The sequence below is a fragment of the Nocardia sp. CNS-044 genome (assembly GCF_059570515.1).
Map to the genome: position 1 here is coordinate 225,558 of NZ_JCANSX010000012.1, position 57,671 is coordinate 283,228.

Below are 57,671 nucleotides of genomic sequence, written 5' to 3' on the forward strand. Positions count from 1 at the left end.
CGTAGCTCAGCCACTCCGCGACGGCGCGGTCGGCCGGTGCGCCGAACGGCACGGAACGCTCCCGGTTCCCTTTGCCGAGCACGCGGACCAGGTGCCGCTCCCGGTCCACGTCGTCGACGTCCAGGCCGCAGAGTTCGCTCACCCGGATCCCGGTCGAGTACAGCAGCTCGACGATCAGCCGGTCCCGCAACGCCATCGGATCGTGCTGCGCCGCACCGGATTCCGCCGCGTCCATGGCCTCGACCGCCTGTTGCCTGCCGAGTACCGCGGGCAGCGTCCGGTGCGCCTTGGGCGAGCCGAGCCGCAAGCCGGGATCCACTTCCAGCCTGCCGGTCTTGGTGAGCCAGCCGGTGAACGTCCGCGCCGAGGACGCGCGACGCGCCATCGTCGTGCGGGCCGCGCCGTTCGCCGACTGCGCCGCGAGCCAGGACCGCAGCAGCGTCAGGTCCAGCTCTCGGACCGCCGAATCCGGGGAGCGGGCGTACAGGTGGGCCAGTAGCGACCGCGCATCGCCGAGGTAGGCGCGCACGGTGTGGGCCGAGCGGTTGCGGCCGAGCCGCAGGTGTCGCCCGTACTCCGTCAACAGCGCGTCCAGGTCCTCCGGCAACTCTTCCACCCCACCACCGTCGCCCCCAGCACAGCCGTTGGCAAGAAACCGCGCCGGGCCGCGAAGCTCGGCGTGATCGCGACCATCGCCATAGGCGCACCTCGGTCACGCGGCGTGCAGGGACGGACGGGCAGATCGTCATGAGCGTCCTCCCGACTTCCTGGGCGCCTTGCGGTGCCAACCGGTTTCGTCGAGGCCGACCAATCCCGCGATCTCGAGTGCGACCAAGGCGGCGCGGATCGCGGGTAGGGAGAGTGGGCAGTGGCCGGTCAGTTCGTGGGGTAGACGGGAGCCGATGGCGGGGAGGGCGGCGAAGACCGTGGCTTCGTCGCCGGTGAGGTGATCGAGGGTTTCCGGAACAGCGCCCGCGCTGCCGGGCAGCGACAGGCGCAGCGGTCCGGCCTCGTCGATCACTTCCTCGGTGCGGGTGACGAGCAGGGCCTCACCGTCGCGGATCATCCGATGACAGCCCGTCGAGGCCGCCGAGGTGACCGGTCCGGGAATCGCCAGGGCCGGGCGGCCGAGTCGCCGCGCCCACTTCACGGTGTTACGCGCGCCGCTGCGCAGGCCCGCCTCGGTTACCAGCACACCGTCGGCAAACGCCGCGATCAAGCGGTTGCGGGCCAGAAAGTGGTGCTTCCTGGCGAGCGTGCCGGGCGGGTACTCGCTGACCACCAGTCCGACGTCCGCGATCTCGGCGATCAGCCGCTCGTGCTGGGCCGGATACGGACGGTCCACACCGCACGCGAGCACCGCGAGGGTCGGCCCGTCGACAGCCAGCGCCGCGCGGTGCGCCATCGCGTCGACGCCGAAAGCCGCGCCGGACACGATGGTCCAGCCCTGGGCGGCCAGATCCCCCGCGATCTCGGCGGTGACCCGATTGCCGTATCCCGTGCTGCACCGCGATCCAACCACCGCCAAAGCCCGTTCGCTCGACTCCAGTAGCGAGCGGGGGCCGCGCACCCAAAGGACCAGCGGCACCGCGCCGTCCGGATCACGGCCCACTTCGAGTTGGCTCAGTCCGAGAAGCCGCCACGCGGGCCACTCCGGATCGTCCGGCGTCACCACCCGGCCACCGATCCGCTCGATGAGCTCCAGATCGGCTGCCGCCGTGTCGACCTCGCGCCGCCGCCTGGTCGGTCCGCGCAGCGACTCCGGCAACTCGCACTCGCGCACCGCCCGTGCGGCCTCCACGACCCCCACCGATTCGATCAACGCGGACAACGCCGCACAAGGCCCTTCGACGACCCGCGAAAGGTACACCCAAGCCAACCTCCGCTCGTCCGTCTCCCCCGCACCGCTCGCCATCGCGACAAGCGCTTGCCGACTACTTCCTCTTTCGCTCCTACCCGCAACCCCGAACTCGGCAGCACACTCGTCCAGCTCGTCGATCCACACTGCTCGGCGCGAACCAGAATCATCCGCGCCTGAACCACCGTGCTCCGCGGCGGCTTCGTCCAGCTGGCCGACCCGACTTCCTCGACCCGCAACAGCCCCGTCCCGATCGTGGCCACCCCGATCGAATTCAGCAGCGCAGCCCCGCCGACCGCCATCCTGTGCCGACGACTGTGAAAGGCCCGACTCTCCAACGAAACCGTGGTGCTCTTCGAAGTCAGGAGCGACCTCATGCCCTTCGTCTTTCCACACCGCTCGGCGCGCGCCGGTCATCGTGCACCCCCGCTCCGGCCGCGGTCCCACGACGTCGCCGCCGCTCTGCCGCAGCCTGACGCCCGCCATCGAGCCGCCGCAGCGCTCATCACTTCGCCACCGCGCAACACCGTCAGCCGCCACGACACCTCTGCACCGAAACCCTTGCCCCACCGCGCGTTCACTGCGCACCCCGCTGGCGGAAGTTCAGCGCCAGCATGACGTCCTGCGCGCTGGGCACATCGGCCCCGCGCAGATCGCAGACCGTCCAGGCGACACGGATGGCGCGGTCGGCGCCCCTGGCCGACATGCGACCCATGCGCAGGGCCGCCTCGACCGGGGCGACGGACTCGCGGGGCAGTCGAAAGCGTTGGCGCAGTGCGTGTCCCGGGACCTCGGCGTTGGTGAGCCAGCCGTGCTCGCGCCAGCGGTGCAGCGCGGCCTTCCTGGCCGCCGCGACGCGCTCGCGCACCACCGCACTGCTTTCGGCGGCGTCCGAGCTGAACGTCGCGCCCGATTGGCCGTGCATCTGCACCCAGATATCGATGCGGTCCATCAGCGGTCCGGACAGTTTGCCGAGATAGCGGCGGCGCGCGAGGGGCGCGCAGATGCAGTCGACGTCGCGAGCGGGCGCGCAGGGGCAGGGGTTCGCGGCCAGCACCAGTTGGAAGCGGGCCGGGTAGCGCGCCACCCCGTCGCGGCGAGCGATGCGAACCTCGCCCTCCTCCAACGGAGTTCGCATCGCTTCGAGGACCTTGACACCGATCTCGGCGCATTCGTCGAGGAAGAGCACGCCGCGGTGGGCCCGACTCACCGCACCGGGACGGGCCGAGCCCGAGCCGCCGCCGATCATCGCCGTGACCGAGGTGGAGTGGTGTGGTGCGACGAACGGCGGCACGGTGATGAGCGGATGATCGCCGGACAGCGCGCCCGCCACCGAGTGGATCGCCGTCACCTCCAGCGCCTCAGCTTCCGACAGCGGCGGCAGCAGACCGGGAAGACGTTGCGCCAGCATGGTTTTGCCTATGCCGGGTGGCCCGGTCAGCAACAGGTGGTGGCCGCCCGCCGCGGCCACCTCGAGCGCCCAGCGGGCCTCGTCCTGACCGACCACCTCGCTGAGGTCGCCGTAGGAGCGCGCCGTATCGGGCAGTTCGCCGCTCGGCTCCGGCAGCGCCGCCTCACCGCGCAACCAGGCGACCACGGCACGCAGACTCACCGCGCCGAACACCTCGACGCCCTCGACCAGACCCGCTTCCGCCATGGCGCATTCGGGCACCACCACCGTCGACCAGCCCGCGTTGCGCGCGGTGATCACCGCGGGCAGGATGCCGCGCACCCGGCGCACCCGCCCGTCCAATGCGAGCTCGCCCAACAGCACCGTCTTCACCAGCCGTTCCGAGGGCACCGCGCCCGCCGCGTCCAGTACCGATACCGCCAGTGCGAGGTCGTAGACGCTGCCGATCTTGGGCAGAGTCGCGGGCGACAGGGCGAGGATCACGCGGCCGTCCGGCCACTTCTCCCCCGAATTGGCCACGGCCGAGCGGACCCGGTCGCGCGATTCGGAGAGCGCGGTGTCGGGCAGGCCGACCAGGTGCACCGACGGCAGCCCCTGACCGATGTCGGCCTCGATCTCGACCAACTGCCCGTCCACGCCGGCCACCGCGACGGAATGGGCGCGCCCCAGCGCCATCAGAAGACCGCCTCGAGGTGGTCGATCACCGGGTTGTGGCCGGGCTGGATCAGCACCGAGATCACGTCGAAGCGTATTCGCCGCCAGGGGCCGTCCTGTTCGGCCAGCCAGAGCAGCGCGAGCCGCCGGATGCGCTGCTGCTTGGCGAAGGTGACGGCCTCGGCGGGCGTGCCGAAGCCGAGGCCGCTGCGGGTTTTCACCTCGACGAACGCGGTGGTCTGGGAGTCACGCGCGATCAGATCGAGTTCGCCGTACCGGCAACGCCAGTTGCGCACGACGATCTCCATGCCCGCGTCCCGCAGGAACCGTGCCGCCAGCTCTTCCCCGTATGCGCCGAGTGCCTGTTTGTCTGCCACCCGACGATCGTGACCGCACCGCGCCGCAGTCCGGTCGCGATGACCTGGGCCGATACCTGCCCTGTGGACTACGCCGCCACTGTGGACAACACGCCGCCGCGGATTCCGAATCGAAACAAGCTGTCAGGCCGCCGTGGTAGCGGCGCTGCCGGACACAGCGCATCGCCGCCCGCGCGGCGGCCGAAAGGCGTCTCGCCTTCCGTCAGCGGAACTCGCGCGGTGCGGATTACTCGGGAAGCCGCAGGTCCGGCTTCTCCAGCTCCTCGATGTTGACGTCCTTGAAGGTGATCACCCGGACGTGCTTGACGAAGCGGGCGGGCCGGTACATGTCCCACACCCACGCGTCGCTCATGCGTACCTCGAAGTACACCTCACCGTCGGCGTTCTGTGGGCGAAGCTCCACGGAGTTGGCCAGGTAGAAGCGGCGCTCGGTCTCCACCACGTACGAGAACTGACCGACGATGTCCTTGTACTCGCGATACAGCGAGAGCTCCATCTCGGTTTCGTACTTCTCGAGGTCCTCGGCACTCATCGGGTGGGACGTCCTCCTTCTCGCGGCACTGCATCGTATCGGCGGCGTTCGCTCGGCCTGCGTGGTTACCTCGCGCTACCGCCTGCTGGCCTGACGCTCACACCGTCCGGTCGTCTCTCCACATCATCTCGCATGGGCGGCATCGGTAGCCACTCGGCTGTCCTCGAGCCCGTCGGCGAGCACCGCGTCGGCGTACTCGACGGCCGGGTCGAGCGGCCGCAACCCCGCCGTCTCGCGCACATTGCGCCACGATCGCCGGTGTTCGCTGCACGGACCGAGCTCGTTCAGCGCGGCGGTGTGCTCGGGCGTGTTGTAGCCCTTGTGCGCCGCGAAACCGTAGCCAGGGAATCGCTGGTCCATCTCCACCATGATCCGGTCACGGGTCACCTTGGCCAGGATGCTGGCCGCCGCGATGCACGCCGCCGCCGCATCTCCACCGATCACGGGTAGTGACGGGACCGGAATGCCAGGGACACGGAACCCATCGGTCAGCACGTAGCCAGGAGTGTGCCCGAGGCCGGCCACCGCGCGGCGCATCCCCTCGATATTGGCCACGTGGATACCGATCGAGTCGATCTCCCACGCCGGGACCACGACGACCTTCCAGGCCAGCGCCAGCCGCGTGATGACCGGATACAGCTCCTCGCGGGTGGCTTCGGTGAGCTTCTTGGAGTCGTCGAGGCCCGCGAGTTTGTCGTAGGCCTTCGGTGCGAGCAGGCAGGCCGCGACGACCAGTGGTCCGGCGCACGGGCCGCGACCGGCCTCGTCCACGCCCGCCACCGGGCCGAGCCCGCTGCGGATCAGCGCCGCCTCCAGCGTGCGCAAGCCGCCCGCTTTGCGCATCACCACGCGCGGCGGCCACCCGTTGCTTGCCGTCATTCGGTTACCCACTGCTCCGGCCTGCCCCACCGTCCAATTATCCTGCGGCCGCGCCGATCAGTTCGTCTGCGGGTCCTGGGAACGAATGAGCCCCATCCGATTCGGCGGCCAGATCTTGACGACGGCCTTGCCGCGCACGTTGTCGATGGGGACGGTGCCCTGCCATTCGTCGCCGACGTGGGCGCGCGAGTCCGCGGACTGGTTGCGGTTGTCGCCCATCACCCACAGGTGCCCCTCCGGAACCTTCACCGGACCGAACACGCGGCCCGCGGGATAGGTGGGGTTTTGCTGGCCGGCCAGCCAGCGGTAGTCGTTCTCGACGTACGGCTCGTCGAGGGGCTTGCCGTCCACCATGACCCTGCCCTGCGCGTCGCAGCACTGCACGGTCTGACCGCCGACCGCGATGACCCGCTTGACCAGGTCGTTCTCGTCGGGCGGCACGAGGCCGAAGAAGGAGAAGAAGTTCTGCACGCCGCGCACGATCGCGTTGTCCGAGCGGATCGATTGGTAGCGGGTGTTCCAGGAGGGCGGTCCGACGAAGACCACCACGTCACCGGGTTGCGGGTCGCTGCCGTAGTAGCTGACCTTCTGCACGTAGATGCGGTCGCCGATCTGGAGGGTCTCCTCCATCGACTGGGAGGGGATCACGTACGGCCGCCCGACGAAGCTGACCATCAGCGCGGCGATGACGGCCGCGATCACGATGAGGACCGGCAGCTCCTGCCAGAACGGGCGCTGCTTCTTCGGCTTCTTCGCCTGCCGCCTGCTGCGGCGTCCCCCCTCGTCGTCCGATCCGGACACCGACACCGACCCACTTTCGTCTGCCACGCGGAACAGACTAGCCCGGCACCATGACTCGCGTCCGGTGCCGGGCCAGTGAAGATCACTCGTGCCGGGTCAGGGCGAAGCGCTCAGCGCTTTTCCTTGATCTTGGCCGCCTTACCGCGCAGGTCGCGCAGGTAGTACAGCTTCGCCCGGCGGACGTCACCGCGGGTCACGACGTCGATGTGGTCGATGTTCGGGCTGTGCACCGGGAAGGTGCGCTCCACGCCGACACCGAACGACACCTTGCGCACGGTGAAGGTCTCGCGGATGCCACCGCCCTGGCGACGGATCACGACGCCCTTGAAGACCTGGATGCGCTCCTTCGAGCCTTCGATGACCTTCACGTGCACATTGAGGGTGTCGCCCGGACGGAAGTCGGGGACATCGCTGCGCAGCGACTTTTCGTCGACGAAGTCAAGGGTGTTCATTTCCATCCTTCTGGAGTTCGCGCGAACAGAGGACCCTGGCGGCACGGTGCGTGCTCGACCGGTTCATGCTCCGAATTAAGGGATGCTCCCGGGGTCGACATGCACCCAGGGCAACCTGTGCATTGTGCCAGACCCGAGGGCCGTGCCGAAAATCGGGCCCAAGGGATCGCCGCCGCATCGACCGACGCCGGGACGACACCGGCCACGGTACATCGCCCTCCACAGCGGGCGCCGCCACCGGCCAGACCATCCGCGACAGATATCCGATCGGGACCCACTCCCGCCGAAGAGCCGACTGCCGCTGGCCCAACTCCGCCACGCCCCGAAAACAGACCGCGCTCTCGTCAGCGATCGAGTTCCACCGCGGCCCGGTGCAGCGCCGCCGCCAACCGGTGATTCTCCGCCGCGTCGAAAGCGAACGCGGCCCGCCGGCGGGTGTACCCGTACGCGACACCCGACCGCGGATCGGCGAAGCCGTCCGATCCCGCCGAACCGGTGTGGCCGAAGGCCCGCGCACCGAGGAACGGGTACGACAGCCCTTTGGCCTCGAAACCCAGGGCGAACACGGCGTCACCGCGCACCAGATCGGGTCCCGGCGCGTGGATCGTCGTGAACTCGGCGAGGGTGTCCGGGCGCAGCAGCGGAGGGCGACCGTTCAGTTTCGAGATGGCGGCGGCGTACATGCTCGCCACACCTCGCGCGCTTCCGACGCCACCGGCCGAAGCCTGCCCAAGCGACCGCACCTCGCGGCTGTTGGGCAACCGCATCACATCCATCGGCGTGAACGCCGGTGTGGCGTTCAGGTTGTAGGAGATGCCCGCGATGCCCTGCGGGTTCGGCGAATTCGCGTCGAAGGCCGCCTCCATCTCCGGGGTGGCCAGCCACGGGAGGATCTCGCGGAAGCGCCCGTCCTGCGCCTCGGGCAGACCGAGATAGAGATCCAGCTCGTGGGGCGCCCTGATCCGTTCCTCGAACAGCTCCTGGATGGAGCGGCCGACCAGGCGTCGCACAACCTCCCCGAGGATGGCGAAGGTGACGAAGCCGCCGTATCCCTGGGCCGACCCCGGCCGGAAGTGCGGATGCTGCCGGACTATCAGTTCCGCGATGACCCGGTCGTCGGCCAGCTGTGCCACGGTGAAGCCGCCCTCGATCCCGATCAGCCCGGCGCGGTGGGTCAGCACCTGCCGCAGCGTGATCGCCGACTTGCCTGCCGCCGCGAACTCCGGCCAGTAGTGGGCGACGGTCCGGTCCAGCTCGAGCACGCCGTCCTGCACGAGCAGCGCGACGACCAGCGTCGCGGCGCCCTTGGTGGTGGAGTGCAGGCCGGTCAGCGTCTCGCCGGTGACCTCGGGCCCTGCCCAGAGATCGACCACCTGCCTGCCGTGCACGAATCCGGCCAGCTGTGCACCGGATTCGCCGTTCTCCTCGGCCACCACCGCGGCGAACTCCGCCAGGACCTCCTCGAATCCCGCCGCGACGGTGCCGTGCACGACCGCCGTGGCGACGTCCGCGCTCATCCGAGCACCGGGTAGTTCGCGCGGAAGACGCCCCGTGGATCGCGGGCCCGCTTGATGTCGGCCAACCTGTCCACGGTCGACGCGTCGAAGGCCGCCGACGCGCGCTCGCCGGGAGTCAGGAACGTGTACGGCTTGCCCGCGCCCAGATGGCCGTCCAGCGCGCCGACGATCCGCCGCTGTTCGGCGGCGACCGCCTCGGCGAGGTGCGGCAGACCCAGGCCGAGCAGGTACAGCAGGTATGGCTCGCGCACCGCCGCGCGTGCGCCCGGTTCCGGCGCGGCGGCGGCGAGCGCGCCGCCGAGGTGGCGGATCTGGAGGTTCACCAGCGGCGCGAGCGGGTCGTCGAGCAGGATCTTCGCCACCGCGTCGTCGAGATCGGTCAGCAGCTCGGCACGGGACAGCGCCGGGCTCGGATCGGTGGGTTCGGCGGTGATGTCGCCGAGGTTCGCCACCGACAACTCGCCGCGCTTGTCGACGACCGCGCCGCCGATGGCGTCGACTCCGGCGAGCAGTTCCCTGGCCGCCTCCGCATCGCCGAGGTAGGCGACGTCGAGCGCGACCATCGGTGGGGCGTCAGGGAATTGGAAGCGGTGGAACCACAGCGACAACTCGTCGGGAGCCCGCTCGGTGAGTTCGCCGAACGCCTCGAAGACAGCGCGGGTAGCCGCGCCGGGCCACATCACGCGACCGCCGTAGAGCGCGGGCGCGGGGTGCAGGTCGAATTCGAGCGCGGTCACCAGTGCGTAATCCCCACCGCCGCCGCGCAGCGCCCAGAACAGCTCCGGGTCGGACGCGGCGGTGACGCGCGCGGGACCGCCCTCGGCGTCGACGATCTCGAACGCGCGCACGTCGTCGCTCGCCCAGCCGAACTTCCTGCCGAACCAGCTCAGCCCGCCGCCGAGGGTGTAGCCGGTGACGCCGACGACCGGGTTGCTGCCCGCCAGACCGGTCAGTCCGTGCGCGCCGACGGCGGCTTGCACCTGTCCCCAGGTCGCGCCCGCGCCGACGCGCGCCCACCGCTCGTCGGCGTGCACCTCGATGTGGTCGAGGCGCGCGGTACGGACGAGGATCACGCCGTCGCCGTTGCCGGACGCGCCGTGGCCAGTCGGCTGGGTGGCGACCGTTAGTCCCGCGCCGCTCGCATAGCGGACCAGCGCCGCGGCGTCCGCGGCATCGGCGATCTCGACCACCGCGGCCACGGACTGGCGCACGGTGAGATTCCACGCCCGCGCGGCGCTGTCGAATTCCTCGTCACCGGGCAAGAAGACCCGGCCGCGAACAACGCCGCGGAGATTGTCCAGTGTCATTTCCCTTTTCCTGTCTGCTGTTTCGTTCGAAGAATTGCTAGGCGCGGCCGAAGCGGCGCAGCGCGGCCCATGCTTCGGGCAGCGGTTTCGGATCGCGCCGGGCGGGCGAACGCAGCGCCCAGGACGCGACGGTGAGCCCGAGAAAGACCAGCGGGGAAATCGCTGCGGCCGCCGGGTCGCCGACAGCCAGGTGCGAAAGGGCGGCGCCGCCGTAGACGAAAGCCAGTCCGGCATAAGCCCATTCCTTCACACGCGGCGTGCCGGGCGCCAGCACCGCGCCCACGGCGGCGACCTTGGCGGCGCCGATGATGGTCGCGAAGTAGAGCGGGTATTCGAGACGTGCGAAAGTGTCCTGCACGTAGGGAATTCGCGCGAGATCCCAATACGCGCCCACTACCGATTCGGTCATCAAAATGGCCGTAGCTCCCCCGAAGGCGATCATCCTCGCGCGGGATCCGCGGTGCGACGCACCGTCTTCGATCGGGGTCGTGGTGAATTCCGCGGGAATCGGCATCGCTGTCTTCATCTTTCGGCCTTCCTCGTTGCTCCGGTTGGCGTCGCGCTCATCGCGCATCGCCTCATCGCTGTTCGACTGGATGACGGAGGGCAGCGCGGAAAGGTAACGAGTGTGATGTAGACCACATGAAAAGGCGACGCTGTCACGTCCGGCGACTCCGGTTCGTCGGTAAGTCGACGGAGAGGACACGACGTGAACGACCACGATTTTCTGGCGGGGCGCTTCGAATGCCACCGGCCGCATCTGACCGCGGTGGCCTACCGCATGCTCGGCTCGGTCGCCGAAGCCGACGACGCGGTTCAGGAGGCGTGGCTGCGGCTGGCCAGAACCGATGCCGCCGACATCGACAATCTCGCGGGCTGGCTGACCACCGTCGTCGGCCGGGTCTGCCTCGACATGCTGCGGGCGCGCACCTCCCGCCGGGAGGAGCCGATGGCCGAGCGCCTGCCGGATCCGGTGATCGGCCCGGAGGACGGCACCGATCCGGAAGGCCAAGCGGTGCTGGCCGATTCGGTCGGCATGGCGCTACTGGTGGTGCTGGAGTCGCTGAACCCGGCGGAACGGCTCGCTTTCGTGCTGCACGACATGTTCGCGATGCCTTTCGATCAGATCGCGCCGATCGTCGGCAAATCGCCGGCCGCGGCCAAGATGCTGGCCAGCCGCGCCCGCAACCGGGTGCGCGGCCGGGCGCCGGTGCCGGACCCCGATCTGCCCCGCCAGCGCCGGGTCGTGGACGCCTTCCTCAGCGCCGCGCGCGGCGGCGATTTCGACGCGCTGCTGGCGATCCTCGATCCGGACGTGGTGCTGCACGCCGACGGCGGCGCGACGGTGCCCGGTGGCCTGCGCGTGGTCCGCGGCGCGGAACGAGTGGCGGCGATGCTCGACACGTTCCACCGGATGGCCAACCTCTACGACACCCACCGGGCCCTGGTCAACGGCGTTGCCGGACTGCTCAATACCGCCGAGGGCAAGCCGATGTCGGTGATGAGCTTTACCGTGACGAACGGCCGGATCGCCGAGATCGACATCCTGTCCGATCCCGAACGTCTCGCGCGACTCGACCTGGTCCGAGCCGACGACCGTCGATAACGCGAAGTCAGTGCCCCTCGTCGTGATCGGCCGCCCACGGCAGGTGGTGGTGCCGGTGCGGCGCGGGCGGCGCGGGCACGACCGTCCTGGTCAGCTCGGCCTCCGCCGCCGTGCGCACGTGCTCGACATCGGGCTTGCCCGCGACCAGGTCCTGCACGAAGATCTTGGCCCGGATGACCGGCCTGCGATACCGGCGTTCCCGCACGATCGCCCGGTACATCAACCGCCGCCGGTCGCCGTAGCGCCACCGTGCCCATGGCGCGCCCGGCCTGCTCAGCCGCAGCGCGCCGACCACCAGCAGCGGCGGGAAGAACATGCCGAACAGGCCGGTCCAGATCTTGCCTTTGGCGATGACGATCGCGGCGAGCATCAGGTTGACGAGCGCGAACACGGTCGCCACGATCCGCGCGCCGGTGCCGATGGAAGCGCGAAAGTCGTTGATCTCCAGCAGCGACAGCGGATGGAAACCGAGCAGCAGCAGCCCGGTCACCGCGAGCGCGACGAACACGGCGTCCACCGAGGTGCGGCCCTGTTCCTCCCAGTACACGTCGCGCAGGTAGTAGATCAGCGCGAACTCGTCCAGGACCAGCGCGGCGCCGACACCGAAGGCCGCCGACAGCGCGCCCGCGGTGGCACTGCTGCCCTCCTCGAAGACGGCGACCAGGCCGAGTCCGGAGCCGAGCACCAGAATCACGCCGAACACCATGTGATGGATGTGCACGGTGCCCGCTCGGAGGTTGCCCGGCCACCAGCGCACCTTGGCCCTGATCATCCGGACGCTGAGCCGGATGAACAGGAACCCGACGATGAAGCCGAAGAGGAAGCACAGCAGCGGTAGGCGGCCTTGCGCGATCACATCGTCTTCGAGCCACCGTCGCATGGCCGCCTACATCCCTCCGCCCCCGCGCTGGCTCCTACTGTCCGAAACCGGCCCGGCGCAGCGCGTCGGCCATGGAACCGCTCGGCGCGGGGGCGTTGCGCCGCTGGTTGCCCTGACCGCGGCCCTGCTGCGGCCGCCCTTGACCATTCTGCCGCTGCCTGCCGTCGCCGCCCTGACGTCCGCCGCCCTGGCCGCGGTTGCCGCCGCGCTCGCTCTTCGCGGGCGCCCCCGGCTCGTCGTCCAGGCGCAGGGAGAGACCGATGCGCTGACGGGCGACGTCGACCTCGAGCACCTTCACCTTCACCACGTCACCGGACTTCACCACCTCGCGCGGATCCTTGACGAAGTTGTGCGACATGGCCGAGACGTGCACCAGACCGTCCTGGTGCACGCCGACGTCGACGAACGCGCCGAACGCCGCGACATTGGTGACCACGCCCTCGAGCACCATGCCGGGCTTCAGGTCGGCGACCTTCTCCACACCGGCGGCGAACTCGGCGGTCTTGAACTCCGGGCGCGGGTCGCGGCCCGGCTTCTCCAGCTCGCTGATGATGTCGGTGACGGTCGGGACACCGAACTTCTCGTCGGTGAACTCGGCGGCCCGCAGCGCGCGCAGCACGGTGGTGTTGCCGATCAGTTCGGACATCCCGCGGCCGGTGGATTCCAGAATGCGCCGGACCACCGGGTAGGCCTCGGGGTGCACCGCGGAGGTGTCGAGCGGGTCGTCGCCGCCACGGATGCGGAGGAAGCCCGCGCACTGTTCGAACGCCTTCGGACCGAGCCGGGGCACGTCGAGCAGGGCGGTGCGGCTGCGGAACGGACCGTGCTGATCACGGTGCGCCACAATGCTTTCCGCCACGGACGACGCGATGCCCGATACCCGGGAGAGCAGCGGCACCGAGGCGGTGTTCACGTCGACGCCGACCGCGTTCACCGCGTCCTCGACCACCGCGCCCAGCGAGCGAGCCAGCAGCGTCTCGGAGACGTCGTGCTGATACTGGCCCACGCCGATCGACTTCGGGTCGATCTTCACCAGCTCGGCCAGCGGATCCTGCAGGCGGCGCGCGATGGACACCGCGCCGCGCAGCGAGACGTCCATGTCCGGCAGTTCCTGGGAGGCGTAGGCGGAGGCGGAGTACACCGACGCGCCCGCCTCCGAGACCACGATCTTGGTCGGCTTGTTCGCCGGGATGCGCGAGATCAGCTCGGCGGCAAGGGCGTCGGTTTCGCGCGAGGCGGTGCCGTTGCCGATCGCGATGAGTTCGACGCCGAACCGCGCGACCAGCGCGCCGAGTACCGCGAGCGACTTCTCCGTCTGGCCCTGCGGCTTGTGCGGGTAGATGACCTCGGTGGCGACGACCTTGCCGGTGGCATCGACGACCGCGACCTTGACGCCGGTGCGGTAGCCCGGGTCCAGGCCCATCGTGGTGCGAGTGCCCGCGGGCGCCGCGAGCAGCAGATCGCGCAGGTTGGCGGCGAACACGTCGACCGCGTCCTTCTCCGCGGCCTGACGCAACCGCATGCGGGTGTCGATACCGAGGCTGACCTGAAGCTTGGTGCGCCACGCCCAGCGCACCGTGTCCAGCAGCCAGGAATCAGCGGGGCGGCCCTTGTCGGCGATGCCGAACCGCACCGCGATGCGGCCTTCGTAGACACTGCGCTCGCCTGGCTCGGGCTCTTCGGTGTCCGGCTCGAGGTGCAGGGTGAGCACGTCCTCCTTCTCACCGCGCAACAGCGCGAGCACGCGGTGCGAGGGCAGCTTGTGGAACGGCTCGCTGAACTCGAAGTAGTCGGCGAACTTCGCGCCCGCCTCCTCCTTGCCCGGCCGCACCGTCGAGCTGATCTGACCGCGGTTCCACATCATCTCGCGCAGCTCGCCGACCAGATCCGCGTCCTCGGCGAACCGCTCGACCAGGATCGCGCGGGCGCCGTCGAGCTGCTCGGCGGTGTACTGGCCGGGATCGGTGGTCGGATCGCCGATCAGCGCGTCGGCCACCGGCTCATGCCCCGCCTCGCGCGCGATCTGCGCCTTCGTGCGCCGCTTCGGCTTGAACGGCAGGTAGATGTCCTCCAGGCGGGCCTTGGTCTCGGCGAGCATCAACTGCCCGAGCAGCGCGTCGTCGAGTTTGCCTTGGCCACGGATGGATTCGATGATCGCGCCACGGCGCTCGTCGAGTTCGCGCAGGTAGGACAGCCGCTCGTCGAGCTGGCGCAGCTGGGCGTCGTCCAGCCCGCCGGTCACTTCCTTGCGGTAACGCGCGATGAACGGCACGGTCGAACCCGCGTCCAGCAGTTCGACCGCGGCGCGGACCTGGCTCTCGCGCACACCGAGTTCGTCGGCGATACGCCTGCCCACGCTGGCCAGCGGGGCGCCTGTCGGTGCGGCGGCGGTCGTGTCGGTGCTGTTCTGCTCTGAACTGGCGATCTCGGGCGCTGTCGTCACGACCCGCAACACTAGCTCGTCAGCCCGCCTCTCCGCGTTTCAGGCCGGTCGTGAGAGCCTCGGGAGTTTCGCAACGGGCCGGCGGTCGGGAGCGGGGTATGTTTTGGGCGTACCCGACGAGTTACCCGGGCCTCGCGAAATCAGTTGTCGCCTCGGCAGGCCTACCCCCGCGTTCGCTCCGGCCGTGCGCGGGCTGACAGCGGACTACCTCCGGCAGCGCTCATCGGGCGTACCTCCGCATTCCCTCCGGCCATGTGTGCGCTGACGACGGGCTCCGTCCGGCTGCGCCCATTGTGCCCCGAGGAACGGAGGCGCCGGTTTCGGTGCGCCCGTTCCTCTGGGCTCAGTGGGGCAGCTCGGGCTAGCCGAGGAGTTGCCTTGCCATCTCTCGCATTTCGGCCTTGCGGATCTTGCCCGTGACGGTCATCGGGAATTCGTCGACCAGGTGGACGTAGCGCGGGATCTTGAAGTGGGCGAGTTTGCCGGTGCAGAAGGCGCGCAGGGACTCGGCGTCCAGCGGGATGGCGCCCTCGCGCATGCGGATCCAGGCCATCAGTTCCTCGCCGTACTTCGCGTCGGGCACACCGATCACCTGGGCGTCCAGGATGTCCGGGTGGGTGTAGAGAAACTCCTCGATCTCGCGGGGGTAGATGTTCTCGCCGCCGCGGATCACCATGTCCTTGATCCGGCCGGTCACGGCGATGTACCCGTCGGCGTCCATCACGCCGATGTCGCCGGTGTGCATCCAGCGGGCCGCGTCGATGGCTTGGGCGGTCTTCTCCGGCTGATCCCAGTAGCCGAGCATCACCGAGTAGCCGCGGGTGCACAGTTCGCCGGGCTCGCCGCGCGGGACGGTCAGACCCGTTGCGGGATCGACGATCTTGACCTCGAGATGCGGGCCGACGCGGCCGACGGTCGCGGTCCGGCGATCGAGGTCGTCGTCGCGGCGGGTCTGGGTGGACACCGGAGACGTTTCGGTCATGCCGTAGCAGATGCACACCTCGTGCATGCCGAGCCGGTCGATGACCCGCTTCATCACCTCCACCGGACATGGCGAACCCGCCATGATGCCGGTCCGCAAAGTCGACAGATCTGGTGTCGCGCCCGTCTTCTCGAGCACCGAGTCCAGCTCGGCGAGCACGGCGATGAACATCGTCGGCACGCCGTAAAGGGAGGTGCAGCGCTCCAGGGCGACCGCTTCCAGGGTTGCCGCCGGGTCGAAGGCCTGCGCCGGAATCACCACCGCCGCACCGTGACTGGTGGCGGCCAGATTGCCCATCACCATGCCGAAGCAGTGGTAGAAGGGCACCGGCACGCAGATCCGGTCTTGTTCGGTGTACCCGCACAGCTCCCCGACGAAGTAACCGTTGTTGAGGATGTTGTGATGGCTGAGCGTGGCGCCCTTGGGGAAACCCGTTGTGCCCGAGGTGTATTGGATGTTGATCGGATCGTCCGCCGACAACGTCACCGCCACGGCGGCCAGTCGCTCGGCGTCGGCCGGCGCGTCGGCCACCGCGGCCCAGTCCGCGCCGCCGAGGATCAGAACCTGGTCGAGGCCCGGGCATTCGGGTCGGACCTCCTCGATCATGGCGACATAGTCCGAGGTCTTGAACTCCGGTGCGGCGATGAGCATCCGAACCCCGGCTTGGCGCAGCACGTATCCGAGTTCGCTGGTGCGGTAGGCCGGATTGATGTTGACCAGGATCGCGCCCAGCTTGGCGGTGGCGTACTGCACGAGGAACCACTCCGCGCAGTTGGGGGCCCAGATGCCGACGCGATCGCCCTTGGCGAGACCGCGGGCGGCGAGACCGGACGCTGTCGCGTCGACCGCCGCGACGAGTTCGCGGTAGGTCCAACGGCGTCCGGTCGGCGAGTCCACCAACGCTTCCCGATCCGGATGCGCCGCGGCGGTGCGGTCCAAGTCGGCCCCGATAGTGTCGCCGAGCAGCGGCGCGTCCGAGGTGCCCGAGGCGTAGCTCGGCAGCGCGAGGTTCATCGCGCACCTCCCTGCTGGCGCAGCACGAAACGCTGCACTTTGCCGCTGGGCGTCTTCGGCAGACTCGTCACGAAATGCACCCGGCGCGGATAGGCGTGCGCCGCGAACTTCTCCTTCACCAATTGCTGTAGCTCGGCGGCCAATTCGGCGCTGCCTGCGGATCCGTTGCGCAACACCACGAATGCCTCCAGCACTTCCCCGCGCAACTCGTCCGGCAGACCGACCACCGCGGCCTCCGCCACCTGGTCGTGCAGCACCAGCACGCTCTCCACTTCGAACGGGCCGATGCGGTAGCCCGCCATGATGATCACGTCGTCGTCGCGGGCGGAGAAGTGGAAGAACCCGTCGGCGTCGCGGGATCCGGCGTCGCCGGTGAGATACCAACGGCCGTCGGCGGTGTAGCGCTGCGCGGTGCGCTCGGGGGCGTCGAGATAGCCCAGGAACCACAGCAGCGGACTGCGCTCGGTGTCGATCGCGACCCGGCCGAGTTCACCGGGGGCGGCCTCGACGTCCGCGTCCTCGGCGAGCACGGCACAGGTCCAGCCGGGCAGCTGCCTGCCCATCGATCCGAGCGGGGCGTCGGCGCTGAGCTCGTCGTGCCAGGCGTTGCAGACGACCATGCCGTGCTCGGTCTGCCCGTAGTGGTCGCGGACGGCGACGCCCAGATTCCGCGCCGACCAGGCGACGACCTCGGGGGTGAGCGGTTCGCCCGCGGAGGAGGCGCGGCGCAGCGCGAAACCCGTTGGCGGCGCATTGTCGTCGGCCCGCAGGGCGCGGTAGACGGTGGGCGCGGCGGCGAAGTTGGTGACCCCGAAGCGCTCCATGACCCGCCAGGTGAGCGGCGCGGAGAAGCCCGCGTGCAGCAGCAGGCTGCGGGTGCCCGACGCGAGCGGGCTCAGGATCGCGTAGTAGAGCCCGTAGGCCCAGCCCGGATCGGCGGCGTTCCAGTAGACGTCGTCGGGGCGGACATCCAGCGCGAACTCCTGATACGCGTGGAAGGAAGCCAGCGCGCGCAGCGGGATCGGCACGCCCTTCGGGGTGCCGGTGGTGCCGCTGGTGAACAGCTGGACGAGCAGTCCGTCACCGCCGACCGCGACCGCGGCGGCGCGCGGGTCGTCGGCGGCGTACGCGTCGAGCAGGTCGGCGAAACGCAAGGTGTCCGGTCCGACCTCCTCGGACGATCCCGCGACGACCAGCCGCCATGGCGCGTCGGCCGGAATGTCGTCGCCGGGCGCCAGCTTCACGGCCTGATCGGCGTCCGCGACGACGAGCGCGGCGCGGGCGGCCGTCAAGCGGAAGGCGATGGCGGGCGGCGCGAACGCGGTGAACAGCGGCACGTGCACAGCGCCGCGGCGCCAGATGCCGAGCAGCGCCACGATCAGGTCCGCGGACTTGCCCATCAGGGTGGCGACGCGATCGCCGCGCCCGACCCCGAGCCCGGCCAGCGCCGCGGCGAAACGCGCCGAACGCTCGCGGAGTTCGCCGTAGGTGAGGTCGGTGGCGCTCAGGTCGGCGTCCACCACCGTGAACGCGACGCGGTCCGCCGGATGTCGGTCGCACAGCAGCTCCGCCGCACAGGCCTCCGGTCCGTCGTAACACTCCAGCAGTTCGCGCACCCGCGCGTCCAGGTCCGTGCTCATGTCGCCTCTCCTCGTCGGTGATCCACGCCACCCTCGTGTCCCATAGGATGTGGGTTGCATCACGTTCGTCACTACCCCCGAAAAGGGGTGAGTCGTTTGACCACCACTTCCCTGCTGCGGCCCCGCGACGCGGACGCGCTGCGCGCCGAGATCCGCTGGGTGGCGCATCGGGCGGGCGTCCCCGTCGTATTCGGTGGCGAGGTGCACGAGGATGCGTTGCTGCTCACCGAGTTCGTCGGGACGATGACCAACGGGCTGCGCGGCCTCACCGTGTTGCGCCGTTCGGGCCTCGGCGGCCAGGTCATGGATATGCGCAGGCCCGCGTCGGTGGCGGACTACCGCAACGCCGCCTCCATCACCCACCACTACGACGCGCCGGTCTCGGGCGAGGGCATCCGCTCGGTGCTCGCGGTGCCGGTGGTCGTCGACGATCGATCGCGCGCGGTGCTCTACGCCGCGACGCGCGGTACGAGCCCGCTAGGCGACCGGACCGCCGATCTGATGATGCAGGCGGGCAAACGGCTGGCCACCGAGTTCGCGATCCGCGACGAAGTGGATCGGCGGCTACGGCTGCTGGAGATGACGGCGCCGACGCCGGACACCGCGCCCGCCGCCGCCGAGGAATTGCGCGACATCGGCGCCGAACTGCGCGGCCTGGCCCGCACGGCCACCGACGAGCGCCTGCGGGCCCGGCTGCACGGCATCTGCGACCGTCTCGGCCGGGTCCTCACCGGCGAACCCGCTCCCGACGCGCCGCGCCTGTCCCGCCGGGAATTGGACGTGCTCGCCGAGATCGCGCTCGGATGCACCAATCAGGAAGCGGCCCAACGTCTCTCGCTCGGTGCGGAAACGGTGAAGAGCTACCTGCGCAACGCCATGACCAAACTGGACGCGCGCACCCGGCACGAGGCCGTCGTCACCGCCCGCCGCCTCGGCCTCCTCCCCTGATTCGGACCGACCTCCCTCATCCGGCACCGACCGTCGGCTCGGCCCGTGCCATGATCATGCGGTTGTGCGAACGCACCCTGGTCGCTGGCCGCGAACCCAGCGTGCGCGGGGAAGCCCCGATTCTTGCCATGGCGCTGGATCATTCGGAGCCGCAGTCCGCGCCCTGGGGTCTGATGATCCACGGGTACCAACGGCAGCATCGCCGTCATACCGGCTCGATAGCAACCGCTCTGCGCCCCTTGGGCCTTCGGCGTTTCCGGTGTTCGGGCCAATTCGCCCGGCCGCCAAGGGATTGCGGCGGCCGTTGGAGGACTCCCGGGTCGGGGCGGTGATGTGGTCCGCCCTACACTCCCTTGCGTGACAGAGCCTTTCCGTATCGCGGGATTGTCCCTGGACTGCGCCGACCCCGATGCGCTCGCGCGGTTCTACCTCGATCTGCTCGGCGGACACACACTGTGGAGCAAGGAGCGCAGCGCGGCGATCCGCATCCCGTCCGGTCTAGCGGTCATCGCGCAGCGGATCGCGGACTACAAGCCGCCCGTGTGGCCCGGTAGCTCGATCGTGCACTTGGATTTGGCGGCCGACGACGACTTGGACGCGTGCGAGCAGCGCGCGCTCGCGTTGGGTGCGGTGCCCGCGCCCACCCAGCCGGGCGACCGGTGGCGGGTCTTGCTCGATCCGGCCGGGCATCCGTTCTGCATCACGACGGCGCAGTTGCCCGACTGAACGACGCTGTCGATCCTCCGACTGGCGGACAACCCGATAACGTTGGCGCTTCAGGAAATTCGGCCGCTGGATGATTCACTCCGGCGGCAGCAGATCCGGGCGGCGTTCGCGGGTGCGGGCCAGTGACTGTTCGCGACGCCAGGCGGCCACCTTCGCGTGGTCGCCGGAGAGCAGGATCGGTGGCACGTCGAGGCCGCGCCAGCTGACGGGGCGGGTGTAGCTCGGACCTTCGAGCAGGCCGTCGGAGAACGAATCCTCTTGGTGCGATTGCTGATTGCCGAGCACGCCGGGCAGCAGGCGCACGACGGCCTCGGTCATCACCAGCACCGCGGCCTCGCCGCCGATGAGGACGTAGTCGCCGATGCTGACCTCTTCGACGCGCACCCGCCGCGCGGCGTCGTCGAACACGCGCTGATCGATGCCTTCGTAGCGGCCGCAAGCGAAGACCAGATGCTGCTCGGCGGCCCAGCGCTGGGCGGTGGCCTGGGTGAACGGGACGCCCGCCGGGGTGGGCACCACCAACAGGGCGTCGTCGGGGCACACCTCGTCCAGCGCGTCGCCCCAGACGGTCGGCTTCATGACCATGCCCGGCCCGCCGCCGTACGGCGAATCGTCGACCGACTTGTGCACGTCGTGCGTCCAGCGCCGCAAGTCGTGCACGTCGACGGAGATCAGTCCCTTGTCGATGGCCTTGCCGAGCAGCGCCGTGCGCAGCGGCTCCAGATACTCCGGAAAGATCGTGATGACGTCGAGCCTCATCCCAGCCCCTTCGTTCCGCCGAGATTCCCGCGCCCGGCGCGCGCAGTGCCCATCACTCGGGATCGAGCAGGCCCTCGGGCGGATCGATGACCACCAGCCGGTCGGCGAGCGACACGGTGGGCACGATCGCCGTGACGAACGGAATCAGGATTTCCCGGCCGTCGTCGGCGGCGCGTACCGAAAGCAGTTCTCCCGCAGCCGAATGCAGCACCTCGGTGACCGTGCCGACGACCGTGCCATCGGTGAGCTGGACGGTCAGCCCCTCCAGCTCGTGGTCGTAGAACTCGTCCGGATCGTCCGAGGGCGGCAGGTCCGCGCTGTCCACGACGAACAGCGTGCCGCGCAGCGCGTCGGCGGCGGTGCGGTCGGCGATCCCGGCGAGAAACACGAGGAGCCGGCCCGAGTGCTCGCGGGCCGACTCCACGGTGAAGTCGCGAACCTCCGACGAGCGCGGCAGGCGACCACGCAGGGTGGTGCCCACCGCGAAACGCTCTTCGGGTTCGTCGGTGCGGACCTCGACGACGAGTTCGCCGCGCACACCGTGCGACTTGGCGACCCGCCCTACGACGAGTTCCATCTACTGATCGGTGTCGACCACGTCGACCCGGATGCCCCGGCCGCCGATGCCCGCGACGAGAGTGCGCAGGGCGGTCGCGGTGCGTCCGCCGCGGCCGATCACCTTGCCCAGGTCCTCGGGGTGGACGTGCACCTCGACGGTGCGCCCGCGACGGCCGGTGATCAGCTCGACGCGGACGTCATCGGGATTGGCGACGATGCCGCGCACCAGGTGCTCGACGGCATCCGCCACTACCGCGCTCACGACTCCACCTCGCTAGCGCTCGGCTCGGTCGCGAGCGCGGTGCGCGCTGTGTCGATGGTTCGCTCGCTGCGCTCGCTCACGATTACTCGGCAGCCTCGGTAGCGGCCTCGCCCTCGGCCTCTTCCTTCTTGGCCTTCTTCTTCGGGGTGACGGCCTCGGCGACCGGCTCGTTCTCGGCGGCGGCCAGCGCGGCGTTGAACAGGTCCAGCTTGGACGGCTTGGCCGGCTTCACCTTGAGCGTGCCCTCGGCGCCCGGCAGGCCCTTGAACTTCTGCCAGTCACCGGTGATCTCCAGGAGGCGCTGCACCGGCTCGGTCGGCTGCGCGCCGACACCCAGCCAGTACTGCACGCGCTCCGAGTCGATCTCGATCAGCGACGGCTCTTCCTTCGGGTGGTACTTGCCGATGGACTCGATGGCCCGGCCGTCACGACGGGTGCGGGCGTCCGCGACGACGACGCGGTACTGCGGGTTGCGGATCTTGCCCATGCGGGTGAGCTTGATGCGAACAGCCATGCTGATCTGCCTCTTTCAGGTAGTTGGTCACGGCGCGATTCAGCGACCCGCACGGTCTGCGAGCCCGGTTTCGCGCTTGAAGTGTGTGACCGCCGCGCGGTGCGTAACCGGAGACGGGCTGACACTGTCCGGAAGGACGGTGGTCCATTCTGCCAGACCGGTCCGCTCCGCCCGAAATCGCCTCTCGACCTCGATCACCACGGCTCGGTGACGCGGCCAGGGCGACGATACCGGGGGGTTTCGGCCCGAATGCAACGTTTCGCGGCCGCGCCGCAATAACCCGGTCATGGGGATCTTCCGACGCAACACCAGGCGCACCAGTTTCAAGCGCGAGGCCGCGCGTGAGGTGGGCGGCGAGGTCGCGGCGGAAGCGGCGATCAATGCCGCTCCGCTGCTGTTCCGACTCCTCGGCGCGGGGTTGCGCGGCATCGGATCGGCTGTCAACGCGATCCTGAACTGAGCTGCCGGGCGGCCGTACGGGCCGGATCCTCCCCTACCTGCGATGAAATCGCCGCGAATCAGGCGGGGCGGTAGCGCAGCAGCACCACTCCGGAACGGAACGGCTTGCTCTCGACGAGGCGCAGCGCCGGAATCCGCGCACCTTCGTCGAACAGCCGCGCGCCGCGGCCGAGCACGACCGGGTAGACGAACAATCGGTATTCGTCGACCAGCCCGGCCTCGATGAGCTGGTGGGCCAGCGCGATGCTTCCGGTGCAGACGATGTCCTTCCCCGGCCGCTCCTTCAGCGCGCGCACCTCGTCCAGCCCGCGCAGCACCGTGGAGTTCTGCCATCCCGGGTCGTCCATCGAGCGCGACACCACGTATTTCGCCATCTGGTTCAGGTCGTCGGTGATGCCGGTCCGATCGTCGGTCTGCTGCGGCCAGTAGCCGCGCATGTCCTCGAAGGTGACGCGCCCGAACAGCACCGCGTCGCAAGCGGCGGTGTGGGCCATGAGCTCGGCCAGGATGTCGGATTGATCGTCCACCGCGTCGTTGCCGACGGTGAACCGTCCCTCCGTCGCATCGATCACCCCGTCCAGCGTGATGTTCTCCGTCACCACCAGATCCCGCATGGGCCGACCTCCTTGGTACGAAAACGCCTTCCTCACTACCGACGAGACGAGTACGCCGAATTCATCGCACAGGACTGCGCAAGCGAGCCACACACCCTTCATACGCCCCACACAGGCGGTGCCTATGTGCGGCGTATGAAGGGTGTGTGGCTCCAGATCGATCCCCCGCCCGCAGACGATGAAGTCGCCGGTGAGGCCGGAGACTCCGCGGGAGCCGAACTCGCTTGCGAGGTGGTACGCGGTGCGATTGGCCGCGCTCAGCGGTGACCGGTGACGGGGTCCGCGGAGGGGTAGACGCGGCCACGGAGGACGACGTATCCGGGACTACGGAGAGCCGCCGGTGCGACGCGGGGGTCTTCCCGGTAGACGACGAGATCGGCGGGCGCGCCGTGCTCGATGCCCGGCCGACCCAACCAGCTCCGCGCGTTCCAGGAGGCAGCGCCGAGCGCGTCGTGCGCGGACAGGCCCGCGCCGGCCAGCGCGGTGATCTCGTCGGCGATGCGGCCGTGCCGGATGGAGCCGCCCGCGTCGGTGCCCGCGTAGATCGGCACGCCCGCGGCGTACGCGGCGGCGACCGTCTGGCGCACGCGGCGGTGCAGGTCACGCATGTGGGCGGCGTAGACGGGAAACCTGCCCGCGCTGTCCGCGATGGACGGGAAGGTGTCGATGTTGATCAGGGTCGGGACCAGGGCGGTGCCGTTCTCGACCATCATCTCGATGGTCTCGTCGGTGAGGCCGGTGCCGTGTTCGATGCAGTCGATGCCCGCGCCGATGAGCCCGGGCAGCGCGTCCTCACCGAACACGTGCGCGGTGACCCTGGCGCCGTTGGCGTGCGCGGCGTCGATGGCCTCTTTCAGGATGGCGTCGCTCCACAGCGGGCGCAGGTCGCCGACGGAGCGGTCGATCCAATCGCCGACGATCTTCACCCAGCCGTCCCCGAAACGCGCCTGCTCGGCCACGATCTCCGGGAGGTCGCGTTCGTCGTCCAGATCGATACCGAGTTCGCGGATGTAGCGCTTGGGCCGCGCGATGTGCCTGCCCGCGCGGATGATCGTCGGGAGTTCCTCGTGCTCGTCGACGAAGTGCGTATCGATCGGCGACCCGGCGTCGCGCATCAGCAGCACCCCGGCGTCGCGCTCGGTCACCGCCTGGGCGAGTGCGCCCTCGCGGGTCTCGTGCCCGCCGCCGTAGCGGATGCCGACGTGGCAGTGCGCGTCCACCAGCCCCGGCACGATCCACCCTGCGGCGCAGAGGGTTTCGGCTCCCGGCACCGGCTCGAAGGACACCAGCCCGTCGCGCACCCAGAGATCGCGCACCTCGTCGTCCGGCAGAACAACCCCGCGTAGATGCACAGCGACCTCCTCGACGTCCTCGGCTGTCCTCAACGTATCGGCCGCCGAGGGCAGACCGGAGATCGGCCCTCGCACCACCGTCCGCGCCCCGGTGGTCCCCTACTTCTTCGGGAACTTGAGCTTGGACAAGTCGAAACCGTCCAAGCCCGGCGGCAATTCGTTGAGACCGGCGGGCATGTTCGACAGATCGGGCATGCCCGCGGGCATCTGCGGCATCCCCGGCATTCCCATGCCGGGCAGACCGCCGCGCACCTTCGGCGGCGTCGGCCCGCGACCGCCCTTCTTGCCCTTCTTGCCCTTCTTGCCGCCGCCGCGGCGCGAACCGGGCAGGCCCATCTGACGGCCCATCATGGCCATCATCTTCTTGGCCTCGAAGAACCGGTCGACGAGCTGGTTGACCTCGGAGACCGAGACGCCGGAGCCGTTGGCGATGCGCAGGCGGCGGGAGGCGTTGATGATCTTGGGGTTGTCCCGCTCGGCGGGCGTCATGCCGCGGATGATGGCCTGCACCCGGTCCAGCTGCTTGTCGTCGACCTGGGCGAGCACGTCCTTCATCTGGCCCGCGCCGGGCAGCATGCCGAGCAGGTTGCCGATCGGGCCCATCTTGCGGATCGCCAGCATCTGCTCGAGGAAGTCCTCGAGGGTGAGTTCGCCGCTGCCGATCTTGCGCGCGGCCTCCTCGGCCTGCTGCGCGTCGTACACCTGCTCGGCCTGCTCGATCAGGGTGAGCACATCGCCCATGCCGAGGATGCGGCTGGCCATGCGGTCCGGGTGGAAGACGTCGAAGTCCTCGAGCTTCTCGCCGCTGGAGGCGAACATGATCGGCTCGCCGGTGACGTTGCGGACGGAGAGGGCCGCGCCACCGCGCGCGTCGCCGTCGAGCTTGGTGAGCACCACACCGGTGAAGCCGACGCCGTCGCGGAAGGCCTCGGCCGTGTTGACGGCGTCCTGACCGATCATGGCGTCGAGCACGAACAGCGTCTCGTCCGGCTGCACCGCGTCGCGGATGCCCGCGGCCTGGCGCATCAGTTCCTCGTCGATGCCGAGGCGACCGGCGGTGTCGACGATGACCACGTCGTACTGCTTGGTGCGCGCCTCGGCGACACCGGCGCGCGCGACCTCGATGGGGTCGGCGGCGGAGATGCCGAGCGGGTTGTCGCCACCGCCGATCGAGGTGCCGGGATGCGGTGCGAACACCGGCGCGCCCGCGCGCTCGCCGACCACCTGGAGCTGGGTGACGGCGCCGGGACGCTGCAGGTCGCAGGCCACGAGCAGCGGCTGATGGCCCTGGCCCTTCAGCCACTTGGCGAGCTTGCCCGCCAGGGTGGTCTTACCGGAACCCTGCAGACCGGCGAGCATGATCACCGTCGGCGGGGTCTTGGCCAGGTTCAGCCGCCTGGTCTCGCCGCCGAGGATGCCGATCAGTTCCTCGTTGACGATCTTGACGACCTGCTGGGCCGGATTCAGCGCCGCGGAGACCTCCGCGCCCTTGGCGCGCTCCTTGATCTTGGCGATGAAACCGCGCACCACGGGCAGCGCGACGTCGGCCTCGAGCAGGGCCAGACGGATCTCGCGGCACGTGGCGTCGATGTCGGCCGGTGACAGACGCCCCTTACCACGCAGATCCTTGAGGGCACCGGTAAGCCGGTCGGACAGGGATTCGAACACCGATCGCGCTCCTGATCTCGAGTGACGTCAACTTGCTCCCAGCGTAATGGGATCGCCCGCGTGTTCGTGCAGGCGGTGCGTCCTTCGAGCGGCGCGCGAAAGTTATTCGAGTGCGCGGCGGCGTGGTTTGGAAGTCTTGCGGTAATCGTGGTTCTCCAGCCGGACCATGTACGCGGCCTCCCGGCCGGTCAGTCCTAGCTCGAGCGCCAGATCGTCGAGCATCGCCCAGTCCGCGCCCTCCGGCGCGTCGGGCGTGGTGGAAACCGTCGAGGCGATCGTCATCGCGGTCACGGCCTGCTGCGCGGTCAACGTACGGCCAGGCAACCAGGAAACGACCCATCGATCTCCGCCGACACACCGCGCCATATGCGTGGTTTCGTCGCTCGTCATCATCGAAGCCGAAACAACCTCAATTGCCACCGACCTGCTCCCCTCGTGCTCGCGATAGCCAGACGCTCTGATAGTAGGGGTCGCCCGCCCCCGCGGAGAGAAGTTCCAGCAAATCGCGTGCAACGCCGCGGTTCGCATCGCGGCGCGGGCTGTCGAGGGTCAGGAAACGGACGAATCGGCGTCCTCGGTGTTCTTCGGCGCGGGGCGCGGCACCACGTCCAGCACGGCCTTCTCGATGGCGTCGCGGCGTTGCGGCCCATCCTCGGCGCCGAGCTCCAGGCAGAACGCGTCGACCACGGCCGAACCCATGGTCACCACCTTCGCCCAGCGCACGTCCGCGCCGCAGCCCGCGAACGCGGCCGCCAACCGGCTGAGCAGGCCGACGCGGTCCTCGGCGCGCAGTTCGAGGATCACCTGCCCGGGCGTCGCGGTCGACGACCAGATCAGCCGCGGCTGGGCTCGAGCGTAGGGACTCGGGCCCGCTCCGGTCGCTTCGCGTTCGCGCTTGGCGAGCAGCGCGGGCAGATCGAGGTCCCCGGCGATGGCCCTGATCAGCTCCTGGCGCAGCAAACCGGCGTCCGGCGGGTCGCCGAATTTCGGCGAGACGACGAAGGTGTTGACGGCCGAGGAGCCCTCGCCGCCGAGCGCCGCGGAGAGGACCCGGAGCGAATGCAGCGCGAGCACGCCCGCGGCGTCCGAGAGCAGGCCCGGCGCGTCCGGCGCGATCACCGTGGCCACGTAGGTGAACTTGCCCTCGCCCGGCTTCAGGTCGACGTGCACGCCGCCCGCCGCGGCCTTGGCCAGCAGTTCCGGCGCGATGGGCTCGGGCGTCGGCAGTTCGTAGCCCGCCATCACCGTGCGGCAGCGTCGCACCAGGTCACCGATGAGCGAGGCCTTCCAGTCGCCCCAGACGCCGGGGCCGGTGGCCAGCGAATCGGCCTCGGCCAGGGTGTGCAGCAGTTCCAGCAGCTGCGCGTCGCCGTCGAGCGCGTCGACCACGAACCGCACCGTGTCCGGGTCCGCGAGGTCACGACGGGTCGCGGTGTCCGGGAGCAGCAGGTGGTGGCGCACGACGGCGCTCAGGGTGCGCACGTCGGAGGGCCACAGCCCGAGCCTGCGGCCGATGTGGGTGGCCAGTTCGGCGCCGACCACGCTGTGATCGCCCGCGCGGCCCTTGCCTATGTCGTGCAGCAGTGCGCCGAGCAGGAGCAGGTCCGGGCGGGCGACGCGAGTGCTGAGCGCGCTCGCGTAGGCCACCGTCTCCATCAGATGACGGTCGACGGTCCAGGTGTGCAGTGCGTCGCGCGGCGGCAGATCGCGCACCGCGCCCCATTCCGGGAGCAGCCTGCCCCACAGCCCGGTGCGATCGAGCGCCTCGATCGCGTCGATGGCGCCGCGACCCGCGCCGAGCAGCACGAGCAGATCGTTGAGCGCGTCCTTGGGCCACGGCTCGCGCAGTTCCGGCGCGTCCTCGGACAGGCGGTTCAGCGTGGTGGCCGACATCGGCAGCCCGGTCTGCGCCGACGCCGCCGCCACCCGCAGGATGAGCCCTGGATCGCGCTGCGGCCGCGCGTCCCTGGCCAGCACCACCTCGCCCGCGTGTTCGACCACCCCCTCATCGAGTGGTCGTCGCACGGGCATCCGGCGCAGCCGAGCGAGTCCGCGGCGTGGCAGCGCGTTGGCCGCGGTCCGCAGTCCGACGTCGACGGAGTAGCTGACCGTCCGAGCCGAATCGCTGAGCGTGCGCGCGAGATCGAAACGATCGCCGATCCGCAGCGCCGCGCCGATCTCGTCGGCGTCCTGCGCGCGCAACTGATCGCGGGACCGTCCCGCGACCCGATGCAGCTCCGTGCGAACATCCAGCAAACGCCGCTGTGCCTGCTTGACGCCGCCACCGGGCACCTCGGGACCGAGCCCCGGCATGGCGTCGGTCAGCTGGGCGACGGCCAGCGCGTCGAGCAGCTGGATATCGCGCAGGCCGCCGCGCCCGTTCTTGAGGTCGGGCTCGGCGCGGTGCGCGATCTCGCCGCTGCGCTGCCAACGGGCGTGCGCCTGGGCGATCAAGTCGTCGAACCGGTTTCGGATTCCGGTGCGCCACTCGCGGCGCACGCCGCCGATCAGCAGGTTGCTCAACTCCACGTCGCCGACGATGTGCCGCGCCTCGAGCATGCCGAGTGCCGCGATCAGATCGTCGTTGGCGACCCGCAGCGCCTGGGGGACGGTGCGCACGCTGTGGTCGAGTTTGATGTGGGCGTCCCAGAGCGGGTACCAGAGCTGGTCGGCGACCTCGGCCACCCGGGCCGGGTCCACGTCGTCGTGCAACAGCACCAGATCCAGATCCGAGTACGGCAGCATCTCCCTGCGCCCGAGCCCGCCCACGGCCACCACCGCGAGGCCGCTGTCGGCGGTGATGCCGAGTTCGGCGCCCTTGCTGGTGAGCCACAGTTCGAAGAGGTCGACCAGCGCCGACCGGAGGGACTCGGCGTCCAACCGCGGATTGCGCGGCACCCCGCCGTCGAGCAGCTGGTTGCGCGCCGCGACCAGATCGGCGGCCCCGTTGGAGACCCGTTCGCCGTTGCCCTGCTTGCCGTTTCCGCTACTGCTACCCACAACCCACCGCCCGTTCGATGCGTGCGGCCCCGCCCCGACCGGGCTTTCCGGTGGGAGCGGGGCCGCCGCTCATCAGTGTTCGCTTACAGCGCGTCGGTACCGCGTTCGCCGGTCCGCACGCGGATGATCGACTCCACCGGGGTCACCCAGACCTTGCCGTCACCGATCTTGCCGGTGCGGGAGGCCTCGACGATCACCTCGACGACCTTGTCGACCGACGCGTCGTCCACGACGACCTCGACCCGCACCTTCGGCACGAAGTCGACCGAGTACTCGGCACCGCGGTAGACCTCGGTGTGGCCCTTCTGCCGCCCGTAGCCCTGCACCTCGCTGACGGTCATGCCGAGCACGCCCGCCTGCTCCAGCCCGGACTTGACGTCCTCGAGCGTGAACGGTTTGACGATTGCGGTGATCAGTTTCATGTCGTCATGCCTCCTTGACGAGCGAGCGTGCCGTGCCACCCACAGCAGCGAAATCGTATGCGGTTTCCGCGTGCTCGGACTCGTCCAGGCCCACCGACTCGCCCTCGTCCGTAGCGCGCAGACCGATCGTGAACTTCACGATGTAAGCGATCACCGCGGTCGCGACCAGGGAGAACGCAAGCACGGTGAACGCACCGACAGCCTGCAGCTTCAACTGCTCGATCCCACCACCGTAGAACAAGCCTTCGACAGCCGCCGGAGCTTCGGGCGCGGCGACCAGGCCGACCATCAGCGTGCCGACCAGACCACCGACCAGGTGCACGCCGACCACGTCGAGCGAGTCGTCGAAGCCGAACTTGAACTTGAGGCCGACCGCGAGGGCGCACAGCGCACCCGCGACGATGCCGATGGCCAGCGCGCCGACGACGTTCACCGAGGAACAGGCCGGGGTGATCGCGACCAGACCGGCGACGATGCCCGAGGCGGCGCCCAGCGAGGTGGGGTGGCCGTCGCGGATCTTCTCCACCAGGAGCCAGGCCAGCATGGCGGCGGCGGTGGCGATGGTGGTGGTCAGGAAGGTGGCGCCCGCGATGCCGTTGGAGCCGACGGCCGAACCGGCGTTGAAGCCGTACCAGCCGAACCACAGCAGACCGGCGCCGAGCATCACGAACGGCAGATTGTGCGGACGGAACGGCGTCTGCGGCCAACCCTTGCGCTTGCCGAGGATCAGGGCGAGCACCAGACCGGCGGCGCCGGCGTTGATGTGGACCGCGGTGCCACCGGCGAAGTCGATGGCCTTGAGGTTGTTGGCGATCCAGCCGCCCTCTTCACCGGTGTAGCCGTCGAAGGCGAAGACCCAGTGCGCGACCGGGAAGTACACCACGGTGACCCAGATACCGGCGAACAGCAGCCAGGAGCCGAACTTGAGGCGGTCGGCGACCGCGCCCGAGATGAGTGCGACGGTGATGATCGCGAACATCAACTGGAACGCAACGAACACCGACAGCGGAATGGTTCCGTTCAACGGAATCGCGGCCGGGGCCGCCGGATCGGTGGAGGCAAGGTAGCTACCGCCGAAAACGCTCTTCAGACCGAAATACTGCCCCGGGTCGCCGATGAGGTTCGCCTTGTCCTCACCGAAGGTCATGGAGAAGCCGTACAGCGCCCACAGGATGGTTACCAATCCCATGGCGCTGATGCTCATCATGATCATGTTCAGCACGTTCTTGCTGCGGACCATGCCGCCGTAGAAGAACGCGAGTCCGGGTGTCATCAAAAGCACGAGTGCTGAACTCGCCAGCATCCATGCGGTGTCACCGGCGTCCGGCGCGCCGATTACGGGAAATGCCACCTTGAAGTCCTCCTCATCTCGGGCCCAGCCGCCTTCGGCAAATGGACCTGCACAGAAGGGTCGCCATTCGGTGTTTCATCCGTTGAGCTGTCGTGTTTCACCTGGGTGAACGGATAGCGCGGTTGTGTTGCTTCCACGTTTCGCGATGTACACCACGTGTTTGCGGGTCGTTGTGAGCTTTGTTTCGACGCGCCGCGAGGAGGGGTTACCGGCGAGTTCAGCGCCGCAAACTTTCCGTTCACCGACCGTCGCGTCGGAAGTCTCGAGGGCGCGGGCGGAAGTCTCGAGAAAGAACGCCGAGGCGGCCCCGAGTCGAGATCGTCCGCTATCGATTCGCAAACGAGGAACGGCCGAGCGGGTGGTCCGCTCGGCCGTCGAACGACTCCTCGGCTCAGCCGAGCAGAGCGTCCACGAAGGCGCCGGGCTCGAACGGGGCCAGATCGTCCGCGCCCTCGCCGAGACCGACCAGTTTCACCGGGACACCCAGTTCGTGCTGCACCTGGAAGACGATGCCGCCCTTGGCCGTGCCGTCCAGCTTGGTGAGCACCACGCCGCTGATGTCGACGACCTCGGCGAACACCCGCGCCTGCATCAGGCCGTTCTGCCCGACGGTGGCGTCCAGCACCAGCAGGACCTCGTCGACCTCGGCCTTCTTCTCCACCACGCGCTTGACCTTGCCCAGCTCGTCCATCAGGCCGGTCTTGGTGTGCAGGCGGCCCGCGGTGTCCACGAGCACCGCGTCGACGCCGCGCTCGATGCCCGCGCTGACCGCGTCGAACGCGACCGCGGCCGGGTCGGCGCCCTCCTTGCCGCGCACCGTCTCCGCACCGACCCGCTCGCCCCAGGTCTGCAACTGGTCGGCGGCCGCGGCACGGAAGGTGTCGGCCGCGCCGAGCAGCACGCGGCGGCCGTCGGCGACCAGGACCCTGGCCAGCTTGCCGGTGGTCGTCGTCTTTCCGGTCCCGTTGACACCGACGACCAGCAGGATCGACGGATGGTCCGCGTGCGGCAGCGCGCGGATGGAACGGTCCAGTTCGGGGCGCAGCGCCTCGACGAGCACGTCGCGCAGCACGGCCCGGGCTTGGTCGGTGGTGCGCACGCTGCGCGCGGCCAGTTCCTCGCGCAAGCGGGCGACGACGGCGGTGGTGCTCGCGGTGCCGAGATCGGCGAGGACCAGGGTGTCCTCGATCTCCTCCCAGGAGTCCTCGTCCAGGTCACCGCCGCCGAGCAGGCCGAGCAGGCTCTTGCCGACCGCGTTCTGCGAGCGGGACAGGCGGCCGCGGAGACGGACCAGGCGGCCCGCGGTGGGTTCGATCTCCTCGAGCGCGGGTGCGGTCTCCGCGGCGGCCGCGGTGTCCGGCACCGTCGTGGCGGGCTCGGTGAGCGCCGTGTCGGACGGCGGCTGGTCGACCGGGGTCTTCGGCTCGGCCGTCGGGGCGACCGGCTGCTCGACCGGGGCCTGCTCGGTTGGTTGTGTGTCGGTCGGAACTTCTGCGTCCGCTGGGGCCTGTGTGCCCGCAGGCGCCTGTGTGTCGACGGGCGACTGCGTGTCGGCCGGGGCCTGCGTATCGGCTGCTTGCGATTCGGTCTCCGTCGCGGCGGGAGCCTCCGTCGCGTCCGCCTGTTCCGGTTCGACCGGCGCGGTGGTCGGCCCCTCGGGCTGGGTGAGGACATCGCCGTCCGGCAGCGGCACGTTGGTGATGCCGCGCCGCGGCGCGTCGCGCGGAACGGCCGCGTCGTCGCCGACGTGCGGTTGCCCTTCGGTATCGGTTCGCTCCAGGGTCGGTTCCGGGCGTGTCGCGGTGGCCGCGCCGCCCTGACTGAAGCTGAATCCGCCCGCCGCCGTGTAACCGCCCGACCGGTCGGTCAGCTCCTTCTCCGGCTTCGGCGCCGTGATCGAGACGCGGCGGCGCTTGTACAAGACGAATCCGGCGACGAACGCCACCACGAGCAGGGCGGCGACCGCGGCTATCAGAATCCAGGCTTCGGAACTCACGCCGACCATCCTTGCAGAACTCCGCATCGCCGCTGGATAGGGTCGCTCGGCCGCGGTGCGCGAAAGGACGTGCACATAGCACGCCACGCGCGGGGCCCGGACACAGCCCCCGAGATTTCTTGTCCTGCGGAACTTCTCGGGAACTGACAATAGGATCGGCGACGTGACCGATCGAAACGTGCTTGGGGGGCCGCTGGAAGAGTGCGGCACCGATCCTCTGACCGGTTTCTACCGGGACGGCTGCTGCAGCACCGGGCCAGAGGATCTGGGTAGCCACACCGTGTGCACCGTCGTCACGGCCGAGTTCCTCGAACATCAGGCGTCCATCGGCAACGACCTGAGTACGCCGCGCCCGGAGAACAACTTTCCCGGACTGCAGCCGGGCGACCGGTGGTGCGTGGTCGCGGTGCGCTGGTTGCACGCTCACGAGGACGGCGTCGCCGCGCCCGTCGTGCTCGCGGCCACCCACGAGAACGCCCTGGAAGTGATCTCCATGGACATTCTGCGCAAGTACGCCGTCGACGTCCCCGACGACGTGAGCGACCTGTTGTAGCGGTCACACGCCCCCACCGAATCATCCGGCGGTCTCGTTCCCGCCCTGGGATCTCGCCGCGCCGACCACCGGCACAGAAGGGCCATCGATGACGTCCTCGCCTCCGTCGTGCCGGTGACAGCGCCCGGATAGCCGCATCGAACACGACTCGCCCGGCCGCTCTCGTGGCCGACGGGTGGCCGCACGGGGGTACGGGTGATCAGCGTGTGGGCGCCTATAGGAACAGCCCTCGAACCCACAGATCCGCCCGGACACGACGCCCCGGCCGTTCAGCCGATGGCGCGTGCGGCGCGCGAACGGTGCGCCTTCTGCCGACAAGCCGCCGAGCAATAGCGGCGCGGGCGTCCGGCCCCGGGCACGGCCAGTGCCGTCCCGCAGACCGGGCAGCGCGGACTGGCCTCCGTTTCGTTACGAGCATCTGTTTCGTCACGCGACTTCCGAGCGGGGCCGAATTTCGTTACGCCCGCAGCGCTCGGCGTGGCGCGCAGCGCGTCGAGCAGGATGACCACCGCGGGCGCCAGCTCGGCACCGGCAGGCCGATTGCGTTGGATGGCAACGCATCCGGTGAAGACGTCGAGCACATCGGCCACCGCGATGTCGGCGCGGACCGCACCCTGCCGCTGCGCCGCGAGCAGCAGCGCATCGAGCGCGCGGTGGAAACGCTCACCCGCACTGCGCATCAGCGTGCGCGGCCAGCCGTCGTCGGACTGCACCATCTCGCAGAGCGCCTGGTTGCGCGGGGTGGTCGACACCACCTCCGCGCACACCGCGAAGAACGCCGCGCCGGGATCCCGCGCACCGACCCGCTCGGCGGCGAGCCGGGCCAGCCGGTCGACGCGCTGTTGCATGACCGCTTCCAGCAGATCGGTTTTCGTCGGGAAGTGCCGGTAGACCGTGCCCGCGCCGACGCCCGCGCGGCGCGCGACCTCGGCCAGCGTCACCGCGACGCCGCGTTCGGCGAAGGCCCGCTGCGCGGCGGCCAGCACGAGGGCGCGGTTGCGTTGCGCGTCGGCACGCGCCGCGAGGGTGGAGGAGCCGGTGGAGACCGCCATTTCGTTACGCACCTTCCATCGAGCGCCCCGCGAAGCGGGTCGAATCACCCGTAACGTCCGAAAACGGGTCGAGCGACCCGATTCTATCGAGAACGCAGAAAAGGCGAACATGTCCACACAGCACGACCCGATACTCGTCACCGGCGGCACCGGAAAGCAGGGCGGCGCGACCGCCCGGCGACTTCTCGCGGACGGTATTCCGGTGCGCGCCCTGGTGCGCGACCCCGACGCTCCGGCCGCCCGGGCACTGGCCGAGGCGGGCGCGGAGTTGGCGATCGGCGACTTCGACGCACCGGATACTCTGGTGAAAGCCGCGACCGGCGCACGCGGCGTATTCGTTGTTCCCCCAGCGACTTACCGCGCCGACGGCTGGGACGGCGACCTGGAGGCCCAGCGCGGCATCGCACTGGTCGACGCGGCGCGCGCCGCCGGAGTCGACCACGTCGTCTTCGCCGGCATCGCCTCGATGGGAGATGCCAGCGCGTGGGGTGCGCACGGCAAAGAACGCATCGAGCAGGCCGTCGCCGCGGGCGGTCTTCGCTACACCGTGCTGCGCCCGGTCCGATTCATGGAGAACTACCTGCTCCAGGGTTCTCCGGTGGACGGCATCGCCGACGGCGTGCACCGCCACCTGTTCCCGGCCGAGCGGCCGTTGCAGATGATCGCGGTCGACGATGTCGCGATCTTCGCGGCGCTGGCCTTCGCCGACCCGGACCGCTTCCACGGCCAATTCCTCGAATTGGCAGGCGAGGCAATCACTCCCGTCGACGCCGCCGCCGCGATCGCCCGGGCCACCGGGCACCAGGTGCGGTACGAAGAGGTGAGCGAGGCCGAAGCCGCGGCGATCGGGCCCGAGATCCACACGGTGTGGCGGGTGACCAGGGAGACCGGCGGCTGGCGCGCCGACATTCCCGCGCTGCGTGAACTGCACCCAGGCTTGCGAAGCCTCGAGACCTGGCTCGCGTCCGGCGGAGCCGACCGGATCAGGTCGCTGATCGACACCTAGAAGACAAGCGCCCCCGTTGGGGCGAGAAATGTTCTACAGCACCGAGATTCGATCGACCGCTCGCGGCGACACGGCGCCGAAACACCGATAGAGTCATAGCACCTCCACACCGAACGCCAGTGAAAGCCGAGTCGCGATGACCACCACCGTCGCCGAGCGTTTGATCCAACCCGCCCCGATCCGCACCGTGCATGTCGGCCCGCTCCGCGTGACCTACCTGCCCGACGGACTGACCACCATGAACGCGCGCGCCTGGCTGCCCACCGCGCCCGACGGGTTCTGGAACACCCACCGCGAGTACCTCGACGCCGACGCCTTCGTGGGCAGCGTCGGCGGACTGCTGATCGAATACGGCGAACGGGCGATGCTGATCGATGCCGGTTTCGGTCCCCTCACCTTTCGGACCGGTGTCGGGGTCCTGCGCGGCGGCGCGCTGCTGGACAGCCTCGCCCAGGTCGGCCGCGAGCCCGCCGAGATCGAGACGGTCGCCGTCACCCACCTGCACGCCGACCATTTCGGCTGGCTGTGGCAGGCGGCGCCGGGTGCGACCCGGCCGCCGTTCGCGCACGCCCGTGTGCTGATCTCCGAGGTCGAGTGGCACCATCGCGCGCTGGCCGCCGCGGCAGGCACCACCGCGGAGATGCTGGACGTGTTCGCCCATCAGGTCCGCACCGTAGCCGACGGTGACGAGGTCTTTCCCGGTGTGCGGGTGCGGGCGCTGCCCGGGCACACCACCGGGCACACGGGCTTCGTCATCGGTTCCGGCAGTCAGCGGCTGGTCGCGTTCGGCGACGCGCTGCACTCGTCCCTGCAGATCGCCCACCCCGAGCTATCGGCCGTGGCCGATCACGACCCGATGTGCTCGGCCGACGTGCGGCACGGCCTGGTCGAGGAACTCGCCGTACCCGGGACCCTCGGCTACGGCTGCCATTTCGCCGACGTCCAATTCGGCAGCGCCATCCCCGCCACCGCCGGGCGTATGTGGCAACCGCACCGGTTCCCCGCGCCGGATCGGATCCGGTGACAAGAAGACGCACGGGCGTACGACGACCGGCAGTGACGATCCGTTCGTCGACCTGGAATCCGGAGTGGTCAGACTGCTCGCGATCACCGGGGGACCGCCGACTTCCATACGGATGTGACATATCTCCCGAAGAAGAATTCTTCTGGAGGTCGAGTGTTTCAGACTGCGAGAATTGATTCAGGCCGGAAATATCGACACGCCCGATCACAGCCGACCCGAGAGGATCATTCGACTCAATGGTCGATCGACAACCGAGCGCAGAAGACTTCGAAAACGCCGTGGCGATGGCGGTCCGCGCACCGTCGGTGCACAACACCCAACCGTGGCGCTGGCGACTGGATGAAGGTTCCGTCGACCTGTACGCCGATCCCACCAGGCGACTTCCCTCGACCGACCCGACCGGCCGTGCGCTGCTGCTCAGCTGCGGCGCGGCGCTGCACCACCTCCGCGTCGCGCTCGCGTTGCACGGCTGGTCCGCCGAGGTGGACTACCTGCCGAATCCGCTCGACCACGAGCACCTGGCCCGCGTCACGGTCAGCGTCGACAGCCCGTCCCGCGACGACATCGACCTCGGCGCCGCCATTCTGCACCGGCAATCCGACCGCAGGCGCTACTGCGACCGCCGGGTTCCCTTCGGCCGGCTGCGCCAGGTCGCCGAGCGCGCGGTGCCGTTCGGCGCGGTGGCGCGAGTGGTCCCGCCGCCGATGCGCAAGCCGCTCAGCCGCGTGACCCGCGCCGCGGCGGGCAGGCACGCCCGCGATCGCGCCTACCTCGCGGAACTCGCCGCGTGGAGCGGCAGACACGGCACCGCGGACGGCGTCCCCGCCGCCAACACCCCGCGACCGCGCCTCGACGACGACGTCTCGCAGCGCGCCTTCGTCGAGCCGGAACTCGCCGACACCTCGTTCGAGAACGACGGCTCCGAATGGCTGGTGGTCGGCACCGCCGCGGACGACCAGCGTTCCGCACTGCGCGCGGGCGAGGCCGCCAGCGCGTTGCTGCTCACCGCGACCAGTCTCGGCATGGCCAGCTGCCTGCAGACCGAACCGCTCGGCATGGCCGAATTGCGCTCGGCCATCCGCGCCGACGTCCTGCAGGGCTGCGCCCACCCGCAGGCGATGGTCCGCCTCGGCTTCATGCCGACCAGCGTCGCCCCGCTGCCGTTCACCCCGCGCCGCGCGATCGACGAGGTGATCGACGCCCGGATCTCGGCCTGACCAGCGCTATCGGACGCCGCAGTCGTCGAACCGCGAATCACCTAGTGAGGGCGGAGATGCTCATGCCGACGCGGGCGCTAGGTTCTCGCCGCGAAGTCGCTGCGAGATGACCTGGGTGATGCCGTCGCCACGCATGCTCACGCCATAGAGCGCGTCGGCGATCTCCATGGTCGGCTTCTGGTGCGTGATCACGATCAGCTGACTCTTCTCCCGCAGCTGCTCGAACAGCCCGATCAGCCTGCGCAGGTTGGTGTCGTCCAGCGCGGCCTCGACCTCGTCCATGACATAGAACGGCGAGGGCCGGGCGCGGAAGATGGCCACAAGCAACGCGACCGCGGTCAGCGACTTCTCGCCGCCGGACAGCAGCGAAAGGCGCTTGACCTTCTTGCCCGGCGGGCGGGCCTCCACCTCGATGCCGGTGGTGAGCATGTCCGACGGGTCGGTGAGCAGCAGCCTGCCCTCGCCGCCGGGGAAGAGCTTGGCGAACACCTGGACGAACTCGCGCTCCACGTCGGCGTAGGCCTCCGTGAAGACCTGCAGGATGCGCGCGTCCACCTCGGCGACCACGTCGAGTAGGTCCTTGCGCGCGTTCTTGACGTCCTCGAGCTGCGTGGACAGGAAGTTGTAGCGCTCTTCGAGGGCCGCGAACTCCTCCAGCGCCAACGGGTTCACCTTGCCGAGCGTGGCCAGGTCCTTCTCGGCGCGTTTGGCGCGACGCTCCTGGCTCGCCCGGTCGTAGGGCATCGGCTGCGGCGCGCTGACCTGTTCGCCGCGCTCCTTGGCCTGCTCGTACTCCGCCATTTCCAGCGGTGACGGCGGCAGCGGCACGTCGGGGCCGTACTCCGCGATCAGGTCGTTCAGCGCGATGCCGAACTGTTCGGCGATGGTCGTCTCCAGCTGCTCGATCCGCAGCGCGGCCTGCGCCTTGGCCACCTCGTCGCGGTGCACCGCGTCGGTGAGCTGGGCCAGCTGGGTGCTCAGCGCGCGCACCCGCTCCTTGACCTGCTCGACCTGCGCCGCGCATTCGGTGCGGCGGCGAACGAGGTCGTCGCGGCGGGCGCTGGCCTCGGCCACCACCTTCTCCAGCTCCGCGGCCACCCGCGCGCCCGACTCCGCGACGGCGGCGGCCACCGCGGCGGCTTGGCGGCGCGCGGCCTGGGCGCGTTCGGCGCGGGCCCGCGTCTCGCGTTCGGCGCGGGCCGCGCGGCGCAGCGAATCCGCCTTGCCGCGAACCGATTCCGCGCGTTCCTCGGCGGTGCGCACGGCGAGCCTCGCCTCGACCTCCATGGAGCGGGCCTCGGCCAACGCGGCCGCCGCCTCCTCGCGATCGCGGCCCGCGGACTCGGTGCCCGCGGCGCCGATGCCGTCGGCGTCGATCTCGGATTGTTCGAGTTCGGCGTGCCGCAGCCGGTCCTCGAGTTCGGCGAGCGACGCCAGCGCCTCCTCCCGCGCGGATTCCGCCTCGGTGCGCTGGGCGGCAAGCCGGTCGCTGTCGGTCTGGGCGGCGCGGGCGGCTTGACCGAGCCTGCCGAGACGGTCGTAGATAGCCATCAGCGCCTGATCGGATTCGTGCAGCGCGAGCAGCGCGTGGTCCACGGACTCCTTGCGATCGGCCTGTTCGGCCAGCGCGCCGGAGAGCGCCGCCTCCAGTTCCTCCGCGTGCCGCTGCGCGGCGATCAGTTCGGTCTTCGCGGCGTCGATGTCGGCCTGGATCTCCAGCTGGCTCGGGGCGCGGTCGGATCCGCCGAGCAGCCAGCCGGTGCCGGTGAGATCGCCGTCGCGGGTGACCACCCGCAGCTCGGGGCGGGCCGCGACGAGTTCGGTCGCGGCCGCGAGATCGTCGACCACCGCGATGCCCGCGGTCAGCGCGCCGATGGCCGCCCGCACGGAGTCCGGGCATTCCACCACGTCGACCAGCCAGCGGGCCGAACCGGGCAGCGCGCCGCCGGTCGCGCGTGCCGCGTCGGCCGCGCCGAAGACCAGTGCGGCCCGGCCACCGTCGGCCTCCTTGAGCGCGGCCACCGCTGCCTGCGCGGAATCCTCGGTGTCCGCGGCCACCGCGTCGGCGAGTGGGCCGAGCGCCGCGGCGACGGCCGCCTCGAATCCGGTGTGCACGCGCAGCAATCCCGACAGCGAACCGAGCAGCCCGTCGGCGCGGTTCTCCAGCAGCCAGGCGGCGCCGTCGCGGCGGGCCAGACCCATGCCGAGCGCCTCGATGCGCGCGGACAGCGAGGCCACCCGCTTGCTCGCGTCCCGATCCTGTTCGCGCAGTTCGGTGACGCGCTGATCGGCCAGTTCCAGCGCCTGCACGGCGTGCTCGTGCTGGGCGTCGAGGCCTTCTTCGCCCGCGTCGAGTTCGCCGAGTTCGTCCTGCACGCTGTCGAATTCGGCCTGCGCGGCCTCGCCGCGGTGCCTGGCCTCGGCGATCGCCACCGAGAGGCGGGCGATCTCCGCGTCCACCGACTGCGCCCTCGTCCGCAACGTGTCGACCTTGCCGGAGAGCCGGGCCAGTCCCTCGCGCCGATCCGCGATCGCGCGGACCGCGGCCAGGTGCGCCTGCTCGGCGGCCTTCGCCGCGTACTCGCGCTCGGCCAGCTGCTCCCTGGCGGCTTCCAAGGTCTCGACCGCGATCTCGACGGCCTCGCGCAGCTCGGCTTCCTCGGCTTCGACGCGATCGGCCTCCGCCTCGAGCTGATCGGGGTCGCGGCCGGTGCCGACGGGCGCCTCGGTGTCGAGATGACGAGCCCGGTCGCCCGCGATGCGGATGGTCGCGTTGACCCGCTCGGCCAACGCCGAGAGCTGGAACCAGATCTGCGCCGCGGCCTCCGCGCTCGGCGTGAGCTTGGACAGCTGGAATTCCTGCTGCGCCAGCGCGGCGTTCGCGGCGTCCAGCTCGCTCTGCACGGTGATCTGCTGTTCGCGGGCGTAGGCCTCTTTGCTCTGCTGGCTCTCCAGTTCACCGCGGCGAGTCACCAAGTCGTCGGCCGCCAGCCGCAGGCGCGCGTCGCGCAGGTCGGCCTGCACGGTCTGCGCGCGCCGCGCCACCTCGGCCTGCCTGCCGAGCGGTTTGAGCTGGCGGCGCAGTTCGGTGGTGAGGTCGGTCAGGCGCGCGAGATTGGCCTGCATCGCGTCGAGCTTGCGGACCGCCTTCTCCTTGCGCTTGCGGTGTTTCAGCACGCCCGCGGCCTCTTCGACGAAGGAGCGGCGGTCCTCGGGCCGCGATTCCAGGATCGCGGAGAGCTGGCCCTGCCCGACGATGACGTGCATCTCCCTGCCGATGCCGGAATCGCTCAGCAGTTCCTGCACGTCCATCAACCGGCAGGAGCTGCCGTTGATCTCGTACTCGCCCGCGCCGTCGCGGAACATGCGCCGGGTGATCGACACCTCCGCGTAGTCGATGGGCAGCGCGCCGTCGGAGTTGTCGATGGTCAGCGTCACCTCGGCGCGGCCGAGCGGGGCGCGTCCCGCCGTGCCCGCGAAGATGACGTCCTGCATCTTGCCGCCGCGCAACGCCTTCGCACCCTGTTCGCCCATCACCCAGGTGAGCGCGTCGACGACGTTGGACTTGCCGGAACCGTTCGGGCCGACCACACAGGTGATACCGGGTTCGAAGCGCAGCGTCGTCGCGGACGCGAAGGACTTGAAGCCCTTCAACGTCAGACTCTTCAGGTGCAAATTCGACGACCTTTCCGTGCGCGGTGGTCGGACACATCCCCGCGGGGCGACCAGCCATGGTATCCGCCTGCCGCCGCATCGCTCGTCGGCGGGCGGCGCACCACGGCGCGGGCAGGGTCCGACGCGACCGGTGCGCTACAGGTTGACGAGCCGACCGGCGATGTCGCGCGTTTCGATGTGCTCGAGGCCGCTCATCTCCCGCCAGAGGCCTACTGGCCTTACGATCCTGTCTGATTCGGCAGCGGCAATGTCTTTGTTCGGGAGCAATCAGCGGATGCGCGCACCTTCGGTCGACACCGGCACGGCCCTCCGGCTTGCCCGGATCGCCGCGCTCGTCGTGGGCTGTCTGCTGTTCCTGCACGCGTGCGAGCGGACGCGGCGGGTCGTGCCGACCGACGTCTGGATCGAGCTGGCGATCGCGGCCGCGCTCGGCGCCGCCGCCATGGTCGTCGCCTGGTTCGAGATCGCCCGCGCGGAAGAACTCGACGAAGCCGAAGCGCCCGAGCCCGCGCGTGACGCCGGTCCGGCGGACGCGCCGCGCGAGTGCCGCATCGAGTCCGACGGGCGCACGGTGCGTGCCCGCATCGCCAAGTCGGGCAATCTGGTCTTGCACGGACACGACTACACCGGACCCCATCCCGGCCACGAATGGTCCTGGACCTTCCGCCCTGCGGTCTTCCCCGCCATCCGCGCCGCGCTCGGCGGCGACAGCGAGAGCGATCTGATCGATCTCCTGGAGGACGTCGTCCTCGACTCGCGTCCGGAGATCCGGGACGACCCCGGCGCCTGGCTGCGCGCGCACGGTATCGCCGCCGCCTACCGCGAGAAGGGCGACCACCCGAGTCGCGTCACCACCAAATTGCCGATCTTCCGTGGCATGCGCCGCCTGCCCGAGAACGAAAGCGCCAGGGCGCTGCCGGGTGGCCGCGGCGAGGACGAGGTACCGGAGCGGTCCGCACGGTCGACGAGCGGTCGGGAGCCGGTGGCTACGAGAGCAAGCGTCACCAGGTCGCGGGAGCGATCACCGCGGGAGGTGTCCGAAACTCGGCAGGCGGTGCGGACTCCCGACTCCCGTCGCGCCACACCGGTTTCCCGCCGCGCCGCAACCGCTACCGAAACCCGCCGCGCCACCACCATTGCCGAATCACGTCGCGCCACCAACGGCTCCGAAACCCGCCGCACCGCAACCGTTGCCGAAACGCGCCGAGCCGCTGAGGCTTCCGAAACGCGCCGAGCCGCAAAAGCTTCCGATACTCGCCGAGCAGCAAAGGCTTCCGAAACGCACCGCGGCACAAACGTTGCCGAAACTCGCCAGGCCGCAAAAGCTTCCGAAACGCACCGCGCCGCGGCGGTCTCCGAAGCCGTGGACGACCGTCCCGCCCTTCCTCGGCGCGAGCGCCCAGCCGAACGCGCGACCACCGGGCGCGCCCGGCAGTCCTACGAACCGCCGCGACCAGCGGGCGAACCAGCATCCGACCGACCCTCGCGAGACCACCATCCGACACCGAAAAGTGCTCCGGCGGCGGCCGCTTCGCCGTCCGCACCGGACCGCCCTGTACCGCGCATGCCCGCCGCGGCCGCCGCTTACGAAGCCGCGTCCGACCGAGCCGCCCCACCGCACCACACGCCCGCCTATGACGCGCCCACCAGCAGGCACTCCACGGAACCGCCCGACCGCGGCTACCCGCCCCCGCCCCTCGAGCGCCGCCGCGCACACCGGTACCGATGAGCGCATTCGCCACTACCGACCGTCCATGGAGCGGCCCGTGAGCTTTTCCGATCGGCGCTCCGGAGCGGTGCGATTCACACGCTCTTGTCCTCGCCTGCCGCTGGATGCGATCTTCGCCGGAACGGCTCGCTGACGCGTCGACAGCACCGAGTCCGGTAAGCAGGCCCCGATCGGGCGCGTCCGGTGTATCGAGTCGCGCTCCACCTCGGATGATGCCGACTCGGCGCAGGCTGAGCCGCGACGCTCACCGTCCGTCGTGCTGAGGCTCCGCCCATTTCGCCACCCAGGTCTCGTTCTGCTGGGCGATCACCGTTTCGCAGTCGTCGACGAACGTCGTCCAGCGTGGCTCGTCGGTGGGTGAGCCCTCCGCTCGCCACTCGCGTAGCAGCTGCCCGAGCCGCCGGGCGGTCGCGGAGTAGCTCATCACCAGGAACTCGTAGCGGCGGCCCGCCAGGTAACCGGCGACTCCCGCGCCGAGCGTCGTCAGCACGGCGACCCACGGCGTGAGGTTGGCGGCCCAGGTGGTTCGGCCCGAGCTGGACGAGGCGCCGACGAGGACCGCTCCGATGGCGGCGACCACGGTCGCCGCCACGCCGAGCAGCAGGGCCGCCGCGCGCAACCGTCGCGCCCGTGCGGCGTATTCGCGGGCCCTGCGGTCGTAATAGCCGGTGATCTGGCCCTGCACCCGATCCCGCACGTACTGGTCGGGGGTCAGCACCGGGGGCGGCCTGGAGGCGGCGAGCGCGGCGGCGTCGGCACCGTTCGACGTCAGAAACGGCAGCAGATCGTCGGCGGACTCCTCGATTTCACCGACGGCCCGGTGCAGCCGGAGCAGGGCGTCGGCGTCGCGAAAGGGGCGCGCCCTGGCCCGGAACCGGTAGATCACCTGTTTGATGTTCTCCGCGACGGCGCGGGCCCTGGTCCAGCGACGGAGTTCGGCGGGGGTCAGGAAATGCGCGGCGAGGAACGTCGCCAGGGCGAGGCAGACCGCACCGAGGGCGGCGACCACGAGTTGCGGAAGGCCCGACGTGCGCAGGACGGTCGCGGTCGCCGCCGTGGCGATCGCACCCAGGCCGCTGAGGCAGAGGACGGCGACCCGGGTGCGGTCGGCACGCCGTTTCGCGGTATCCGCGGCCCGGGCCCAGCGCATTCGCCGCGCCCACAGCGCCGCGACTGCCTCGTCGTCGCTCACGATCGCCTACTCGGCTGCACGCCTCGTATTCTCACCTGCGGCGATGGCGCCGTCCGGGAAATCGGCCGGGTGGCACTCGGCCTGCCGCGACAGGTTCGGGCGGCCGCCGCCTCGTGGGCTCCGGCCGACCGCAGACCGCGCCCGGCCGGAGCGAAGGCGGACGTCGCCTAACTCGCCCGCTTGCAGGCGCCGCCGGATTCCCAGCCGGTGAGCATGCGGAAGGCCAGCACCGCGCCCCACGGTCCGATGACCCAGACCGGCCACGGGTAGGTGAACTCGCCGACGCCGATCGAGATGGCCGCCCAGATGACCAGCACCAGGATGCTGACACCGAGCCAGCTGCCGCCCTCGATGCGCTGCCACACCGGAATCCGCGGCCGCGACTTCGGCTGCGCGGCGGACTCTTTCGTCAGCTTCGGCAGGTCGGCGAGCACCAGTTGCAGGTCGTCGCGGGTGGTGGTGCCGTAGACGCGCGCGACCCGCTGATCGTATTCGGCCAGGTCGAGGCGACCGTCGGCCATGTGCCTGCCGAGCAACCGGACGACTTGGTCGCGTTCCGCATCGGAGGCGCGGGTGCCGGTCGAGATGTCCATGCCAGTTCCTATCGACGATTCCACCCTCCACAGTGGAATATTACCCATAGCCTGCACCCTCCAATGTGGAATGTCAACCCTCGGCAGGCGCGGACTTCACCGGACACCTCCCCGCGCGGCGCGCGGCACGGCAAGATGGATCGGGTGCCGACGGCGGCATGCGAGCTTCGAGGAGGATTTCGTGTCCGAAACCGTGCGCGGCGTCATCGCCCGAGCCATCGGCGCTCCGGTCGAACTGGTCGACGTGGTCGTCCCCGATCCCGGTCCGCACGACGTGGTGGTGCGTGTCCAGTCCTGCGGCGTCTGCCACACGGATCTGCACTACCGCGAGGGCGGCATCAACGACGAATTCCCGTTCCTGCTCGGCCACGAGGCGGCGGGTGTGGTGGAAACCGTCGGCGCGGCGGTCACGCACGTGGCCCCCGGCGATTTCGTGGTGCTGAACTGGCGCGCCGTCTGCGGCGAGTGCCGCGCGTGCAAACGCGGACGCCCCTGGTACTGCTTCGCCAGTCACAACGCGAGCAAGAAGATGACGCTCACCGACGGCACCGAACTGAGCCCCGCGCTGGGCATCGGCGCCTTCGCCGACAAGACGCTGGTGCACGAAGGACAGTGCACCAAGGTCGATCCCGAGGCGGACCCCGCCGTCGCCGGCCTGCTCGGCTGCGGCGTGATGGCGGGCATCGGCGCCGCCATGAACACCGGCAACGTCTCGCGCGGCGACACCGTCGCGGTGATCGGCTGCGGCGGTGTCGGCGACGCCGCCATCGCGGGCGCCCGGCTGGCCGGTGCCCGCATCATCGTCGCGATCGACCGCGACCCGCGAAAGCTGACCTGGGCCAAGGAGTTCGGCGCCACCCACACCGTCGACGCCAGTACCGAGGACGTGGTGAGTCGCGTCCAGGAACTCACCGACGGTTTCGGCGCCGACGTGGTGATCGACGCGGTCGGCCGCCCGGAGACCTGGAAACAGGCCTTCTACAGCCGCGATCTCGCGGGCACCGTCGTGCTGGTCGGCGTCCCCACCCCCGACATGACCATCGAGATGCCGCTGATCGACCTGTTCTCCCGCGGCGGCGCGCTGAAGTCCTCGTGGTACGGCGACTGCCTGCCGGAGCGCGACTTCCCGATGCTCGTCGACCTGTACCGGCAGGGCAGGCTGCCGCTGGACCGCTTCGTCACCGAGCGGATCGCGCTCGACGAGGTGGAGCGCGCCTTCGCCGCCATGCACGCGGGCGAGGTGCTGCGCTCGGTGGTGGTCTGGTGAGCGCGCGCATCGACCGAGTGGTCACCTCGGGCACCTTCTCGCTGGACGGCGGCACCTGGGCGGTCGACAACAACGTCTGGCTGGTCGGCGACGACCGCGAGGTGCTCGTGGTGGACGCGGCGCACGACGCCGACACCATCGTCGCCGCGGTCGGCGGGCGGCACGTCGTCGCGGTGCTGTGCACGCACGGCCACAACGACCACGTCACCGTCGCGCCGGAACTCGCCGAGCGCCTGGACGCGCCCGTCCTGCTGCATCCCGGCGACGAACCGCTGTGGCGGATGACCCATCCGGACGCCGACTACCGCTCGCTCGCCGACACGGCGCGAATCTCGGTGGCTGGCACCGAGATCGAGATCCTGCACACGCCGGGCCATTCGCCCGGCTCGGTCTCCCTCTACCTGCCGGAGCTGCACGCGCTGTGCACCGGCGACACGCTCTTCGCCGGAGGCCCCGGCGCGACCGGCCGCTCCTACTCCGACTTCGACACCATCATCGATTCCATCCGGGACCGCCTGCTCACGCTGCCCGAGGAGACGACGGTGCACACCGGCCATGGCGAGGGCACCACCATCGGCGCCGAGAAGCCGTCGCTCGCCGACTGGATCGCCCGCGGGCACTAGCGACTCGGATGTCGGTCACTGGGCGAACCGGACGCGGAGCCGGGTCGCCGTCGCCCGCACGACTCGCCGCGCTCGAATCGGTCAGAGAATGGCGACCGCGACCACCAGGCCGAGCGCGAAGTGGGCGGCCGCCACCACGAGCACCTCGGTGGTGAACTTCTCCGCGTGCAGCGCGGTGCCGATGTCGATGCCGAGCACGCGCTCGACGACCCGCACCGAGATCACCTGGGCGATGATGCCGACCAGACCGAACACCAGCGCGGCGATCAGGCCCTCGGCGAGCTTGCCGCCCGCCGCGAAGATCGCGAGCACCACGATGAACGCCATGCTCAGCATGCCCGCCGCCGTGACGATGATCGCGTTGGGCTTGCCCTGGGCCACCATCCCGCGCAGCTTGCCGGGGGTGGTCAGGTCGATGGCGTAGAAGCCGACGAGCATCAGCGCGAGGCCGACGAGCGCGTAGAGGATGATCGCCCCTACGCCTTCGCCGAGCGCGCTCCAGTACCCCGATTCGAGGGCGACTGCGGTCATCGTGGTCCTTCCGGAAGTAATCCCTACTGGGTGAGTGGTCTATTCGGTGGGTATGCGGTGCGGGACGAACGCCGCGGCGTCGTCGGTGATCAGTCCCGCGGTCTCCCGGATGCCGAGGCCCGCGGAAGCGTCGCCGACGATCCAGGCGCCGAGCACAGGCCGCATGTCGTCGAATTCCGGCAGCGGGTCGAGCAATTGGTACACGAACCCCTCGGCGCCGTAGACGCCGCCGGTGGCGGTCTCCAAGCCTGCGCCGACGATCGTCATATTGGCGCCCTCACGGCCGAGCTTCGGTTTGCGGATGTATTCGGTGAGCTCGTTGGGCTGGTCGAGATAGGCGGGCAACAGATTCGGATGCCCGGGATACATCTCCCACAGAATCGCCAGGATCGCCTTGTTGCTGAGCAGTGTCTTCCACAGCGGCTCGATCCACATGGTCTGCGGCAGGCTCTGCACCACGCGCTTGCCGAAATCGTCGTCGAGCACCCACTCCCAGGGGTAGAGCTTGAAGACGGACTCGATCGGCGCCTCGGCCAGATCGACGAAACGCTCCAGCTCCGTGTCGAATCCGACTTCCTCGATGGGCAGCGCGATGGTGTCGAAGCCCGCCTCGGCGGCGGTCTCCTGCATGTAGGCCGTCGTGACGTTGTCCTCGCCGGTGGCGTCGGCGGAGGACCAGGTGAAATGCAGCTGCGGGGAGGGCAATTGGTCGCGCAACTCACCCCAGCGCTCGACCAGCTTCTCGTGCAACGAGTTCCACTGGTCGTCGTCGGGATACTGCGCGGTCAGCCAGTGCCACTGCACGATCGCCGCCTCCAGCAGCGAGGTCGGCGTATCGGCGTTGTACTCCAGCAGTTTCGCCGGGCGGCGCGCGTCGTAGCGCAGGTCGAAGCGGCCGTACACGTGCGGGTCACCGCGACGCCAGGATTCGGCGATCGGCTCCCAACTCCATTCCGGCAGACCGAAATCCCGGAACCGCTCGGTGAGCACGACGTGCTCGACGGCGTTCAGGCACATCGAGTGCAGCAGTTCGACATCGGCCTCGAGCGCGAGGATCTCCGGCATGTCGAACTCGTAGTGCACCGACTCGTCCCAGTACGGGCGCGGCTGCCCGCTGGCGTCGCGGCCCGGAGCGCCGTAGACCAAGCCCTGCCCCTCGATGATCCGCTTCCAGTCCTGGCGCGGCGTGCCGCGGACTCGACGCATCAGGAACCACCGCCGCCGGTGCTCTTGCTGCCCAGTCCGCCGCGCTGGATGGTGGTGCCGGACTTGGTGGTGATCTGGGCCCCCTTGGGTTTCAGCGTGGAGCCGCCGACGGGCGGCTTGCCGACGGTGTTGTTGCCGCCGTAGTAGTAGCGGTACTGCGGGCCGCCGCCGTAGATGATGATCGGGCCCGCGTGGCCGTGCGAGCCGCCGCCGCTGTCGTCGACGAAACCCGTCGTCCCGGGCGTGCAGTACTTGTCCTCGACGACGATCTCCTGGCCGTTCTCGTTCTTCACGCAGTAGGCGGTGACCTCGTCGGGCGCGGTGAGCGCCCGGTACGCCAGATAGCCGCCGCCGACGAGACCCGCGACGCCGACGATGGCGACGCCGCCGATCAGCACGCGCTTGCGAGTCCGCTTCTTGGCTTCGGCCGCCGCTTCGGCCGCGCGCTGCGCCTCGGCGGCGCGTTTGCGCGCCTTGTCCCTGGCGCGCGCCTCGGCCACGGTCGGCGGGCGGGGCTGGGTGACGCCGGGTTCCTGACGGTGAATACGGCCCGGTCGAGGACCGGGCGGCGGTCCCTGCTCACTCGGCCCCGGCAGGTCCGGCGGCTCCGGCACGTTCAGCTCAGGGGTGGTCCACTCCGGTTGCTCGGCGGGCTCCTCGGGACGCCGCTGGTCCCCGTCGCCCGGGTTCTGCGTGCTCACCGATCTCTCCCCATGGCCGTCGGATCCACCACTAGCGCTCCTCGAATCCGGTCGAATCACCCCGCGGAGGCTCCCAGCTTTCCACAACCAAAGTCACCCGGCCAGGCGTATCACCCGATCGCAGCAGTTCCAGCAAACGCTCGCATGCCGCGCGGGTGCCCTCCGCGATCACGTGCACGCGTCCGTCGGGGGCGTTCCGCGCGGAACCGACCAGACCGAGTTCCAGCGCACGCGACCGTGTCCACCAGCGGAAACCGACGCCCTGCACCGTGCCGTGCACCCAGGCGCCGAGCCGGACCCGGTCGGTGGATTCGGCCGCGCCGTGCGGAGTCTCAGTCATCCGCTCAGAATGCCGTACCGATCGCCGCGCGCGGCGCAGGGGGCCGGACATGCCGAGCGCCCGGCCGCAGAAAGGTGCGGACGGGCGCTCGGGAACGGTTCGGGCGTAGCGCGATGCGCACTTCGCCCGGCACTGCTGTCAGGAGTCGATGTCGAAGGCGAGCGTGACCTTGGTGCCCGCCTTCAGCGTGCGGCCCACGGTGCACACCTTGTCGATGGCGCGCTGCACGGTGACCAGCAGCCGCTCGCGCGCCTCCTCGTCGAGCTCGCTCAGGTCGAGCTCGAACACCTCGTCCAGCTGCGGGTAGACCTCGTTCTCCCGGTCGGCGTCGCCCGCGACGTGGATGGTCGCGTCGAAGTTGTCGCCCAGCTTGCGCGAGAGCGGGAAGTCCGCGCTCAGGCCGGAGCAGGCGGCCAGCGCGATCTTCAGCAGCTCGCCGGGCGTGAACACACCGGGCACGCCCTGCGATCCGATCAGCACCTCGGCGCCGCGGGAGCTGCGTCCGGTGTACGCGCGGGTGCCGGTGCGCTCGACCCAGAGGGTGGTCGGCTCCACGGTGGTAGACGCCGTGGCGCCGGTCGCGGGGGCAACGGTTGGTTCAGCCATGGGTTCGATCCTGCCATCTTCGTCGGGAACGGCTCACGCCTGCCAACAGCGTGCGAGCGGACGCCATTCCTGGGTGCGACCGCGGCCACATCGGCCATCCGACGCCGTGCGTCGACAGCCCACGCCTGTCCGAGGAAGGCGCGGCTCCGCTCAGACTTGGAAGCGATACCCCATGCCCGCCTCGGTCAGCAGGTGCTTCGGCCGCGACGGATCGTCCTCCAGCTTGCGGCGTAGCTGCGCGAGATAGACCCGCAGATAGTGGGTTTCGGTCGCGTAGGACGGCCCCCACACCTCGCGCAGCAGTTCCTTGCGGCCGACGAGTTTGCCCTTGTTGCGGACCAGCATCTCGAGCATCCCCCACTCGGTCGGCGTGAGATGGACGGCCGCGCCGTCCTTGGTGACCTGCTTGGCGGACAGGTCGACGGTGAACGAATCGGTGACCACCACCGGATCGGACGTCTCGCCGTCGGTGGCGCCGCGGCGCACGGCGGCACGCAGCCGGGCCAGCAGTTCGTCCATGCCGAACGGCTTGGTCACGTAGTCGTCGGCGCCCGCGTCGAGCGCCTCCACCTTGTCGGTCGAGTCGGTGCGCGCCGAAAGCACGATGACCGGCGCGCTGGACCACCCGCGCAGTCCGCCGAGCACCTCGATGCCGTCCATGTCGGGCAGCCCGAGGTCGAGGATGACCACGTCGGGGTGCTTGTCCGCGGCCGCGCGCAGTGCGGCGGCGCCGGTGCCCGCGGTGATCACCTCGTAGCCGCGCACCGACAGGTTGATCCGCAGCGCGCGCACGATCTGCGGCTCGTCGTCGACCACCAGCACCTTGGTCGGCGGCGGCTTCGACGCTTCGGCCTCCGGCCTGACGTCGCTCACCACGAATTCCCGTGCGGCCAGATCCGTTTCACCACGTTCCACCACCTTCGTCATCCTGGCGTACCTCCGGCCCGCGCCGCGCCACCGCCGTCTCTACCATCCTCCCCGGCCCCGACACGCTCCACCGAAGCCGCGCCGGACGACTCGCGACCGACCCCGGCCGGGCGCCATTCGCTCGCCGCGATCCCGCCGCCCGCCGCTGACTCCGACGACGGCGCTGACGCCGAACCGCTTCCCCCCGGCACCTCGACCTCGCTCGTCGCCCCGCCGCCGTCGACGCCGACCGCCGACCCGGGCTCTGGCGCCGCACGGTTACGCTCCGACACCTCGGCCGCACTCGGCCTCTCGCCCCCGTCGAGGCCGACCGCCGACGCCACCTCGGCCGCGCCTCGTGCGTCCGCGCTTTCCGAACCGGCCGTCCACGCTTCGGCCCGCACCTCCGCCGCCTCCTCCACGACCGGCGCAGCCGACTCCGCCGCGGGCAGATCGACCAGCATCGTCAACCCACCGCCCGGCGTCGGCTCGGCGTGCACCACGCCGCCCATCGCCTCGACGAAACCGCGCACCACCGAGAGCCCGAGGCCGACGCCGGTGGTGTTGTCCCGATCGCCCAGCCGCTGGAACGGTTCGAAGAGCTGCTCCTCCGCGCCGGGCGGCACCCCGGGTCCGCGGTCGACCACCGCGATCGCGACATGGTCGCCAGCACGCTCGGCGGTCACCCGCACCGGGCTGTCGGGCGGTGAGTGGCGGATCGCGTTGTCGATCAGATTGGCGAGCACGCGCTCCAGCAGACCCGCGTCGGCCAGCGCCGACACCTCGCCGACGGACACCTCCACCCGGTTCATCGCCGCGCGGCGCAGACCGCGGGCGCCCATCCCGACGCTCACCAATGCGCGGTGCACCACCTCGTCCATGTACACCTGCCGCAGCTGCGGGCTGACCACGCCGACCGCCAGCCGCGAGGAGTCGAGCAGGTTGCCGACCAGCGCGGTGAGCTGGTCCACCGATTCCTCGATGGTCTCCAGCAATTCGGTGGTGTCCTCCGGCGAGAACTCGATGTCGTCGCTGCGCAGACTGGATACCGCGGCTTTCGCGCCCGCCAGCGGCGTCCGCAGATCGTGGCTAACCGCAGAGAGCAATGCACGGCGCAACCGGTCCGCCTCGAGCAGCGCCGCCGCGGCGCCCGCCTCCTCGGCGAGCCTGGCCTGGCGCACCAGCCCCGCCGCCTGGTTGGCCACCGCGTTGAGCACCGGAAGGTCCGCCGCGTCGAGCGTGCGTCCGGCGAGCAGCAGCAGGCTTGTGCCGTCCCCCGCCTCGATGACGGTGTCGGCCGCACCCTGCTCCCCGGGCGGTTCCGTGCCGACCTCAGCGACGACGGCGCCGCCGTGCACCATGCTCACCGCCCGCAGCCCGAACGTCTCGCGCACCTGTTCGAGCAGATTGGGCAGGTCCGCGCCGTGCAGCACCGCACCGGCGAACATGGTCAGCAGCTCGGCCTCGCGGGAGGCCTTGCGCGCCTGCCGCGTTCGCTTGGCGGCGACGTCCACCAGCGCCGCCACCGCGAGGGCGACGATCAACATCACCACCACCGTGACGAAGTTGTCCGGTTCGGCGATGGTGAGGCTGTAGCGCGGATCGGTGAAGAACCAGTTCAGCAGCAACCCCGACAGCAGTGCCGAGAACGAGGCGGGCAGCACACCGCCGAGCAGCGCGACCGCCACTACCCCGATGAAGAACACCGCGCTGAGCCCGCCCAGCTGCAGGTGGGCGTCGAGCACGGTGGCGCTGAGCACGCACACCAGCATCGGGACCAGGAGGGCAGCGGTCCAGGCGAGAGCGGGCTGACGCGGCACCAGTCCGCGCCAGCGCACGCCGTTATGGGCCTCCTCGTGGGTGACCATGTGCACGTCGATCTTCCCGGAGCGCTGCACGACGGCCGAGCCGATGCCCTCGTCGAAGATGCGCGCCCACCGGGAACGCCGCGAGGTACCGAGCACCAGCTGGGTCGCGTTCACCTCGCGGGCGAACTCCAGCAGCGTGCCGGGCACGTCGTCACCGGTGACGGTGTGCAGCGAGGCGTCCAGGCTGGCCGCGAGTTCGCGCAGCCGAGCGAGCCGCTCGGTCGAGACGCCCGCGAGCCCGTCCCCACGCACCACGTGCACGACGACGAGATCAGCGCTGGATTTCGTCGCGATCCGGCTCGCCCTGCGCACGATCGTCTCCGACTCCGGCCCGCCGGTCACCGCGACGACGACGCGTTCGCGCGCCTCCCACAGCTCGGTGATGTGGTGGTCGGCCCGGTATTTCGCCAGCGCGGCGTCGACCTGGTCGGCCAGCCACAGCAGCGCGAGTTCGCGCAGCGCCGTGAGATTGCCCGGCCGGAAATAGTTGCGCAGCGCGGCGTCCACCTTGTCGGCCGCGTAGACGTTGCCGTGCGAAAGCCTGCGCCGCAGCGCCTCCGGCGTGATGTCCACCAGCTCGACCTGTTCGGCGCCGCGGACGACGGCGTCCGGGACCGTCTCGCGCTGCTGGATGCCGGTGATCCGCTCGACGACGTCGTTGAGGCTCTCCAGGTGCTGAACGTTGACCGTCGAGATGACGTCGATGCCCGCGGCGAGCAATACCTCGATGTCCTGCCAGCGCTTCTTGTTGGCGCTGCCCGGCGTGTTGGTGTGCGCGAGTTCGTCCACCAGCACGACCGCGGGCGCGCGCCGCAGCACCGCGTCCACATCGAGTTCCGGGAACCGCGCGCCGCGGTATTCGATGAACTTCGGCGGTATCCGCTCGATACCCGCCAGCAACTCCTCGGTCCTGGCCCGGCCGTGCGTCTCGACCACCGCGGCCACCACATCGCGACCGCGCCCCAGCCGCCGGTGCGCCTCGCCGAGCATGGCGTACGTCTTGCCGACGCCCGGCGCGGCACCGAGGTAGATGCGTAGTCGACCGCGTTTCACTTGTCCATCATCGCTCTTCCGAGCAGCCACGCCGCGAATCCCTCGAATCAGTCGGCGCGCTGCGTCGACCCTCACGCATCGACGGTCCGCGCGGCGTCCCGCGGCCGTACGCGCCGGCCCCCGACGGTCGCCCGCCGCGGCCCGACCGCCTCCCCGCGCAGCGCGAACCCCCGAATGACCAGCGCGCAGCACACGAATCCGAGCAGCACCGCGATGGTGACGGTCGACATATCGATCCTCTCCACAGAACAAGAAGGGCACCGGTTGCGCTGAAAGCCCCGCCTGGCCGGCCACTACACGAATACCGCCGTCACCGCCGTCCACCACGCGTCTTTACGGTCTCTTGACGCTCTCCGCCCCGTCCTTGACGCCATCCTTGTGGTCGGTCGAAAGCGGTTTCAGCGCCGCCTTCTCGCACTCCGGATGGCGGCGCGGTGGGCGATCCAGCGGCCGGTGGAGCGGGCTGAGGCACAGATGAGCACAGTGCCGAAAAAGAGGAAACCGAGAACGGAAGGCCCCAATGGGTCGCCGTTTTTCGTCACTATGGCCGCACCGATACCGAAGGTAGCCAGCAGTACGGCGATAGCTGAAGAGACGATTGCCAGGACACGGCCGACCCGGGTGGCCATGAACAGCAGTAGTCCGGAACCGCCCGACAGCACCGTGACGATTCCGACGACCACGAGCGCGAGGAACGACTCCGCCGCACCATCGGAACGGGTCTCGACCATTTCGCTTGTCTCGATCGCGCCGAGAACGAAGAGGGCGCCACTGAGCAATCCGACGAGCGTCATGAGCAGTCCCGCGACCACCGCGGCGGCCTTCGACGGGGCCGGGTCGTGCGGTCCGGCCCAGCCCGGCCAGGGATAACCGCCTGCGGCAGCCAGCGGGTGCGGCCCGGCCATCGGGACCGGCCCACCGGGCGTCGGCCATGCCGCGGGATCGACCCACTGCTCCGGTCGCCGATCCTCGACCGGGTGTACCGTCGGCGCCGCGGGCATCACGACATGCTTGCCCTCGAGCACATCCCGAAACGCGGTCGTGAATTCCGAACAGCTGCCGAACCGTTCGGCACGCTGCTTGGCCATGGCGCGGGCCAGGACGGCGTCCACGGCGGGCGGCAGATCCGGGCGCGTGGCGGTGAGCCGCGGCACCGGCTTCGAGAGATGGCCCATGACGACCTGGCCGGGGTTGGTGGCCGCATAGGGCGGATGTCCGCTGAGGATGGCGAACAGCGTGCAGGCCAGGGAATACTGATCGCCGCGCTCGTCGACCACCTCGCCCGACAGCTGCTCCGGCGATCCGTAGGCGATGGTGGCGGTGAAGGTGCCGGTGGCGGTGAGGTGGGTGTTGGCGTCGGTGAGCCGGGCGATACCGAAATCGGTGAGTACCGAATGTGATTCGCGGCCACCTGCGGCGTCGGCGAAGAGGATGTTGGCGGGTTTGACGTCACGGTGCAGCACAGCCCGGCTGTGCGCGTAGTCGAGCGCCGCCGCCGTCTCCCCGATCAGCCGGGCCGTCGTCGTCACCGGCTGCGCTCGACCATTCCACGCCGAGGCGTCCATGCCGCGGATGTACTGCATCGCGATCCACAGATGCCCCTGCTCCGCACCGCGATCGAACACCCCGACGATCCCCGGATGCTCCAGCCGCGCAACGACATCGGCCTCCAGCTCGAACCGCCGAGTCAGCTCGGGATCGGTGGAAACCTGCTGGTTCAACAGCTTCAACGCGACACTGCGCGGCAACCGCGGATGCCGAGCCAGATAGACGGTACCCATTCCGCCCTGCCCGAGCACCCCTTCGAGCCGATAGCCGGCGAAGGTAGCACCCACCCCCAACACGACCGCTCCTTCCGCACGCCTTCGACACCGTGACGCTACCGCACCCTTCTGCTCCGGCTCGGCGCGGAACGGGCGGGCGGGCGGACGCCGATCACCACGGGTCGCCCCGTCGAGGCGATGTGTGTGGCAGGGGTGCGGCCCGCACGTTTACGACCGGTTCGTCCAGCGACCCGCCCGTTAACGGATCGTCAATGCCGAGGCACGAGGCGCTAAGAACCCGTCAGGGAGGCGGCCTGCCACGACGAACGAGCGTTGTACTCGCTGTGCGCTCCACATCCGGGAGCGCAAGGAGGTCGGAAAGTCATGTCTGTCGTGGTGTTCACGGCGCTCACGATCGCGGTGTTCGCACTGCTGGGTCTGATTCAACGAGGGGTGGAGAAGCTGTGACCGCGAACCTGATCGGTCTCGCGCTCGCCGTTCTCGTCGCCGTCTACATGGTGGCGGCCCTGCTCTTCCCCGAGAGGTTCTAGGTGAACACGACAACCGCGGGGATCGTCTTCGTGGCGTCCCTGGTCTTGGCGCTGGTCCTGGTGCACGTCCCCCTCGGCGACTACATGTACCGCGTCTACAGCAGCACAAAGCACTCCCGCGCGGAGCGGCTGATCTACCGCGCCATCGGCGCGAAGCCGGAAGTCGAGCAGACCTGGGGCGTCTACGCCCGCAGCGTCCTCGCGTTCTCGGCGGTCGGCATCCTGTTCCTGTTCTTCTTCCAGTTGATCCAGGACAAACTGCCGCTGCACCTGAACGATCCGGGCACCGAGATGACCCCGGCGCTGGCCTGGAACACCGCGGTCAGCTTCGTGACGAACACCAACTGGCAGAACTACTCCGGCGAATCCACCCAGGGGCACCTGGTGCAGATGGCCGGGCTCGCCGTGCAGAACTTCGTCTCGGCCGCGGTCGGCATGGCGGTCGCGATCGCGCTGGTGCGCGGTTTCGCCCGCAGGCACACCGGTGATCTCGGCAACTTCTGGGTCGACCTGGTGCGCGGCACGCTGCGCATCCTGCTGCCGATCGCGTTCGTCTTCGCGATCGTGCTGGTGGCGGGCGGCGTCATCCAGAACTTCCAGCTGCACGACCAGGTCGCGCAGACCTTGGCGGGCGCGGAGCAGACGATCACCGGCGGCCCGATCGCCAGCCAAGAGGTGATCAAGGAACTCGGCACCAACGGCGGCGGCTTCTACAACGCCAACTCCGCGCATCCCTTCGAGAACCCGACGACCTGGACGAACTGGATCGAGATCTTCCTGCTCCTGGTCATCGCCTTCTCGCTGCCGCGCACCTTCGGCCGGATGGTGGGCAGCTCCAAGCAGGGCTACGCGATCGTGGCGGTGATGGGCACGATCGCGCTGGCCAGCATCGCGCTGACCAACCTGTTCCAGCTGCAGCACCACGGAACCGTGCCGACGGCCATCGGCGCGGCCACCGAGGGCGTGGAAACTCGCTTCGGCGTGTCGAATTCGGCCACCTTCGCGGCTTCGACGACGCTCACCTCCACCGGTGCCGTGGACTCGTTCCACGATTCCTACACCAGCCTCGGCGGCATGATGGTGATGTTCAACATGCAGCTCGGCGAGGTCGCGCCCGGCGGCGTCGGCTCCGGCCTGTACGGCATGCTGATCCTCGCGGTGATCACCGTCTTCGTCGCGGGCCTCATGGTCGGACGCACACCGGAATACCTGGGCAAGAAGATCACGCCGCGC

General features: G+C 70.0%; 52 protein-coding genes and 1 pseudogene (2 of these 53 cut by a window edge). 13 read left to right on the top strand and 40 right to left on the bottom strand.

Features of this window, described 5'->3' with window-relative positions; genetic code table 11:
- The 11 genes from T333_RS31555 to T333_RS31605 all read right to left on the bottom strand — a co-directional run.
- Window positions 1-616, bottom strand: partial view of a tyrosine recombinase XerC gene (locus tag T333_RS31555; protein WP_496426771.1) — the 5' portion only. 308 nt of this gene lie to the left of the window's left edge; the window shows 616 of its 924 coding nt (coding positions 1-616); the start codon lies at window positions 614-616; its stop codon lies off the left edge, out of view.
- Window positions 617-745: 129 nt separating this feature from the next.
- Complete coding sequence (gene dprA, locus T333_RS31560; protein ID WP_496426772.1) at window positions 746-1,915, bottom strand: DNA-processing protein DprA; 1,170 nt, start codon at window positions 1,913-1,915, stop codon at window positions 746-748.
- Between the two features lie 520 nt (window positions 1,916-2,435).
- A complete protein-coding gene (locus T333_RS31565) occupies window positions 2,436-3,944 on the bottom strand; it encodes a YifB family Mg chelatase-like AAA ATPase (RefSeq protein ID WP_354999336.1) in 1,509 nt (502 codons plus the stop codon).
- A complete protein-coding gene (locus T333_RS31570; RefSeq protein ID WP_496426773.1) occupies window positions 3,944-4,300 on the bottom strand; it encodes a YraN family protein in 357 nt (118 codons plus the stop codon). Before T333_RS31570 ends, T333_RS31565 begins: the two co-directional genes overlap by 1 nt.
- A 226-nt stretch (window positions 4,301-4,526) precedes the next feature.
- Window positions 4,527-4,832, bottom strand: coding sequence for a DUF2469 domain-containing protein (locus tag T333_RS31575; protein ID WP_011210678.1), 306 nt, complete (start codon window positions 4,830-4,832; stop codon window positions 4,527-4,529).
- 123 nt (window positions 4,833-4,955) lie between these two features.
- Window positions 4,956-5,711, bottom strand: coding sequence for a ribonuclease HII (locus tag T333_RS31580; protein WP_496426774.1), 756 nt, complete (start codon window positions 5,709-5,711; stop codon window positions 4,956-4,958).
- A gap of 57 nt (window positions 5,712-5,768) precedes the next feature.
- On the bottom strand, window positions 5,769-6,539 hold the full coding sequence (gene lepB, locus T333_RS31585; protein ID WP_496426775.1) for a signal peptidase I: 771 nt from the start codon (window positions 6,537-6,539) through the stop codon (window positions 5,769-5,771).
- A gap of 83 nt (window positions 6,540-6,622) precedes the next feature.
- Entirely contained in the window at window positions 6,623-6,964 is a 342-nt protein-coding gene (gene rplS, locus T333_RS31590) for a 50S ribosomal protein L19 (protein ID WP_011210681.1), read from the bottom strand.
- Window positions 6,965-7,308: 344 nt separating this feature from the next.
- Complete coding sequence (locus tag T333_RS31595) at window positions 7,309-8,481, bottom strand: serine hydrolase domain-containing protein (RefSeq protein WP_496426776.1); 1,173 nt, start codon at window positions 8,479-8,481, stop codon at window positions 7,309-7,311.
- Window positions 8,478-9,788 carry an FAD-binding oxidoreductase gene (locus T333_RS31600; protein ID WP_496426777.1) on the bottom strand — a complete coding sequence of 437 codons (1,311 nt, stop codon included), beginning with the start codon at window positions 9,786-9,788 and terminating at the stop codon, window positions 8,478-8,480. The genes T333_RS31595 and T333_RS31600 overlap by 4 nt, the downstream gene beginning before the upstream one ends.
- A gap of 37 nt (window positions 9,789-9,825) precedes the next feature.
- Window positions 9,826-10,314 (bottom strand): DoxX family protein, encoded by a 489-nt coding sequence (locus T333_RS31605; protein WP_357253733.1) that lies wholly within the window; start codon window positions 10,312-10,314, stop codon window positions 9,826-9,828.
- Window positions 10,315-10,497: 183 nt separating this feature from the next.
- On the opposite strand from T333_RS31605, the gene sigJ reads away from it, so the two are divergent.
- Window positions 10,498-11,394, top strand: a complete 897-nt coding sequence (gene sigJ / locus T333_RS31610; protein WP_496426778.1) for an RNA polymerase sigma factor SigJ — start codon at window positions 10,498-10,500, stop codon at window positions 11,392-11,394.
- A gap of 7 nt (window positions 11,395-11,401) precedes the next feature.
- Here the strand turns inward: sigJ and T333_RS31615 are convergent, their stop codons facing one another.
- The 4 genes from T333_RS31615 to T333_RS31630 all read right to left on the bottom strand — a co-directional run bounded on the left by T333_RS31615 (window position 11,402) and on the right by T333_RS31630 (window position 18,353).
- Complete coding sequence (locus T333_RS31615; RefSeq protein ID WP_354999330.1) at window positions 11,402-12,274, bottom strand: hypothetical protein; 873 nt, start codon at window positions 12,272-12,274, stop codon at window positions 11,402-11,404.
- A 34-nt stretch (window positions 12,275-12,308) separates the two neighbouring features.
- A complete protein-coding gene (locus T333_RS31620; RefSeq protein ID WP_496426850.1) occupies window positions 12,309-14,699 on the bottom strand; it encodes a Tex family protein in 2,391 nt (796 codons plus the stop codon).
- 379 nt (window positions 14,700-15,078) lie between these two features.
- Entirely contained in the window at window positions 15,079-16,713 is a 1,635-nt protein-coding gene (locus T333_RS31625; protein ID WP_496426779.1) for an AMP-binding protein, read from the bottom strand.
- Entirely contained in the window at window positions 16,710-18,353 is a 1,644-nt protein-coding gene (locus T333_RS31630; RefSeq protein WP_496426780.1) for an AMP-binding protein, read from the bottom strand. The genes T333_RS31625 and T333_RS31630 overlap by 4 nt, the downstream gene beginning before the upstream one ends.
- A 96-nt stretch (window positions 18,354-18,449) precedes the next feature.
- Here T333_RS31630 and T333_RS31635 point away from each other — a divergent pair, with 96 nt between their 5' ends.
- The gene (locus tag T333_RS31635) at window positions 18,450-19,301 is read left to right on the top strand and encodes a helix-turn-helix transcriptional regulator (protein ID WP_496426781.1); all 852 of its coding nucleotides are present in this window, start codon (window positions 18,450-18,452) and stop codon (window positions 19,299-19,301) included.
- 357 nt (window positions 19,302-19,658) lie between these two features.
- Window positions 19,659-20,027, top strand: a complete 369-nt coding sequence (locus T333_RS31640) for a VOC family protein (protein WP_141809511.1) — start codon at window positions 19,659-19,661, stop codon at window positions 20,025-20,027.
- A gap of 75 nt (window positions 20,028-20,102) precedes the next feature.
- On the opposite strand, the gene trmD is transcribed toward T333_RS31640, so the two are convergent.
- The 4 genes from trmD to rpsP form a co-directional block, all read right to left on the bottom strand.
- Window positions 20,103-20,786: a tRNA (guanosine(37)-N1)-methyltransferase TrmD gene (gene trmD / locus T333_RS31645; RefSeq protein ID WP_354999326.1), complete on the bottom strand. Its 684-nt coding sequence runs from the start codon at window positions 20,784-20,786 to the stop codon at window positions 20,103-20,105.
- 52 nt (window positions 20,787-20,838) lie between these two features.
- Window positions 20,839-21,363, bottom strand: coding sequence for a ribosome maturation factor RimM (rimM, locus tag T333_RS31650; RefSeq protein ID WP_354999325.1), 525 nt, complete (start codon window positions 21,361-21,363; stop codon window positions 20,839-20,841).
- Window positions 21,364-21,606, bottom strand: a complete 243-nt coding sequence (locus T333_RS31655; RefSeq protein WP_067782143.1) for an RNA-binding protein — start codon at window positions 21,604-21,606, stop codon at window positions 21,364-21,366.
- 82 nt (window positions 21,607-21,688) lie between these two features.
- On the bottom strand, window positions 21,689-22,120 hold the full coding sequence (rpsP, locus tag T333_RS31660; protein ID WP_067782140.1) for a 30S ribosomal protein S16: 432 nt from the start codon (window positions 22,118-22,120) through the stop codon (window positions 21,689-21,691).
- Window positions 22,121-22,406: 286 nt separating this feature from the next.
- On the opposite strand from rpsP, the gene T333_RS31665 reads away from it, so the two are divergent.
- A complete protein-coding gene (locus T333_RS31665; RefSeq protein ID WP_354999323.1) occupies window positions 22,407-22,580 on the top strand; it encodes a hypothetical protein in 174 nt (57 codons plus the stop codon).
- Window positions 22,581-22,638: 58 nt separating this feature from the next.
- On the opposite strand, the gene T333_RS31670 is transcribed toward T333_RS31665, so the two are convergent.
- The 8 genes from T333_RS31670 to ftsY all read right to left on the bottom strand — a co-directional run bounded on the left by T333_RS31670 (window position 22,639) and on the right by ftsY (window position 32,991).
- Window positions 22,639-23,193: a dihydrofolate reductase family protein gene (locus T333_RS31670; RefSeq protein WP_496426782.1), complete on the bottom strand. Its 555-nt coding sequence runs from the start codon at window positions 23,191-23,193 to the stop codon at window positions 22,639-22,641.
- Window positions 23,194-23,450: 257 nt separating this feature from the next.
- On the bottom strand, window positions 23,451-24,545 hold the full coding sequence (locus T333_RS31675; protein ID WP_496426851.1) for an amidohydrolase family protein: 1,095 nt from the start codon (window positions 24,543-24,545) through the stop codon (window positions 23,451-23,453).
- A 99-nt stretch (window positions 24,546-24,644) separates the two neighbouring features.
- Window positions 24,645-26,213: a signal recognition particle protein gene (gene ffh, locus T333_RS31680; RefSeq protein ID WP_354999321.1), complete on the bottom strand. Its 1,569-nt coding sequence runs from the start codon at window positions 26,211-26,213 to the stop codon at window positions 24,645-24,647.
- A 102-nt stretch (window positions 26,214-26,315) separates the two neighbouring features.
- Window positions 26,316-26,603 (bottom strand): hypothetical protein, encoded by a 288-nt coding sequence (locus T333_RS31685; RefSeq protein WP_372508152.1) that lies wholly within the window; start codon window positions 26,601-26,603, stop codon window positions 26,316-26,318.
- A gap of 159 nt (window positions 26,604-26,762) precedes the next feature.
- Entirely contained in the window at window positions 26,763-29,213 is a 2,451-nt protein-coding gene (locus T333_RS31690) for a [protein-PII] uridylyltransferase (protein ID WP_357253746.1), read from the bottom strand.
- An 83-nt stretch (window positions 29,214-29,296) separates the two neighbouring features.
- Window positions 29,297-29,635 carry a P-II family nitrogen regulator gene (locus T333_RS31695; protein ID WP_040868325.1) on the bottom strand — a complete coding sequence of 113 codons (339 nt, stop codon included), beginning with the start codon at window positions 29,633-29,635 and terminating at the stop codon, window positions 29,297-29,299.
- A 4-nt stretch (window positions 29,636-29,639) separates the two neighbouring features.
- Window positions 29,640-30,938 (bottom strand): ammonium transporter, encoded by a 1,299-nt coding sequence (locus T333_RS31700; protein ID WP_185757244.1) that lies wholly within the window; start codon window positions 30,936-30,938, stop codon window positions 29,640-29,642.
- A 439-nt stretch (window positions 30,939-31,377) separates the two neighbouring features.
- Entirely contained in the window at window positions 31,378-32,991 is a 1,614-nt protein-coding gene (gene ftsY / locus T333_RS31705) for a signal recognition particle-docking protein FtsY (RefSeq protein WP_496426852.1), read from the bottom strand.
- A gap of 154 nt (window positions 32,992-33,145) precedes the next feature.
- Between ftsY and T333_RS31710 the strand changes: the two genes are divergently transcribed.
- Window positions 33,146-33,535 (top strand): DUF2237 family protein, encoded by a 390-nt coding sequence (locus tag T333_RS31710; protein WP_019048221.1) that lies wholly within the window; start codon window positions 33,146-33,148, stop codon window positions 33,533-33,535.
- Between the two features lie 269 nt (window positions 33,536-33,804).
- Here T333_RS31710 and T333_RS31715 read toward each other — a convergent pair whose 3' ends face one another.
- Entirely contained in the window at window positions 33,805-34,587 is a 783-nt protein-coding gene (locus T333_RS31715; protein WP_496426783.1) for a TetR/AcrR family transcriptional regulator, read from the bottom strand.
- Between the two features lie 109 nt (window positions 34,588-34,696).
- On the opposite strand from T333_RS31715, the gene T333_RS31720 reads away from it, so the two are divergent.
- The 3 genes from T333_RS31720 to T333_RS31730 all read left to right on the top strand — a co-directional run bounded on the left by T333_RS31720 (window position 34,697) and on the right by T333_RS31730 (window position 37,834).
- The gene (locus tag T333_RS31720; protein WP_496426784.1) at window positions 34,697-35,593 is read left to right on the top strand and encodes an NmrA family NAD(P)-binding protein; all 897 of its coding nucleotides are present in this window, start codon (window positions 34,697-34,699) and stop codon (window positions 35,591-35,593) included.
- Between the two features lie 136 nt (window positions 35,594-35,729).
- Entirely contained in the window at window positions 35,730-36,617 is an 888-nt protein-coding gene (locus T333_RS31725; protein ID WP_357253754.1) for an MBL fold metallo-hydrolase, read from the top strand.
- A gap of 236 nt (window positions 36,618-36,853) precedes the next feature.
- Entirely contained in the window at window positions 36,854-37,834 is a 981-nt protein-coding gene (locus T333_RS31730) for an Acg family FMN-binding oxidoreductase (protein ID WP_496426785.1), read from the top strand.
- A gap of 60 nt (window positions 37,835-37,894) precedes the next feature.
- Here T333_RS31730 and smc read toward each other — a convergent pair whose 3' ends face one another.
- Window positions 37,895-41,509, bottom strand: a complete 3,615-nt coding sequence (gene smc, locus T333_RS31735; RefSeq protein ID WP_496426786.1) for a chromosome segregation protein SMC — start codon at window positions 41,507-41,509, stop codon at window positions 37,895-37,897.
- A 274-nt stretch (window positions 41,510-41,783) separates the two neighbouring features.
- Between smc and T333_RS31740 the strand changes: the two genes are divergently transcribed.
- Window positions 41,784-43,238, top strand: a complete 1,455-nt coding sequence (locus T333_RS31740) for a hypothetical protein (protein WP_496426787.1) — start codon at window positions 41,784-41,786, stop codon at window positions 43,236-43,238.
- A gap of 244 nt (window positions 43,239-43,482) precedes the next feature.
- Here T333_RS31740 and T333_RS31745 read toward each other — a convergent pair whose 3' ends face one another.
- Together T333_RS31745 and T333_RS31750 are read right to left on the bottom strand one after the other, a co-directional pair.
- The gene (locus T333_RS31745; protein ID WP_496426788.1) at window positions 43,483-44,430 is read right to left on the bottom strand and encodes a DUF4231 domain-containing protein; all 948 of its coding nucleotides are present in this window, start codon (window positions 44,428-44,430) and stop codon (window positions 43,483-43,485) included.
- A gap of 167 nt (window positions 44,431-44,597) precedes the next feature.
- Window positions 44,598-45,023: a DUF1707 SHOCT-like domain-containing protein gene (locus tag T333_RS31750; protein WP_357253764.1), complete on the bottom strand. Its 426-nt coding sequence runs from the start codon at window positions 45,021-45,023 to the stop codon at window positions 44,598-44,600.
- A gap of 181 nt (window positions 45,024-45,204) precedes the next feature.
- Between T333_RS31750 and T333_RS31755 the strand changes: the two genes are divergently transcribed.
- Both T333_RS31755 and T333_RS31760 read left to right on the top strand, forming a co-directional pair.
- Window positions 45,205-46,290: an S-(hydroxymethyl)mycothiol dehydrogenase gene (locus T333_RS31755; protein WP_496426789.1), complete on the top strand. Its 1,086-nt coding sequence runs from the start codon at window positions 45,205-45,207 to the stop codon at window positions 46,288-46,290.
- Entirely contained in the window at window positions 46,287-46,913 is a 627-nt protein-coding gene (locus T333_RS31760) for an MBL fold metallo-hydrolase (protein WP_496426790.1), read from the top strand. Before T333_RS31755 ends, T333_RS31760 begins: the two co-directional genes overlap by 4 nt.
- 81 nt (window positions 46,914-46,994) lie before the next feature.
- On the opposite strand, the gene T333_RS31765 is transcribed toward T333_RS31760, so the two are convergent.
- The 9 genes and pseudogenes from T333_RS31765 to T333_RS31805 all read right to left on the bottom strand — a co-directional run bounded on the left by T333_RS31765 (window position 46,995) and on the right by T333_RS31805 (window position 55,968).
- A complete protein-coding gene (locus T333_RS31765) occupies window positions 46,995-47,444 on the bottom strand; it encodes a DUF350 domain-containing protein (RefSeq protein WP_354999308.1) in 450 nt (149 codons plus the stop codon).
- A 39-nt stretch (window positions 47,445-47,483) separates the two neighbouring features.
- Window positions 47,484-48,650 (bottom strand): glutathionylspermidine synthase family protein, encoded by a 1,167-nt coding sequence (locus tag T333_RS31770; protein ID WP_354999307.1) that lies wholly within the window; start codon window positions 48,648-48,650, stop codon window positions 47,484-47,486.
- A complete protein-coding gene (locus T333_RS31775; RefSeq protein WP_354999306.1) occupies window positions 48,650-49,351 on the bottom strand; it encodes a hypothetical protein in 702 nt (233 codons plus the stop codon). The genes T333_RS31770 and T333_RS31775 overlap by 1 nt, the downstream gene beginning before the upstream one ends.
- Window positions 49,352-49,382: 31 nt before the next feature.
- Complete coding sequence (locus T333_RS31780) at window positions 49,383-49,691, bottom strand: acylphosphatase (RefSeq protein ID WP_354999305.1); 309 nt, start codon at window positions 49,689-49,691, stop codon at window positions 49,383-49,385.
- A gap of 138 nt (window positions 49,692-49,829) precedes the next feature.
- Window positions 49,830-50,297, bottom strand: coding sequence for an OsmC family protein (locus T333_RS31785; protein ID WP_354999304.1), 468 nt, complete (start codon window positions 50,295-50,297; stop codon window positions 49,830-49,832).
- Between the two features lie 150 nt (window positions 50,298-50,447).
- A complete protein-coding gene (locus tag T333_RS31790; RefSeq protein WP_496426853.1) occupies window positions 50,448-51,119 on the bottom strand; it encodes a response regulator in 672 nt (223 codons plus the stop codon).
- Window positions 51,120-51,631: 512 nt separating this feature from the next.
- A pseudogene (locus T333_RS31795) lies at window positions 51,632-54,124 on the bottom strand (ATP-binding protein); the annotation flags it as partial.
- A gap of 71 nt (window positions 54,125-54,195) precedes the next feature.
- Window positions 54,196-54,354, bottom strand: a complete 159-nt coding sequence (locus tag T333_RS31800; RefSeq protein WP_354999302.1) for a hypothetical protein — start codon at window positions 54,352-54,354, stop codon at window positions 54,196-54,198.
- Window positions 54,355-54,522: 168 nt separating this feature from the next.
- On the bottom strand, window positions 54,523-55,968 hold the full coding sequence (locus tag T333_RS31805; protein WP_496426791.1) for a serine/threonine-protein kinase: 1,446 nt from the start codon (window positions 55,966-55,968) through the stop codon (window positions 54,523-54,525).
- Between the two features lie 191 nt (window positions 55,969-56,159).
- Between T333_RS31805 and T333_RS31810 the strand changes: the two genes are divergently transcribed.
- Window positions 56,160-56,438 (top strand): potassium-transporting ATPase subunit F, encoded by a 279-nt coding sequence (locus T333_RS31810; RefSeq protein ID WP_354999300.1) that lies wholly within the window; start codon window positions 56,160-56,162, stop codon window positions 56,436-56,438.
- A protein-coding gene (gene kdpA / locus T333_RS31815; protein WP_496426792.1) for a potassium-transporting ATPase subunit KdpA crosses the window boundary here: on the top strand, window positions 56,439-57,671 show its 5' portion. The gene runs 438 nt beyond the window's last position; 1,233 of the gene's 1,671 nt are visible here — the first part of the coding sequence; its start codon is at window positions 56,439-56,441; its stop codon lies beyond the right edge, outside the window.

Coding starts and splice junctions, on each gene's coding strand:
- dprA (WP_496426772.1), bottom strand. CDS start 1,915: ATGGCGAGCGGTGCGGGGGAGACGGACGAGCGGAGGTTGGCTTGGGTG.
- T333_RS31565 (WP_354999336.1), bottom strand. CDS start 3,944: ATGGCGCTGGGGCGCGCCCATTCCGTCGCGGTGGCCGGCGTGGACGGG.
- T333_RS31575 (WP_011210678.1), bottom strand. CDS start 4,832: ATGAGTGCCGAGGACCTCGAGAAGTACGAAACCGAGATGGAGCTCTCG.
- T333_RS31580 (WP_496426774.1), bottom strand. CDS start 5,711: ATGACGGCAAGCAACGGGTGGCCGCCGCGCGTGGTGATGCGCAAAGCG.
- rplS (WP_011210681.1), bottom strand. CDS start 6,964: ATGAACACCCTTGACTTCGTCGACGAAAAGTCGCTGCGCAGCGATGTC.
- T333_RS31595 (WP_496426776.1), bottom strand. CDS start 8,481: ATGAGCGCGGACGTCGCCACGGCGGTCGTGCACGGCACCGTCGCGGCG.
- T333_RS31600 (WP_496426777.1), bottom strand. CDS start 9,788: ATGACACTGGACAATCTCCGCGGCGTTGTTCGCGGCCGGGTCTTCTTG.
- T333_RS31605 (WP_357253733.1), bottom strand. CDS start 10,314: ATGAAGACAGCGATGCCGATTCCCGCGGAATTCACCACGACCCCGATC.
- T333_RS31615 (WP_354999330.1), bottom strand. CDS start 12,274: ATGCGACGGTGGCTCGAAGACGATGTGATCGCGCAAGGCCGCCTACCG.
- T333_RS31625 (WP_496426779.1), bottom strand. CDS start 16,713: ATGAACCTCGCGCTGCCGAGCTACGCCTCGGGCACCTCGGACGCGCCG.
- T333_RS31630 (WP_496426780.1), bottom strand. CDS start 18,353: ATGAGCACGGACCTGGACGCGCGGGTGCGCGAACTGCTGGAGTGTTAC.
- trmD (WP_354999326.1), bottom strand. CDS start 20,786: ATGAGGCTCGACGTCATCACGATCTTTCCGGAGTATCTGGAGCCGCTG.
- rimM (WP_354999325.1), bottom strand. CDS start 21,363: ATGGAACTCGTCGTAGGGCGGGTCGCCAAGTCGCACGGTGTGCGCGGC.
- rpsP (WP_067782140.1), bottom strand. CDS start 22,120: ATGGCTGTTCGCATCAAGCTCACCCGCATGGGCAAGATCCGCAACCCG.
- T333_RS31665 (WP_354999323.1), top strand. CDS start 22,407: ATGGGGATCTTCCGACGCAACACCAGGCGCACCAGTTTCAAGCGCGAG.
- T333_RS31670 (WP_496426782.1), bottom strand. CDS start 23,193: ATGCGGGATCTGGTGGTGACGGAGAACATCACGCTGGACGGGGTGATC.
- T333_RS31685 (WP_372508152.1), bottom strand. CDS start 26,603: ATGACGAGCGACGAAACCACGCATATGGCGCGGTGTGTCGGCGGAGAT.
- T333_RS31695 (WP_040868325.1), bottom strand. CDS start 29,635: ATGAAACTGATCACCGCAATCGTCAAACCGTTCACGCTCGAGGACGTC.
- T333_RS31700 (WP_185757244.1), bottom strand. CDS start 30,938: ATGCTGGCGAGTTCAGCACTCGTGCTTTTGATGACACCCGGACTCGCG.
- ftsY (WP_496426852.1), bottom strand. CDS start 32,991: ATGGTCGGCGTGAGTTCCGAAGCCTGGATTCTGATAGCCGCGGTCGCC.
- T333_RS31715 (WP_496426783.1), bottom strand. CDS start 34,587: ATGGCGGTCTCCACCGGCTCCTCCACCCTCGCGGCGCGTGCCGACGCG.
- T333_RS31720 (WP_496426784.1), top strand. CDS start 34,697: ATGTCCACACAGCACGACCCGATACTCGTCACCGGCGGCACCGGAAAG.
- T333_RS31725 (WP_357253754.1), top strand. CDS start 35,730: ATGACCACCACCGTCGCCGAGCGTTTGATCCAACCCGCCCCGATCCGC.
- T333_RS31730 (WP_496426785.1), top strand. CDS start 36,854: ATGGTCGATCGACAACCGAGCGCAGAAGACTTCGAAAACGCCGTGGCG.
- T333_RS31740 (WP_496426787.1), top strand. CDS start 41,784: ATGCGCGCACCTTCGGTCGACACCGGCACGGCCCTCCGGCTTGCCCGG.
- T333_RS31750 (WP_357253764.1), bottom strand. CDS start 45,023: ATGGACATCTCGACCGGCACCCGCGCCTCCGATGCGGAACGCGACCAA.
- T333_RS31765 (WP_354999308.1), bottom strand. CDS start 47,444: ATGACCGCAGTCGCCCTCGAATCGGGGTACTGGAGCGCGCTCGGCGAA.
- T333_RS31770 (WP_354999307.1), bottom strand. CDS start 48,650: ATGCGTCGAGTCCGCGGCACGCCGCGCCAGGACTGGAAGCGGATCATC.
- T333_RS31780 (WP_354999305.1), bottom strand. CDS start 49,691: ATGACTGAGACTCCGCACGGCGCGGCCGAATCCACCGACCGGGTCCGG.
- T333_RS31785 (WP_354999304.1), bottom strand. CDS start 50,297: ATGGCTGAACCAACCGTTGCCCCCGCGACCGGCGCCACGGCGTCTACC.
- T333_RS31800 (WP_354999302.1), bottom strand. CDS start 54,354: ATGTCGACCGTCACCATCGCGGTGCTGCTCGGATTCGTGTGCTGCGCG.
- T333_RS31810 (WP_354999300.1), top strand. CDS start 56,160: ATGCCGAGGCACGAGGCGCTAAGAACCCGTCAGGGAGGCGGCCTGCCA.